We start from the raw sequence: 55289 nt of genomic DNA, 5'->3' as shown, positions 1-55289 counted from the left end.
CTGTTGCAATGAAGATGAGAATCAAGGAAAAACTCTTTTCAAAATTCTTGAAAATTGGGGCTTGCATCGCGTGGCGTTCCTTGCAATAATAGTCGAGCGCGAAGCGCACAGGACACGGTGGGTGTAGCTCAGTTGGCTAGAGCGACGGGTTGTGGTCCCGTAGGTCGAGGGTTCGAGTCCCTTTACCCACCCCAGTTCTTGCTTCGTGTTGATATCGGGTCGTTAGCTCAGTTGGTAGAGCAGGGGACTCTTAATCCCAAGGTCCAGGGTTCGACCCCCTGACGGCCCACCACACGATATCTCCTCTAAAGTCCGCTACGACGGACTTTAGCTTTGGGTCGTTAGCTCAGTTGGTAGAGCAGGGGACTCTTAATCCCAAGGTCCAGGGTTCGACCCCCTGACGGCCCACCCAAAGTATGTTAAAGCGACTGGCTTAGGCTGGTCGCTTTTTTGTTGACCTCGCATGGGGTCGAACCCGTCGGGGCGCGAAGCTGAGGAAATGCGTAAGCATTTACCAGCGCAGCGCGCAAGGCGCAAAGCGCCGAAGCGGCCGCCTGCAAAGCAGGCTGACCCCCTGACGGCCCACCAAAGCATGTTAAGACGGTCAGCGATAGTTGACCGTCTTTTTTGTTGACCTTTCATGGGGTCGAACCCGAAAGGGCACGGCCGCTTTCACAGATCGAGTCTACCCTGGGGATCGGTAAAACCGTCAGTACCTTCCTTGAGTTTCTTCTCGTCTGCCTTCACGCGACGCTCGAGCTTTTTTGTATCTTCGGCAGGCGGTAGGTTCTCAGGTACAATTCCGCGGTCGATGAGGCTGCCACGCACGCTTGTGTTGTTCTCGACGTGCTCTTGCTTGATCTGGTCCAGACCGTACAGGTCGTGTTCCTCGGCGTTGAAGGCCGTCATCGAGTTCGTAAGGTCCTTTGCTTTGATGAGAACATCGGCTAGCCCGTCCGCCAATGCCGAGCTCTTGGATACGCCGAGCTGTTGCTTCATTTCCGCCGTGCTTCTGCCGCCGAATAACGCTTCATCGCCCTTCGACTTGATGATTGCGAATCCTTTGGAGTCCACGCCGCGTTTGAACGCAATACCCGAGAGCTGTTTCTCTGAATCAGATAGCGAGTGGCGCGCCTGCAAGCGCTGAATCTCTGCGAAGCGCTGCTCTATGAGCTCTTGGCGGCGCGTCTGCACGGCGAAGTACGCCTGGGCGAGCGCGATCTCTGGCTTGTTTGAATCTCCGTTTTGGGCGATTAAATAGCATGCATAGCGCGTAAGCTTGTAGTCTTTAACCGCGCGAGCGGCGACACCGGCAGTTACCATTTTCGTGGTGTCACGAAAATGGGAATCAACTGGAGTTTTGTTTGTTTCGCACGAGACTTTTGCCCTCTTAACAACTTCGGCAAAGTTCTCCCATCGAGTGTACCCCATGGGTTCCATTAAATCGCGTGCGAGCCAATACTCAACGCCGTCTTCCACATTGGCGTAGCTATCAAGTTCGACACGCCACTTCTCGATATCTCTACTGTCCATATCTCCTCCTCGCTGATCTATTGTCTATGCGCGCTTTGCCCGCTCTGTACTCAGAATAAGGATACGCTGCCGTGCGGACACGAATGGGCCCCGTGCCACTTCGAGGTCACGGGGCCCATAGATATCGATTAGTTGTGCTCTGCTCTAGATAGGTGTCCAGTTTAATTCGATCGATAGTGCGAACCCAGGCTTTCGGTCCGCTTGCGCATGGCTTTGACCATCTCCGTTGCCAGCTGATTCTGCGATTGCAGGCGGGCGAGGGCTGCGATCTCGCTGTCATTGGCATGCGGCTTGCTCAGCGCAGTTGCCTCGTCTTTCAGGCTTTCAAGCTGTTGCAGGGCCTTGGATAGACCTGCTTCGGTCCTGTTGATCATGCAATAGGTGCTCATCGTGTGCTTAAGGCTGTGTGTCAGGCGTTCGGCATCTGTTGTGGCAATGCCATACTGAGGGAGGGCGATATCCATCGGAGCGGCCGCCTCGGGAGCGTCCAGCGCTGCTCGAGCTGCCGATGCGCCCGCGATGCGCCCGAATACGATGCCATTGGCACTCGACAAGCCGCCGATGCGGTCGGCGCCGTGCATGCCGCCTGTTGCCTCACCGCAGGCGTAGAGGCCCTCAACGCCCGTGTACGCGGTCTTGTCGATTTTGATACCGCCGTTGGCGGCGTGGGCATACATCGCCACGCGCATCTCGTCGGTCGGCGCGATGCCGTGCTCGTCTTGTAGCCAGGTGGCAAAGGTCTGCACAAACTCGGGGACGTCCTCGCGGGGGAAGTCGTAGTGGAGCGCCAGGTCTTCGGCTCCCGCTTGGTCGATGGCTAGGTCGATAGCGCGAGAATCCAGACGCGAAGTGAAGGGACCATATCCGGAGCGTTGCTCGAGCAGATCGTTTAGCTTGCCGTCGGCAATATCGACCGACTGGTCGAACTTGACGTAGCGCCAGGTCTTCTCGTTAAATACAAGGTTTCGCTTGGGCTCGATGAAGCCGGGCATCATCTGCATGAACTCTATATTAGTAAGTGTTGCGCCGTGCGCCAGCGCGATGGCCTGCGAGGAGCTGAGCACATCAGCCGACGTAAGGCTGCGCTCGAACAGGCCGCTTGTGCCACCGGCTGCGATGATCGTGGCCTTGGCAGCAAAGGGCACGATTCGATTTTCGGTGAGGTCGTAGAGCACGGTTCCGGTTATTCTGCCGTTCGTGTCCTCAACAAGGTCGATAAGCTCATGGCGGGGGAGCAGGCGAATGCCGAGCGACTCGATCCGGGCTGTCAGAGCGTCCTCAAGGGGTTTGCGGGTGAGGCCGCGCCATTTGCGTGTCTTATGGTCAAAGCAGGGGATAAATTGCTTTTGCTGAGCGCTCTCAGCGCTTTGCGGACGCTGGAGCTCAACGCCCAGGTCTTGCTCGAGCCATTCAATTGCCTGGGGAATGCCGTGGACAAACGTCTGGACAAGCTCGGGGTCGGCGACGCCGCCACCAACGGTCTGGATGGTATCGATGAGGTCTTGTTCGTCGTCTTCGTTAACGGGTCCGATGAGGCCGAGGCCCCAGGTTCCGGGGAAGAAGCTCGATCCACTCATAGTCTTGCCGGCGCTTGCCACAGCGACGGTTGCACCCGTGCGTGCCGCTTCGATGGCGGCGCAAAGGCCCGCAATGCCAGATCCAATTACCAGTACATCAGTCGATTCCATCGGATTCCTTTCTCGTCCGGCGCATTGTCGCATGGGTGATCGGCAATGGGGCCGCAAAGACTCGGCAAATCGGTAAAGGGCAAATATGGCAGGTGGGCGTCATGGACGTTCTGACGCTCCGTCTCATCACATCTCGTATTTCGCCCCAACTGATATATCGGCATTAGCTGCCCTGCGACAGCGTAAACAAAAAGAGCCGCTACCCCGAAAGGTAGCGGCTCCAAAGCTCAACTATGTGAGCATCGCGCGGGCGCGACTAGGCCTTGAGGGCCTCCTCGACGGCGACAGCGCAGGCGACGGTGGCACCGACCATGGGGTTATTGCCCATGCCGATGAGACCCATCATGTCGACGTGCGCAGGCACGGAGGAAGAACCGGCGAACTGGGCGTCGGAGTGCATGCGGCCCATGGTGTCGGTCATGCCGTAAGAGGCAGGGCCGGCGCCCATGTTGTCCGGGTGCAGGGTACGGCCAGTGCCGCCACCAGAAGCGACGGAGAAGTACTTCTTGCCAGCCTCGAGGCGCTCTTTCTTGTAGGTGCCAGCGACGGGGTGCTGGAAGCGCGTGGGGTTGGTGGAGTTACCGGTGATCGAGATGTCGACGTTCTCGTGCCACATGATGGCAACGCCCTCGCGGACGTCATCGGAACCGTAGCAGTTAACGGCAGCGCGGGGACCATCGGAGTAGGGGATGGTCTCGACGACCTTGAGCTCGCCCGTGTAGTAGTCGAACTGGGTCTTCACGTAGGTGAAGCCGTTGATGCGGGCGATGATCTGAGCGGCGTCCTTGCCCAGACCGTTGAGGATAACGCGCAGCGGCTTCTTGCGAGCCTTGTTGGCGTTCAGAGCCAGGCCGATAGCGCCCTCAGCGGCAGCGAAGGACTCGTGGCCAGCCAGGAAGGCGAAGCACTCGGTGTCGTCGGAGAGCAGCATAGCGCCCAGGTTGCCGTGGCCCAGACCGACCTTGCGGTCCTCGGCGACGGAGCCGGGAACGGTGAAGGCCTGGATGCCCTCGCCGATGATGGCGGCAGCCTCAGAAGCGGTCTTGGCGCCACGCTTGACAGCGAGAGCGCAACCGAGGGTGTAGGCCCACTCGGCGTTCTGGAAGGCGATGGACTGGGTGTTGTTGACGATCTCACGCGGGTTGAAGCCCTTGTCGGTGCAGATCTGCAGAGCTTCCTCGAGGGAGGCGATGCCGTTGTCGGCGAGGCACTTGTTGATCTTGTCAGCGCGGCGCTCGTAACCTTCGAACGTAACAGTCATAGTTATTTCCCTCCCTTTCTACTCGTGAACCGGGAACACGCTGGCGACGGAGTGAGTCTCCTCGTCGGTGCGCGGGTCGATGTACTTGGCAGCGTTCTCCCACTGACCATAGTGGCCCATAGCGCCAGCGATGGCCTCCTCGGGGGTCTTGCCGGCCTTGACGGCGTCGGTGAACTTGCCGAGGTTCAGGAACTCGAATGCGATGATCTCGTTCTTGTCGTTGAGAGCCATGCGGGTGACGTAGCCCTGAGCGAGCTCGAGGTAACGAGCGCCCTTGGCCTTGGTGCCGAACATGGTGCCGACCTGAGAGCGAAGGCCCTTGCCGAGGTCGTCGAGGGAGGCGCCCACGGGCAGGCCGCCCTCGGAGAACGCGGTCTGGCTGCGGCCGTAAACGATCTGCAGGAAGATCTCGCGCATAGCAACGTTGATGGCGTCGCAGACGAGGTCGGTGTTGAGGGCCTCGAGGATGGTCTTACCGGGAAGAATCTCGGAAGCCATGGCGGCAGAGTGGGTCATGCCCGAGCAGCCGATGGTCTCAACGAGGGCCTCCTCGATGATGCCGTCCTTGACGTTCAGCGTGAGCTTGCAGGCGCCCTGCTGAGGTGCGCACCAACCCACACCGTGCGTAAGACCGGAGATGTCGGAAATCTCCTTAGCCTGGACCCACTTGCCCTCCTCGGGGATGGGTGCGGGGCCGTGGTATGCACCCTTGGCAACGGGGCACATGTTCTCCACTTCCTGTGAGTACTGCATGCCTCTCCTCTCTATCGTGTTGGCGTCCCGTCTGGGGGTCGTGGCTGGCGATTGCCGGGCGACCCTTCGAAAGGGACATGACATGCAGCCCCTATAATACCGCGAAATGCACGGAATATTCGGCGAACGGCTCAGTTTTCGTAGCGAGAAGTCCGGAAGTTTTAATTGAAACGGTTTAACTATATGTTCTGTGGTCGCGAACTTCCGTAGAGGGGGTTCGTCTTTGGCAAGCTTTTGGTCGGCTCTTGTATGCGTTGCGGGGTCTGACCTGTTGCAACGGTGCCGTCCGCCGCCCGTTTACTGCCTTTGGCCGCGCGAGTGTATTGTTTTGCGTGAATGTTTTGATGGCACGCTTCAATCGTGCTGTATTGGATGGCAATCAGATCCCGGCGAAGGGAGCGCCATGCAGCGCGTTTGGAGAACGGTTACCGGCTTTTACCATGTCTGTGCCCGCGGTGTGGGCAAGCAGCTCATCTTTGAGGGCGATGAAGACCGGTGGGAGTTTTTGGAGTTGATGCGCGACTGCTGCCGGGAGGCAGGCGTCACGGTTATCGCTTGGTGTCTTATGGGCAATCACGTGCATCTGGTGCTGGCAGATTACGAGGACGCGATGAGCGCGGCGATGCACCGGCTGCTTTTGACGTACGCGCGGCGGTTCAATAAACGCACGGGGCGCACAGGTCATCTGTTCCAGAACCGTTTTGACCGGCGCTCGCTCGATACCGACTGGCAGGTGATGGAGGCTATTCGCTCCGTACACGCCGATCCACAGGAGGCGGGCGTTGGCCTAATCGAGCGTTATCCCTGGAGCAGCTTTGCGGAGCATTTGCGCGCTTACGACGGTGACGCGGCTGATGTCGCGAGGGGATTTTCTGATCCTTCTTGCGTGCTTGAGCTCTTTGGTTCTGCCGAGGGCTTTATTGCCTATTCACTTTCGACGCCCGACGGCGGCGAGCCAGCGCTGGGCGATATGAAAGAGACGGAGTGGGAACGCCACGCCTTTGCCGGCAAGATGGCTAAGGAACTCGGGGTTCCGCTTCGCGGGGTTAAAGCCGCACCGCCGGCGCAGCGCGATACCGTTATTTTTGGATTGCACGATGCCGGTTTCACGGTGCGCCAGATTGAGCGCTATACCGGGATTGGCAAAAGTACCGTCTCTCGTATTGTGCGTGCCCGCGCGCGGACGGCGATGCGGACTGGCGGAAACGTGATGTAGGGTCGCCTGTGCGCCGCAGATGGGGTCGTCCATACGCCGCAACAAGCGTTCAAAAGCTTGGTGCGGCAACTGCACTTCTTAATATGCATAGAACAATCGCCATCTTGCATAAAATAAGGGCTCAGTCCGGGTTTGCCCGTGCCTACCCCCATCTGCGCCGTGCAAAAAATGGAGTTTTCAGCATCGCGGTACTGCCACTACCGTCGCAATTTTGCAACATACGGGCCCCGAAGCTATTTATGCCTGCCGATGCGCTCCCGAAGCTCATGTTTGCGCCCCTGAGACCACGATGCTTGTTCTAAAACGCACTATATATGCGCCTGGAGACGTTGATTAACGCTTTCGATGCGTATACACACAGCTTGGCGTGCTGAATACTCGCAAAAATGCACGCCGCTCCCTATGGGACCCGTCTGCAGCAGGCGCGAAGCGAATCGGAGCCCAGCTGGATGGGGCATGGGACGATGCTAGGCGTGCTCGTGGCCCTGCCGCAGGCCTTTGGTGCTGTGGAAAACGCCCGTGTTCGCGTCTGGCTGTGTGGTAAATGACAGACGGGGTGCCGGACGCGCGGACTTTGTGCGTTCGCGCTCATTAGAAAAAACAGAGCCGCCCGTATCGGGCGGCTCGGCAATCAAAAACCTTGGATTCGGGGCATACGCTACTGGTTTGCTTGCCCCTCGAGCATGCCGTCGAGGGTGCGCCAGGCGAGCTCGGCGCATTTGACGCGGGCGGGCATGTGCGAGATGTCCTGGAGCTGGGCGGCCTCGTCCAGATCTTCCAGGTCCTCCTCGGAGAGCTGCTCGCCGCGGATCATGGCGAGGAAGAGCTCTGCCAAGCGGCGAGCTTCCTCGACGGTCTCGCCGGTGATGAGGTCGGCCATGATGTCGGCGCTTGCCTGGCTGATGGCGCAGCCGTGGCCGGTAAAGGAGGCCTCCTCGATCACGTTGTTCTCGACACGTAGCTGCAAGGTGAGCTCGTCTCCGCAGCTGGGGTTGATGCCGTCGTGCTCGTGCGTGGGGGCGTCCATCTCGTACTTGTAGTCGGGGTGCGAGTTGTGCTCCATAAACGTGGTGGAGGTGTACAGATTACCCATTGAACGTGCTCCAAACGTGATGCAGGCCGGCGATGAACTTGTCGATATCGGCCTTGTCGTTGTAGAAGGCCACGCTGGCGCGGCAGCAGGCAAGGTTCTCGACGCCCAGCCAGGTGAGCAGCGGCTGCGCACAGTGGTGGCCGGCGCGAATGCAGACGCCGTCCATGTCCATGATGCTCGCTACGTCGTGCGGGTGGATGCCCTTGACGTTAAAGCTCACGACGCCGTGGTGGTTGTCCCAATAGATGGAGCCGATGATCTGGACAAAGTCGAGCTGCATGAGTTCGCCCATCAGATAGTGGACGAGTGCCTGCTCGCGGGCCTGGATGTTCTCGTAACCCACCGTGTTGACCAGGTAATCGAGTGCGGCGCCCGTGGCGAAGATGCCGGCGGCGTCCTGCGTGCCGGCCTCGAACTTCTCGGGGACGGGAGCCCAGACAGCGTTCTGCTCGGTGACCGAATCGATCATCTCGCCGCCGGTAAGCATGGGCGGCATGGCGTTGAGCAGGTCCATCTTGCCCCACAGCACGCCGATGCCCATGGGGCCCATGGCCTTGTGCGCACTAAAGGCAAAGAAGTCGGCGCCCAGGTCGGCCACATCGACCGGCATGTGCGGCAGCGACTGCGCGCCGTCGACGACCAGGTAGCCGCCGTACTTGTGCACGAGTTTGCCGAGGTTCTTGACCGGGTTCTCGACGCCCAGCACGTTGGAGACCTGTCCCACGGCTAGGATCTTGGTCTTGGGACCCACCTTGGCAAGAACCTCCTCGGTGGTGAGCTGGCCGGTCTTGGTGGGGTAGAGGTAGACGAGCTTGGCGCCGGTCTCGCGGCAGACCTGCTGCCACGGAATCAGGTTGGAGTGGTGCTCCATGATGGTGATGACGACCTCGTCGCCCGGTTCGAGCACTGTGGGCGCAAAGCTCTTAGCGACCAGGTTGAGCGACTCGCTCGTGTTGCGGGTGAAGACGACCTCGTTGGCCTGTGAGGCGCCGATGAGGTCGGCGATCTGCTGGCGGACCTTCGCGATGGCGTCGGTGGCCTCGACGGACAGCGAGTACAGGCCGCGCAGGGGGTTGGCATTCATGCGCTGGTAGAAGTCGCGTTCGGCGTCGAGCACACAGGCAGGGCGCTGCGCGGTGGCGGCGCTATCGAGGAAAGCGATCTCGGGGTGCTGCTGGAACAGCGGGAACTGGCCCTTGTAGGGGTTGGTCTCGATGTCCACGGTGGGCCAGCAGCGCGAAGCCTCGTCGCTGGCGTCGAGCTCCATGGGCTCGGGGGCAGTACAGGTGTCGCATTTAACGTGCTCGGTGTCGATCATGCGAGCTCCTCTTCAAAGTTGTCGATCAGGTTGTTGCCTAGGCGGACGACGGCGGCGCGGGTGCGCTCGTCGGTGGCGGAAAGCGCGGCGTCCTCCAGTTTGGCGCGGATGAACAGGTCCTCGGCAGCGTTTTGGTCAAGGCCACGGCAGGCGAGGTAGAACAGCTGCTCGTCGCGGACGTGACCGATGGTGGCGCCGTGGTTGCCGGCGACGTCGTCCTCGTCACAGAGAATGACGGGAACGGTCTTGTTGTCGACGCCCTTGTTGGCCAAAAGCACCGTCTCGCGTTCGGTGCCGGTTGCACCCTTGCAGCCGTGCACGAGGTCGATGGTGCCACGGTAGACCTTCTTGGACGTGCCGGTCAGCACGCCGTTGGCGTCGATCTCGCACTCGGTCTTGCGACCGCGGTGGCGCAGCTCGTAGTTAAAGTCGCGCACCTGCTCGCGGGCGCCCAGGTAATCGGTATCGATGGTCACCTTGGCGGTGTCGCCCAGCAGGTCGCCGGCAAGGCCGGTGGCGCTGGCGCCGGCACCCAGGACGGTGTGCTGCACGTTGACGCGCGCGCCCTCGTCCAGGAACAGGCCGGTGTCGTCGAGTGCGATCCAGCTGTCGTCGAGTGTCTGCGTGCAGGTCACGTTGACGGTGGCGTACTCGTGGGCGCACACGCGTAGCACGGAGCCCACGACACCCTCGCCGGTAACAGGAGAGTCTAGGGCAATATGCAGGTCGAGCGTTGCCTGCGGGCGAGCGACGATGTCGATGGCGGCGATGGCCGCGGCGGCATCGACACCGCTCACACGCACGGTAACCGTGGCGTGCTGGTATGCGGGCACATCGATGACGATGCGCTTGGTAGCGTGCTCGGCCAAGTAGGCGTAGGCAGCCTCGCCCATGCCGGTTTCGAAGGCTTCAGCAGGGGAGAGCTCCTCCTCGAGCTTAATGGCACCGGCCTGGTAGACGGAGGTGGCGGGGACATCGAGCTCGGTCTCGGGCGTGATGCGGGCGCGGTCGGCGGCATCACCGGGGGCGGAGGCACGGCGCTCGGGGAAGCGCTCGGCCATGGCGTCCATGGCGGTGTCGAAGGCGTCGGCCGCGCCGGAGAACTGCTCGTCCAAGCCCTCGACCTCAACGGCCTCGGCGGGAGTGGCGGCAAGCTCGTCAGAGAGCTCGAGCTTGGTCTGGTTCATTTTCAACCAGCCCCAGGTTGCTGCGGGCATCGCGTTGACCTGCTCGAGCGTGGTAGCAGCGGCGTTGGTTTCCTGTTTCATTATCCGATCGCTCCTTCCATCTCGAGCTTGATCAGGTTGTTCATTTCGACGGCGTACTCCAGCGGCAGCTCCTTGGAGACCGGGTTAGCAAAGCCGTTGACGATCATGGTGCGGGCCTCTTCCTCCGAGATGCCGCGGCTCATCAGGTAGAACACCTTGTCGTCGCCGATGCGGCCGATGGTGGCCTCGTGGCCGATGTCGACGTTCTTGGCGCGGATGTCCATGGCGGGGATGGTGTCGGAGCGGCTCTGGTCATCGAGCATGAGCGACTGGCAGCTCACGGTTGCCTTGGAACCCTCTGCCTTGGGCGTGGCCACGATAGAGCTGCGGAAGGTCTGAATGCCGCCGCTCTTGGAGATACCTTTGGTCTCGACGGTTGCCGAGGTATCGGGCGCGTTGAGCACGACCTTGCAGCCGGTATCCAGGTTCTGGCCGGCGCCGGCAAAGGTGATGCCGGTAAAGCTCGAGCGGGCGCGGCGGCCGTTGAGCACGCTCATGGGGTAGAGGTAGCCTACGTGGCTGCCGAAGGAACCGCTGATCCACTCGATATCGCCGTCCTCGTCCACGCGCGCACGCTTGGTGTTGAGGTTGTACATATTCTTGGACCAGTTCTCGATGGTCGAGTAGCGCAGATGTGCACGCTTGCCCACAAAGAGCTCGACGGCGCCGGCGTGGAGGTTGGCCACGTTGTACTTGGGCGCTGAGCAACCCTCAATGAAGTGCAGGTCGGCATCGTCCTCGACGATGATGAGCGTATGCTCAAACTGGCCGGCGCCCTTGGCGTTAAGGCGGAAGTAGCTCTGCAGCGGGAAGTCCAACTTGGTGCCCTTGGGCACGTAGACAAACGAGCCGCCCGACCATACGGCGCCGTGCAAGGCCGCAAACTTGTGGTCGGTGGGCGGGATGAGCGTCATAAACTTCTCGTGGATGAGCGGTTCCCACTGTGGATCGTGCAGGGCTTCTTCAATACCGGAGTAGACGATGCCCATCTTGGACGCCGTGTCCTGCATGTTGTGGTAGACCAGCTCGGAGTCGTACTGCGCGCCGACGCCTGCCAGGTAGCTGCGCTCGGCGTCGGGGATGCCCAAGCGCTCAAAGGTGTTCTTGATGTCGTCGGGCACCGACTCCCAGTCGTGCTTTTGGTCGGTGTTGGGCTTGACGTAGGTGACGATGTTGTCCATGTCCAGGCCCTCGATGGAGGGGCCCCACGTCGGATCGGGGAAGCGGTTGAAGATCTCGAGGGACTTGAGGCGCAGGTCGAGCATCCACTGCGGTTCGTCCTTCTTGGCGCTGATCTCGCGCACGATGTCGGGCGTGATGCCGGCGTCGAGGCGCTCGAATCCCTCCTCGCCATAGGTGAAGTCGTAGAGGCTGCGGTCGATGTCCGCGACCTCGGTGCGGTTCTTGGTCATTACGTCGCCCCTTTACGCCTGCTGCTCGGCAGCGGCGGCCTCGGCCTGGGCGCGCTGCTCGGCGGCCTCGCGCTCGAAGGTCTCAAAGCCGTTCTTGTCGATCCAGGGGATGAGCGAGGCGTCGTCCTCGCGCACGATGTGACCCTTGACCATAACGTGGACGCGGTCGACATCCAAGTGCTCCAGGATGCGCGTGTTGTGCGTGATGATGAGCATGGAGCCGTCGCAGCTCTTGCGGTAGGCGTCCATGCCGTGGCTGACGGTGGAAAGCGCGTCGACGTCCAGGCCGGAGTCGGTCTCGTCTAGGATGGCGAGCTTGGGCTGCAGCAGCAGAAGCTGGAGCATCTCGACCTTCTTTTTCTCGCCGCCCGAGAAGCCCACGCCCAGCTCACGGTTGAGGTAGGAGGTATCCATGTTGAGCTCGGCCGCGAGCTCCTTGACGCGACGTCGGAACTCCTTGCCCTTCATCTCCAGGCCGGGGCGGCCGGCGATACTGGCGCGCAAAAAGCTCGACAGTGGCACGCCGGGGATCTCGACAGGGGCCTGGAAGCTCAGGAACAGGCCGGCGCGCGAGCGCTTGTCGGTGGTGAGCTCGGTGATGTCCTGGCCGTCAAAGACGATGCGGCCGTCGTTGACCGTGTAGACGGGGTCGCCCATGACCAGGTGGCCAAGGGTGGACTTGCCGGCGCCGTTGGGTCCCATCAACACGTGGGTCTCGCCGGCGGCGACGTTAAGGTTGACGTTGTGGAGGATGGTCTTCTCGTCCACGGAGGCGGTCAGACCTTCGATGGAAAGCAGCGGATTTGCGCTCATGCTGTCCCTCTCTGTATATGGTGTACTCATGGGTGTACGAAACCCTAGGAATCTTCTCGGAATAAAGTTACTATGGGTTCGGCGTTAGTCAAGGGAAAACCCGACTAATCCACTCGACTTTTCTAGATGTGGGACAAAATAACCTGTTGTGTTTGTCCCACTTACTTAAGATTTGGGACAAACAAACCTGGTTATGTTGTCCAAGATGCGATGGGAGGGTAGGTATGCTCATTTCTTCTAAGGGCCGCTATGCCCTCCGACTGATGATCTATATCGCAGCGCTGGGCGACGCCGAGGGCAAGATCGCTCTGCGCGAGGTCGCCGACCGCGAGCGTATCTCGCAAAAGTATCTGGAGCAGCTGGTTCGTCCGCTCATGAAGGCGGGCCTACTTAAGAGCGTGCGCGGCAAGGGCGGCGGCTACATGATGGCCAAGGACCCGGCCGAGGTGCGTGCCGGCGACATCCTGCGCGCCGTCGAAGGCAGCACGGCTCCGGTGGCGTGCGATGGCATCGACAACAGCTGCGCCCGCAGCGATCTTTGCTCGACCGTCAAATTCTGGCGCGGTCTGGACGACGTGATCGAAAAGTACGTCGACGGCGTGACGTTGGCCGACCTTGCTGCCGTCCCCGAGATCAACTTCGACATTAAGCTGTAGGGCTGCAGATGGTATCTCTCGACAAGGTGTACAAGCAAATTGAGATTTTTGCTCGGGAATGTGACGCCGAGAGGGTTGTGCTGTTTGGTTCTCGTGCCCGCGGTGACAACTTGCCTAAGAGCGATATTGATATTGCTGTAGCAGGTTGCCGGGATTTCGACCGTTTCTCATATCTGATAGAGGAGCGTCTTGATACTCTTTTAGATATAGACGTCGTCAATCTGGATGAGTCCTTATCGCAGCAATTGCTCGATGAAATTGCCAGGGATGGTGTGATTCTGTATGAAAAAATATGAGAACTTTGCCAGCGCCTTGGCGAATCTTGAGGATGCACCCAATCAGGATCTTAGCAATGATTTTGTTCAGAGTGGATTGATTAATAAGTTCAACCTTCAGTTTGAACTGAGCTGGAAGCTCCTTAAACGTCTGCTCGAGTATGAGGGCGCCACGCTTGCTGCATCGGGGTCTCCTCGTGCCATCTTGAAGGAAGCCTACCGATTCTACGACTTTATTGATGAGGCGGCATGGCTAGATATGCTCAGAGACCGCAATACGAACGTCCATATCTATGACAACAAGCTCGCTCAAGATTTGATTCAGCGTATCTTAAACGTCTATATCCCCGCTTTCTGTCAGTTGAGAGACGGGCTGATGGGACGCTACGGCGATCTTCTTCTGGTGCCCGACGACCAGTTTGTTTAATTCCTTTAGATTTCGCGGATTTCGCGGAGGGTTGTTGCTGTTTACCGAGGGGTTGTTGTGCAACAACGGGCGAGCTGCAATACTTACTCTTATCTTTGCAAACTGCACTTTAACTACACCAATGCAGGGAGGATCTTATGCAGCCCAAGCATTCTGCTATTGTCGCGGGCCTGACGCTGGCGCTTTCGTTTGGCGTCGTTTCCGCGCCGGCACCCGCCGCTGCCGAGGAGCCCACGCCGGGCGTTGCCTCGGATGCGACCGATATCGATAAGGGTCTCTACACCCAGCAGTCCTTCTCGGGCGTGCTGAGGTCGGTCCAGGGCGTTTCGTTTGTTAACGTGACCCCCGAGATGAAGTACTTTACCAAGTACGAGAGCCATGGCAACTATAACCAGGGCTTTTCGTATGGCGACGGCTATAACGCGCTGGGTTATTACCAGTTCGACCGTCGTTGGTCGCTCATCCCGTTTATGAAGCAGGCCTACAACTATAACCCCGAAAAATACAGCATGCTCAAGGACGCGATTGATCGCGGCAGCGAGATTTCCAACGCGAACAATGCCATGTACGAGAACGGTCAGCTCACTGAGCTGGGCCGTATTGCGCAGGAGGCCTTCCAGGGCGCTTATAACACCGACCCTGCTGAGTTTTCGGCTCTGCAGGATGCGTATGCGTACAACTCGTACTATGCGGTGACCGAGGCGTGGCTCAAGAGCGGCTTGGGTATTGATATTTCGGGCCGTGCCGATTGCGTCAAGGGCATGGTGTGGAGCATCACTAACATGTGCGGCACCGGTGGCTGCAGGGACTTCTTCCGTTGGGCGAATCTCTCCAACGATATGTCCGACCGCGAGTTTGTGACGGCGCTTTCCAACAGCGTGGTCAATAACGTGGCGATCAAATATGCGAGCCAGCCTCAGTATCATGAGGGCTGGAAGAACCGCTACCGCAACGAGCTGAAGGACTGCTTGGTTTATATCGCCGAGGACGAGGCCGCTGCGACGCCCGTGCAGCCCGAGCCCACGCCGGAACCTTCGCCGACGCCTGATTCGAATGACGACTCGCGTGACGATGCTAACGATGACAGGATGGATGCGCCCTCGACCGATTCTGACGGTGATGGCTCTGCTGGTGGCACTACCAACAACGGCTCTACCTCGAACGGCTCAGTTTCGAACGGCTCTGCTGCGGGCGATTCGTCTTCAAGCTCTGCCGGCAATACGGACAGCGCCGCCTCTGGTTCGACCGACGCTGATACCTCTAACTCATCCACCGGCTCGAGCGATTCGTCCGTTGGCGCCGGCTCTAACAACGGCTCCGGCTCTGACGCAACCCCTGATTCCGATGCTTCCAAGGATGACTCGAATAAGGCGCCGGACGCTCCCGCTGCTTCGCCTGACAAGAAGCCTTCTTTCTCCGTGCAGCTTGGTTCTACGCTGGGCTCTTCGCTGATGGCTGGCGTCAATAACGGCTCGACTTCGAACAAGGGCAATTCTGGTCAAGCTTCCACGGAAAAGACCGAAGCCGCAAAGGGCGACTCCAAGGACAAGGCTTCCGAGAAGACCGAATCCGATAAGGGTTCTAGCTCTGAGGAGAAGAGCGACAAGTCCGAACAGAAGAAGGACGAGGATAAGAAGTCTGAATCTGAGGAGAAAGACAAGAGCAAAGGCAAGACTGAGGACGGAAAGCAGCAGAGCGAGGACAGCGGTAAGGGCAACACCGATGACCAGGTCCAGGAGCAAAATGACTCCAAAACGGTGACCACCACGACCACGACGACTACAACTACCAAGTCTTCGGGCGGCAACATGCCCAAGACGGGCGATCTGATTGTGATGGCGAGCCTTGCCAGTGCAAGCTTGGCCACACTGGGCGCTACGTCTATCGTAAGTGGTAAGCATAAGCTCGATCAGCAGAAGAAGGCTTCTGGGGAGGACGGCTCGGAGGAGTAATCTTCCAGATCGTTTTCTATAAGAGTTTGGGACGGGGTCCGGTGCGGCGGCATCGGGCCCCTTTTTTGTTGTGCAACGATTTGTTATGCCCCCTCGGGGGTCTGTTGCTACCGCTGCCCGAAACGTTTGCATGTCGATATTGTTGCGCTCTACCCGCTCGCTACAATGGGCATCGTGCTGCGTTAGAAGGAGAGTCTACGGTGTCTGAACAGGTGAATTGTGGTTTTACTCATGCGTTTGGTGCACGGTTGCTCAATCATGCGGATAGCGCAGCTCTACCGGTTGATGCACACGACTTTTCCGATGCAATCAATCGGTGTTTGCTCGTCGATAAGACTATGTTTATTGCCGATATATTGGACAGTGAAGCACCTGTTGCGTTTTGCTGTCGGCCCAAGGGTTTTGGCAAGAGCATGAATTTATCGATGCTCAAGTGCTATTTGGAACGACCTGATCACCGGCTGCCGGATCGAAGCCTGTTCGCTGGTACCCAGATTTGGCAGGCGGGCGGCGGTCGCTATCGTGATGAGTACGCGAGTTATCCGGTCATCATGCTCGACTTTACAGCTGCCGCTTCGAGGCATGGCGCTGGTGCTGCGGCAGCAATTCGCGGAGCTGTCGTGCGCGAGTGCGCCCGATTGCTGCCGCTGCTTGCCGCGCCTGATCTGTCAAGACGTGAGGTTCGTCTTATCGAGAGGGTGGCGCGTGGGGTGGCCAGCGATAGGGAGATCGATGCGGCGCTTGGCGTGCTTATTAAACTGCTCCAGGTAGCTTTCGATGAACATGTTGTTCTTCTGATAGACGACTACGACGCAGTATGTCCAAAGCGTTTGGGCGCTAAGGACGACGGTAGCGTGGATTCCCTAGAGTCGCTCAGCCGAATGTTGTTCGACACCATTGCCGACGCCGGCGACTCGTTGCGATTGACGTGTCTTATGGGCGAGCGCCCCGGTCCTGCCGAGTTCGCGTTGTCCCAACGTGGGGTTTCCTATCGGTCGGCGACACCGCTGTCGAGCTGGTGTGATCGATGGTTCGGTTTTTCGGACGACGAAGTCCAGGTGCTGTTGGATCGCATCGGTCGCAACGGCTGTCTGGATGACGCGCGTGAGTGGCTTGAGGGCTATCTGTTTGGTGGTTTTTATTGCTCGATCCCGGAGCGCGTGGTGGACTACGCACATCGCGGTTGCGTCGCGCCCGTTCGGGCAGATCTGTATGGTTACGCCGACCGTCTGAGCGCATGCGTCGGCGACTGGAATCTCATGCGCCTGTCCGCATTGTTCGATTTGCTTGAGCCGCATGGGTTTATTGAGGCGCCAGTGCATGTGCATGCCGAGGAGGCCGATGCTGCCAAGCCCGAAGATATCTGGACAGCGCTGTATCTGTCTGGATTTCTTACGACGGACATGACGGGGCATTCGGAGGACGGCGCGTGCCTTCGTTCCCTGCGTCTGCCTAATAACGAAGTGCGTCAGGCGCTCCGTCTTGTAATTCTGGAATGGTTTGAGTGCGCCGTTGAGGACGTTGGAGTTATCGACTCGTTCCATGACGGGCTGTGTCGAGGAGACGAGGACACTGTAAAGCAAGCTTTGAGCTGTGCTATCGGCGATCTGGGCATCGATGTGGGCCAATCAGATATGCCGACAGCCTATCATCTGGCGCTTCAGGGGCTCTGCTTTGGACTGCCCGGCTATTGCAATCCCAGCTCCAAGCGAAGTGGCGTCTCGGATCGCTGGGATATCCAGGTGATTCCCACCGGTCGGGTGTTTGACGTGGCCGACACGCTCGGCATGCTCGATGAGCGACCGCTCATTACGGTCAACATGTTGTACGACCCTGGCGTCGATGCCCTGGGCCTGGAACTGTTGGCGGTTCAGGCGCTGCTCGACATAGAGCGCGACGGCATCGATGATATCCGCGTGCCGCGCCCCGCCGTCGGGCGCATGCGTTGGGGCTTTGGCTTTGACGGTCAGCGTGTGTCCGTGGTGTGTCAACGACTGTAGCGGCGGGTGAAAGCCCTTTACTACTCGGCGTCCTTCAGGGGCGGCATGGGCTTCCAGTTGGGATCCTTAACGATCTTGCGGGCGTCCTTCATGCCGCGGCGCAGCGCCGGAATGCCGGTCTTAAAGCATTTGTCGACTGCTGCCAGACGAATGAACTCCTTGCAGAAGGTCGCGGCATTGCCCAGACGGAACAGCATGGGGTGGTAGTCACCGTAGATCTGCATATAGCGAGCGAGGAAGCCTCGGTTGCGCATGATGTAGTAGCGGTTGGTGTCGCTCGTGGAGTTGAGCTGTCGTTTGCCGGCGATATCCCAGTTGGAGACGGCGCGGGCGCGCTTGAGCACCACGTCGGCAACCACGGCGGCGGGGAAGTGCTGGCTGGCCACGTAGCCGTAGCAGGCATCGTCGCCGTAGATAAAGAAGCGCGCGTCGGGCAGGCCAATCTTGTCGACCACGCGGCGCGAGAACATGCCGCCCTCAAAGCACAGTTGGTTCATGGTGCGGTAGCCCTCGGGCCCCAAGTCCCACTTGGCGATGGGGTTAGGGATGCCGAGCGAAAGGATGAGCTGGTACTGCCAAAAGAAAGCGCCGCCGTCAAAGTCCAGGCGCGAACCCTGGATGACATCGTAGCGGTCGGTCCACTTGGCAAGACGCTCGATGCCTTCGGGGATGACGAGCACGTCGTCGTCCATCACCCAGAACCACTGGGCGCCCAGGTCGTAAGCGCATTTAGTGCCAGCGGAGAAGCCGCCTGCACCGCCGCCGTTTTCGAGCTGCGGGGCGTAGATGACACGGTCGGTGCCGCCCTGCGCGTCGGGCTGCTCGGTGTCGATGCCCCACAGGTTGGCCAGACGCTCGTTGAATGCGGTGCACATGGCCTCGGTCTCGCGCGAATTCTCGTTATCGACAATCACGATGCGCCAGGGCGTTGCCGTGAGCTCGGTCATGGAGTCGAACAAGTTGGCCAGGAGCTCCTGGCGCTTGTACGTGACGACAACGATGGCGAGCTTATCGATGGGAGCGGGAAGGGTTGAAGGCATGGGGCAATATATCCTTTCACGCGCGGCGGGCGAGCGCTGCGCGGAAGCTATCGAATACGTCCTTGGGACTGTCCTATTGTAAAGGCTCACCGCACCTTGTCGGCAAGCTTTGAATAAAACGCAGGAACCTGCCACGGGTATAGCAGCTTTGGCGTCTGACGGCAGCGTGTCTATTGCCGTTTGAGCTTGCGAACGATAAGGCTTCTAGCTGCATCGATGATGAGGAGCGCCAGAGCAAAGACGATGCTAATGATGGTACCCGTGATGATACATATAGCTGCCGGGCTGTTTTCGCTGACCAGTATGTTTGCAAGCAACGTATTGAAGACGGGACGCCACAGGCTACTGGTGAGCGACTGCATCACATAGAAACCGAGCGTGGCGGTCGATAAGGTGACAATGACGCCTGCAGTCCGCGGATTGCCTGACGCACTGCGTCGGGTTGCCGCAAAGAGCAGGGAAGCGGCAGCGAGGGCAAACGAGATCAACGAGGTCGATTTGTAGGAGAGGACTGCCATCGCCGTGAGGTTGCCGGTGAAGGAGAGTGCTTCTTCCAGGATGGTGGCGAGCGCCAAAACCGCTGTGAGTGACCGCATGCCCAAGGCGCCCGCCCTGTCCGAATCCATGGCGTCGGTAACGTCGCGGAGCAGCCCGCCGATCAAAAACGCGATTACGTACGTGGCAGCGCTCATGAGCTTTTGGAGCCAAGAAAACTCGCCGGCGCTTGTCGTGCTCATGGCGGCTAAATACCCGTTAACAACAAATGCGAGGATGCCAACGGCGATGACCGTCGTCGTGTAGCTCTTCTGGGAGAGTCGACACTTAGCCAGTCCAAACCATGGCGCCATGAAGACCGTGGCGGCATAGACCCAGATAAACTCAAGGCCTAGCGTGTACCAGCAGTGCGTGTTGAGGGTAACATCGGGAATGGGGGAGACGACCGTGGACCACGCGAGCGCCACGACGCAATAAAACGCAGTGGGCATAACGACCTTGCCTAGGCGCTGCGCCGTTCGCTGCATTTGCAACTTCCACGTTGCCCCACCGTCCCAAGCACGCGCGGCCGAAGCGATGAGAAAATAGCCCGAGATCATAAAGAAGGCCTCGTTGGCCCAGCAGCCTAGCAAGTTAATAAAACCAAGCACGCCGGAATAGGGGAACATCGCAAGTGGGGCATATTCCACGGCGTCGACACAGGTTGCCTGGAAGGTCCACTGAAAGGTGTGGAACACCGCGATACCGGCGACTGCGACCAAGCGCAAGGCCTCGATGGATATGTTGCGTGCGGCTTTGGGCTGCATGACGTCCTTTCGTATCGGTTTGCCTCTGCGAGCTCCATAGATTATATAAACGCCCGCTGGCGCGCTGACCCTTTGATACCATGAAACGACAGGTATTTCCTAAGGAGCACATTTGTCTACTAACGTCTCTGGCAGCCCTGTTCTGTCGCTGCTTATTCCCATTTACAATGTTCAGCGCTACCTGCGCGAGTGTCTCGATTCCGCCCTGGCACAGACGCTCAAGGATATTGAGATCATCTGCATTAACGACGGGTCGACCGACAACTCGCCGGCGATTATTCGCGAGTATATGGAGCGCGATAGGCGCGTCAAGATGATCGACAAGGCCAACAGCGGCTACGGCGACTCGATGAACCACGGTCTGGAGATGGCGCGTGGCAAGTACGTTGGCATCTTGGAGTCCGATGACTTTATGGCGTCCGACGCACTCGAAAAGCTTGTCTCGGCCGCCGATAGCAATAATGCCGACTTTGCGAAGGCGAACTTTGATTTCTACTGGTCTAAGCCCGAGGAACGCCGTTCGCTGCACGAGATGTTTAGACCTCAGGATTGTGGCAAGCCAGTGCATCCGAGCGATACGACGCAGTTCTTTAAGCAAAAGCCATCGATTTGGTCGGCCGTGTACCGTCGCGATTTTCTTGAGCGCAACGGCATTACGTTCCTGCCGACTCCGGGGGCATCCTTTCAGGACACGTCATTCGCCTTTAAGGTAATCGCGTGCGCCGATAAGGCTGTTTACCTGCACGATGCCGTGCTGTCGTATCGCCAGGACAACGAGAATTCCTCGGTCAATTCTTCGGCTAAGGTCTTTTGCGTCAATACCGAGTATGCCGAGATCGAGCGTTGGATTCGAGAGGATTATGCCCGTGACCACGCAAGTGATGACGTCGCGCGCATGCTCAAGTTCAATCAGCTCATTAAGTACGATTCGTATATGTGGAACTACGTGCGCCTGGCGCCTAAGTTCTATAAGGAGTTCCTGGTTCAGATGGCCAAGGAGTTCCAAGCGGCCTTGGACGCGGGGGAGTTTTCGCTTGACGACCTCAAGCCGTGGAAGCGCGCAAATCTCGCTGCCATCCTCAAAGATCCTGAGGGCTGGGTTGACGAGCATCCGAGTTTTGCGACGGATGGTGCCTTGGGGCGTGCTAAGTATTACGCCTCGGTTGGAGGCCCAGGCGTGGTTGCTGCCTTCCTCATCGAATCGCTGAGGGGGTAGGTCGACATGGGAGAGACTTTGACCCCCAAAGCGACCATTGTCGTCCCCGTTTACAACTCTGCGCGCTCCATTCAGCGATGCCTCGATTCGCTGTTGGCTCAGTCCGAACGCTCGATTCAGGTTGTCTGCGTCAACGACGGTTCGACTGATGATTCGTTGAACGTGTTGCGCCAGGTCGCGCAGGCCGACGATCGCGTACTGGTGATTGACCAGGAAAATGCGGGTGTCTCGTGTGCTCGAAATGCCGGTATCGATGCCGCCGAGGGCGAGACCGTCTTTTTTGTGGACGCCGACGATTATATCGATGCCCAGACGGTCGAGCGCGTACTGCATGCCATGGAGTCTGCAGATGCCGAGGCCGCCGTTTTTGGCGGCGTCTGTGAACCAGCCGATGCTGCCCCCAAACGCGTCCATCAACTCATGAGCCCCAAAGCCGGTACCTTCGACGCCCGTGATCCCCAACTTCTGTTCCATTCGAATGCGCAGCCCTATGCCTGCCGCGTGGCTTTTTCGCGCGAGCTGCTCAATCGCGAAGGCATTCGCTTCGCCCCCGGTTTGGCTTTGGGCGAGGACGTCGTCTTCCAATTTGCGGCTTATGCGCTTGCCCGCAAGACCGTCGTCATGCCGGACAAGTTCTACCACTACGTGATGGAGAGCGAATCGGCGACGCACGAGTTCAACAGTGCCGAGGCTCGCGCCAAAAAGCTTGACGCCCACATGAGAATGCTCGAGGAGGTCTTGGAGGGCTGGGCGGCCTACGGTCTTTTGGACCTGTGCCCCGGCGAGCTGATCACCTGGTTCCTGGACCTCATTGTGTTCGACCTGGCGCGCTTGGATGCCGATGACTTCCATCGCGTGGCGGCTCGCGTCAACATGGACCTCACGACGTTTTTGGGAACGGAGTGGGCGGATATGCCTGCTAAGGGCGCCGTTCGCCGTGTTGCCCACAAGCTCGTTGCGGCGACCTCGGGCGTTTCGATGGCAGATGCCGCGCTGTTCTATCTTTCGACTCGCGGTCTCAAAGCCTGCCTGGAGCGTTTTATCTAATTCCAAGCGCTGCCGCCCGCCGCAACTCGGCTGCTAAAATAACCCTGTTACACGCTATTCAACAGGAGGTTCTCTTGCAGAACTCTGATACCCCTAAAGTTTCGCTTCTTGTTCCCATCTGCAATGTTGAGCGCTACCTGCGTGAGTGCCTCGATTCCGCCGTGGCGCAGACGCTCAAGGACATCGAGATCATCTGCATCAACGACGGCTCCACCGATAGCTCGCCAGATATCATCCGCGAGTACATGGAGCGCGACCCCCGTGTAAAGATGATCGACAAGGCCAACAGCGGCTACGGCGACTCGATGAACCGCGGCCTGGAGATGGCGCGCGGCGAGTACGTGGGCATCCTTGAGTCCGACGACTTTATGTTTGAGGATTCACTCCAAAAGCTGGTCGCCAAGGCCGATGCCGAGCATGCCGATGTGGTAAAGGGCGACTTTTACCTGTATTGGTCCACGCCCAGCGAGCGGCGTGAGCTGTTTGGGATCATCGACGAGCATATGACGGGCGCCGCGTATCGCCCCGTCGATCGCCCGGGCATCTTCTACCGCAAACCTTCCATTTGGTCGGCTATCTACCGGCGCGAGTTCCTCAACGACAATCAGATTCGGTTTCTTCCCACGCCAGGTGCTTCGTATCAGGATGCGGGTTTTAACTTTAAGGTCTGGGCATGCGCCGAGCGTGCTGCGTTTATCGCGGACCCCATTTTGTGCTATCGCCAAGATAACGAGAAGAGCTCCGTTAATTCTCCTAACAAGGTGTTTTGCGTGTGCGACGAATATACCGAGATGCAGCGCTTTTTGGATGAACGCCCCGAGCTTAAGGCTCAGCTTCAGGGTATTTTAATGCGCATGAAGGTCGATACGTACCGTTGGAATGATGAGCGCCTGGTCGATGAATTGCGCGAGCAGTTTTGGGAGAAGGCATCTCCCGAGCTCAAGGCCGATTGGGATGCCGGTCGCTTTGACCTGTCTCTCTTCGACCCGCGTGGCGAGACCGACTTGCGACTGATGGTCAAGTCGCCCCGCGCCTATATCGATTCGCGCTTTGATTTTAAGAAGCCGGGCAAGCTCAATACGTTTAAACACTACTTTAAGATCGGCGGCCTGCCGCTGGTCTGGCGCGTGCTGACGTATCAGCGCGCCTACGGCGACAACCCGCACCCCGATGACGTTCCGGTCGCACAGTAGGAGCACTTGACTATGGCTACCCCCAAGATTTCCGTTGTCGTTCCTATCTATAACGTGGAGGAGTGCCTGGCCTGGTGCCTGGACTCCCTGCTTGCGCAGGACATGCCCGATTGGGAAGGCGTGCTGGTCAACGATGGCTCGCCGGACGGTTCGCGCGATATTGCGGCTGCGTATTGCGAAAAGGACGCGCGCTTTACGCTGGTCGATAAGCCAAACGGGGGCCTGTCGAGTGCGCGTAATGCCGGCATCGCTGCGTCCACGGCGCCTATCGTCGCGTTTTTGGATTCCGACGACCGGTTTACGCCCGATGCATGCCGCGTGATCGTCGATGCCTTTGAACGCGAGGATTGCGACGTGTTGACCTTTGGCGCGAATCCGTATCCGCTGGAGGCGGGGTATCCGTGGCTTAACTATGTACTGAGCCCGCGCGATGTGTCGTTTGAAGGCTATGGCTCCGACCTGCTGTTTAAGGAAGCGTCTCGCCCCTTTGCATGGCGCACCGCTTGCAAGCGTGAGTTTTTGCTGGGCAACGGGATCGTGTTCGACGAAACCGTTAAGTATGGCGAGGACCAGGTCTTCGATTTTGCCGTGTACGGTCGCTCGCGCAAGACCGCGCTTATTTCGAACAAGCTGTATGACTACCGCGTGGCGCGCAAGGGCTCGCTCATGGACACCATGCGCTATGACGACGAGACGCGCCTGCTGGAGCACGTGAAGATTTACTCCGCGGTGATGGCTGACTGGCAGCGCGACGGTCTCGATGTCCAGTATGCCGATGACCTGGCGTACTTCCTATGCGATCTGGTGCTGTACGATGCGCTCAGGTTGCTGGGTTCGGACTGCGGCAAGGTGTTTGCTGCCGTTGCCACGGCGCTTGCCGGTTCTGCCGTGGGCAGCGATGCTGCGCTCGCACAATGCGCTCCTTCTGTTGCTGCTATGGTGCGTGCGGCGCTTACCAGCAAGGCCCCCAATGCCCGTGCATGTAAAAAGCTCATGTTCGATTACGACGTCTTGAGGTTTGGGCGCCTGGGTGCCTGCAAACGCATGGCAGCGAACGCCCTGGGAAAGCGAGAAGTGTAGATGAGTATCAAGCGTTTGGCGCTTTGCCGCAGTCAGGGCCGTCTGTTTGTGCTGCTTCGTTTTGCCGGTCAGGATGTCACCGCGCTTATTGAGCGGGAGGGTTCTCAAGCGTTTGCCCATGCGACGACGAGCGGCTCTTGTGTGCCGTCGCTGGTACTCCCGGTCGATCATGGCCGTGTGCTGGCGCTTTGCCCTTCCGTTTCCGATTACGAACGCGAGCTCGCCGTCTTGGTACTTCCGTTTTTGGATGGCTCGTCGATGGATGCCGTTTTTGCATTCGGTGGCCAAAGGTTGGGCTCTATTCGCCTCGATAGCCGCGTGGCCAAGCTGGAATCCAAGATTAACTACAAAGCAAAGCCTGCGCTGTGTGCGCTTATCCGCGATGCGCAGCGTGGCGAATGCTGCGGTCGCTACGAGATCGATGCCATTCGCTATTTGCCGGCAGACGCCGGCGCGGTGTGGCGCTATGAGGTTACGTGGGTGGGAGACTCCAAGTGCACCCCTGAGCTCCAGATTTTCGATGCGCATATGAATGCCATCGATGTCACCGTGCATGTGTTTGAATCGCAGATCGATGTGCCGCAGCGCAACGGTTGCCGCGTCAATAAAACGTATTTGAGCGTTGAGATGCCCCAGGATATACGTGATTTTGTCGCGATTGCGGCTGATCCCACGGGCCTAATCCAGAGCGGTTTTTGCGCCATGGATGGTCGCCTGTACAACGGCATTGTCGACGACAGCTGGAACCGCATGAAGGACGCGCGTGCAGACGACGCAGCTTATCGACGTTGGTTTGAGCAACATCGCGCAAAGCCGGGCGATTTAGCGTGCCAGCGTGTCGCTTCGGTGGCTTTTGCCTATAGACCACTCGTGAGTATTGTGGTGCCGTGCTACAAGACTGATCGGGAATACCTGCGCGAGCTGCTGGACTCGGTGCTCGCCCAAAGCTATGACAACTGGGAATTGCTGCTTATGGACGCCTCGCCCGAATGGGATGCGGTTGCCAATCTTGCGGCGGGCGTCAACGAGGAGCGCGTCCGTCGTGTTGAGCTGCCTGGTAACGGCGGCATTGTGGTCAACACCAACGCAGGTATCGAGCAAGCGACGGGCGACTACATCGCGTTCTTGGACCATGACGACATCCTGGAACCGGACGCGTTGTTCCACTATGTTGCCGCGCTGAACAAGGCTGCCGAGGACGAGCGTCCCCAGGTCCTGTTCTGCGACGAGGACATGTTCCAGAAAACGGGGGAGTGGGGCCAGCCGGTCTTTAAGACCAAGCTCAACGTCGACCTGCTCTATAGCCATAACTGCGTGACGCATTTCCTGATGGTGCAGAAGGCGCTTATTGATCGCATTGGCATGTCGCCGGAAGACGTCGCGGGCGCCCAAGATTACGACCTGACGCTCCGCTGCCTTGCGGCGGGCGCGCGGTTTGAACATGTTGCGCACGTACTGTATCACTGGCGCGTGCATCCCGGTTCAACCGCCGACGGTTCTGCCGATAGCAAGCCGTATGCTATTGAAGCTGGGCGCCTTGCGCTTCAGCGCCACTTTAACGCGCTGGGCATTTGCGGAACGGTCGAGGAGGCCGAGACGCCGTTTGTCTATCACATGCGTTATGCGCTGCCGGAGTCTGCGCCGCTGGTGAGCATTGTGATTCCCACTAAGGATCACGTTGAGACGCTCGATGCCTGCGTGATGTCGATCGCTCAGAAGGCAACGTATACCAATTACGAGATCGTCTTGGTGGAGAACAACAGCGAAGCCCCGGAGACGTTTGCGTATTACGAAACCCTGCCAGAGCGCGTGGCTGCAGCATCCGAAGGCAAGGGCATCGCGCGTGTTGTGTGCTGGCCGGGCGAGTTCAATTACTCTCAGATCATCAATTTTGGTGTGAAGCACGCCAAGGGCGACTACCTGCTGCTGCTCAACAACGATACCGAGGTCATAAGCCCGGACTTTATCGAAGAGATGATGGGCTATCTGCAGCGTCCCGATGCGGGCGTGGTGGGCGCCAAACTCTACTTTGCCGATCATCTGGTGCAGCATGCCGGCATTTTGGTTGGCGTGCGTGGGGCACTTGCCCATGCCAACCAGGACTTCTCGGCAAAGCGCGAGGGCTATCTTGCCCGCGCTGTGCGCCCGGGCAACTTTAGCGCCGTAACGGGTGCCTGCCAGATGGTGCGACGCGACGTATTTGAGCGCGTCGGCGGCTACAACGAGGAATTCGCCGTTGGCTTTAACGACGCAGACTTTTGCCTGCGCGTATGGGAGGCGGGCTACCACACCATCTATACGCCTTATGCCGAGCTGTATCACTACGAGTTCACCTCGCGCGGCAGGGAAGAGGCCAACGAGGAAAAGCTGCGCCGCTGGAAGCGCGAGCAAGCGCTGTTTATGCAGCGCTGGCCGGAGTTTTTCTTGACGGGCGATTCATGGTTGGGGCCGAACTTGTCCTCCGACAGTGAGTACTTCTCGTTTTAGTGCGAAGTAATGCCAAGTTCCGGCAAAGTATCCTCAAGAGCTGCAAGGGCGGTGGGGTTCAAGTACTCCTCGTTCAAGCAGCTCTTGTCATATCGAAAACGTGCCTCAAGATTTTTACAGGTGGTTGTATTAAATCGGTTCGCTCATGCGCTCAGTTTGCCTTAGAAGCTATTTGGCGTAACGGTTGGGGTTCGGCGACTCATATTTAAATTGCAGTCACAAAGACACCTTTTATCGATTTCCCGTTGAAATACTGAATTGATAGTTTAAAAATAACTTAAGAGAGCCTTAAATCTCGGAGAAAGGATGTCGTATGAAAAACCTTCGAGAAAGATGGCGCGGACTAACAGTGCTGGGAGTTGTTGCATTTGCCGCTGTCTGCATGACGGTTGCCCCGGCGCCCTCATTTGCTGATATTGCTGGCGGTGGCGGAGGCGGTGGACCGATTACGGAATGGTGTTCCGACGGTCGTCCGAAGACTGGACTCGTTCGGTGCGAGGACGGCAACCTTCGCTATTTCGATCCCGAAACTGGCGCCATGGTCACGAACCAGTGGCATAACGAATACGAAGCTGTCTGGTACTATTTTGGCGCTGACGGGATCGCGGTGTCGGGCTGGCAGTCTATCGGTGGGGACAAGTATTACTTCTACCCCGAAAGCCATGATATGGCATACGGCCGAGTTCAGATTGACGGCAAGAACTACTTCCTGAACACCCCTGGTGCCAACGCCGATGGCCGCATGCAGCATAGCGGCTGGCTCTATGACTCCATCTATGGAAAGTGGTTCTATGCGACCTCCAGTGGCGAACTGCTGACCGGTTGGCATAATATCGGTGGAACTTGGTATTATTTCGACGAGTATGGTGTCATGCTGACCGGCTGGATCAACGTTTCGGGGACGTGGTACTACGCCAACGCTTCCGGTGCGATGGCCACTGGCTGGCTCAACATCGGCGGTACGTGGTACTACCTCGACGGTTCGGGCGCCATGGTCGCTAACAGCTGGCGCAGCCTCGGCGGCTCCTGGTACTGGTTCGGCGACTCCGGTGCAATGGCCACTGGCTGGTTCTTGGCAGGCGGCTCTTGGTACTATGCGAGCGGTTCGGGCGCCATGGCAACCGGCTGGCTCAGCAATGGCGGCACGTGGTATTGGCTCGGAGGTTCGGGCGCTATGGCCTCTAACTCTTGGGCTAACGTTGGTGGAGTTTGGTACTGGTTCGACGATTCCGGCGCGATGGTTACCGGCTGGCGTCAGGTCGGCGGCGCCTGGTACTACTTTAGCGGTTCCGGCGCTATGGCCCACGACGCCTGGGTCGGCGACTACTACCTCCAGTCTTCCGGTGCCATGGCTACGAATGCCTGGGTTGGCTCCTACTATGTCGGCGAGGACGGCAAGTGGATTCCGGGCTATGGTTTAGTTTGGTATAAGAGCGGTAGCCATGTTTACCATACGCATAAGTGCCGTACCGTTGGCAAGGACGCAAAGGGCTATTCGCAGATCTCTATCCAGGAGGCCCAGAGGCGTGGCGCTTCACGAGAGTGCAAAAACTGCCAGCAAATTGGCTAGTACATTACTGAGCTAGTTTTGATTGAGGCCCCGTTGCCCTGAGGTGACGGGGCCACTGCGTGATTGGATACTGTGCTGCTATGAAGAAATGGTCATTCGGGGTGCTGGTCTTTTCGGGCCTTGTTTCTTTGGGGCTCCTTTTGGGTTCGCCCTCGATGTTATACGCCCTTGATTCGAATAACACTGACGAAGGTCCCGCATCTAACGTTGCTATTGCTTCTGTCGAGTCAGGCGTTGATGCTCAGCGCGAATCGACCTTCGCTGTCGAGCAGAACTCTCAGGTGGATAATGAGACCCCTTCCGAGGTTTCGAATCAAATTATTTGGCATCAGGGGTGGATATCACCCGAAGAAGGGGCTGGTTTTTGGCGTTGGGGCTTGTCCGACGGAACAATCGCTGTTTCTTCTTGGAGACATATAGACGGTAGCTGGTACTGGTTCGACGACGAAGGTCGAATGGCTCAGGATGGGTTGGTTCAAGTCGGGGGTGCGACGTATGCCTTCTCCTCTTCGGGCGCAATGCGTGTCGGCTGGTACCTAGATTCTACGGGCTCCACTTCTGCTTGGCGTTATTTCTCCGGTTCTGGCGCCATGGTAAAAGGCTGGCTTTCAGACGGCAGCAACTGGTATTGGCTGGATGATGAGGGCAAGATGGTCCACGATGCGATGCTGCAGATTGGGGGAGCCACGTATGGATTCTCTTCTTCTGGTGCAATGCTTATCGGATGGCATCTTGATGCTTCTGTCTGGCATTATTTTTCCGGCTCTGGCGCTCTGGTAAAGGGCTGGCTCTCGGATGGGGGTCGTTGGTACTGGCTTGATCCTGCAGACGGTTCTATGGCCACCGGGCTGAATGAATGCAATGGCACCTCTTATATCTTTAACAGTTCAGGGGCCATGCTATCCTCCCAGTGGGCACTTATTGACAACAACTGGTATTACGCTGACTCCAACGGCTTACTGCATGGAGGTTGGTTACTTCTAGGGAATTCTTGGTATTACCTGGATCCAGGAAGCCATATTATGCTCACGGGCTTTGTGCAAGTGGGCTCGTCCACCTATTTCCTTACGAGCTCAGGTGCCATGGCAACAGGCTGGGCACTTGCTGATGGTACTTGGTATTACGCCGCATCAAACGGAGCTATTCAACGAGGGCGATGGATAAAGTCCGGAAGCGCCTGGTATTACCTTGATGATGTATCCGGCGCAATGCGTACTGGTGAATTTGCGGTAGGAAGCAAGCGCTATTTTTCTTATGATTCCGGTGCAATGGCATCTTCGTGCTGGATCAACTTGAACGATGGTATGGCATGGGCGAATTCGTCTGGAGCACTGAGCGAGCCGTTGCCTACTTCATCTGATGGATCTCCTGTAGTCGCTGATCGTACTGACTCGTCTTCATTGCCAGGTGTGATTCATATTGGAGATGCGGTTTTCTATGCGGATGCGAATGGTGTCGTTAACGTGGCGTCTGGTTGGATTATGTCGAAAGACGCTTCTGACGAAAGTGGCAATACTTGGTACTACGCATCTTCCAATGGTGTCCTTAAGTCTGGTTGGCAATATGTCAACGGTGCGTGGTATTGGATGGACCCTTCCACATTCAAGATGAAAACTGGATGGCTTAATGACGGCGGTACGTGGTACTGGCTCCAGCCTTCGGGTGCCATGTTTGCTAACGGGTGGCTGAAAATCGATGGCGTTGACTATTACTTCAATGCAAGTGGTGCATGGTTGAATACGTCTGGTTCTGTTTTGGGGGTCAATAGGTCCAGCTTGGTCAATTGGCTTATGAGCCACGAAAACGACGGCTATTACCGTGGAACACGCTACGACACGCATCTCAGCCAGGAAACGTGCATGTACCCAAAGGGTGATCCGCGTTGGGACGGTTATACGGGCATGAATTGTGGTGGATTTGTATCGCATGCATATATGAAGGCGGGCGGGAATTTAGCTCCCATTGCCGCCGAGCAGAGCCATTCCCCTTGGAGTGGAGGTCCCGGAAGGGGCGGCTGCGTAAACGCTTATCGTTGGTACGGCTACGCTATCGATACGTGTGCGAACGTGACTTATTTCAACTCTATTGATGAGTTGTTACGTAGTGGTTTGGCTCGTAAGGGGGACATTGTGTTCTTCAATCCTTACAACCCATATGCGGACGATAGCCACATTGGCTTTTTCTGGGGCAATTCGCCGAGCGAAAATTTGTTCTGGCATAGTGATGGTTATGGAAATCGCATCTCCGGTTTGACCGCTTTGGGCCCATCGAAAGTAATACTGATTCGTTAGAATTCCGAGTTGTAGGGGACTCTCTGGGCCCCCTACCTTTTTGACATCTGGTTTGAAAGTTTATTTGAAGTCGGTATTCTTGGGGGCAAGAGGAGGGGGCAATGAGCCTGCGGGTTCAACCCTGCCGGTAAGTTCTTCTTTTCTTTGCAGCATTGCGCCCAACTATTTATTGTCCTAGATGGCATCTTGTCCTGTTAGATGTTCGGGAATCTTTCATAGCTATGCTGTAAGCTAGACGCAATCAAGAGCGAATGACGAGGTTTACATGAACAAACATCTTAAGTTGTTTTCGGCATTGTTGGTGCTGATGCTCTTTGCGCCCGTTTCTATGTTTGTATGCCCTGCGGATGCAGAGGCTGCTCAGACTCTGGTTGAGAATTCTTGGCGTTATGAGGGTGGACAATTAGTTTCAGATGATGCTTCTTCCGAAGAAGACGGAATAGCCTTATTGTCTATGGACGCTCTTCCCGATGGGGTTACAGCTCAGGGCATTGACGTCAGCGAGCACCAAGGGCGTATTGATTGGGACGCAGTTAAAGCTTCTGGCATCGATTTCGCTATTCTGCGCGTTGGGTTTGGCGCTCCGTCTTTCGGCGGTCGAGTTGACTATCAATTTAATCGAAATATTTCTGAGTGCGAGCGACTCGGAATTCCCTACGGCGTCTATGTCTATTCATATGCTTTTGATAATCAACAGGCAGCCGATGAGGCATCAATGGTGATCAATTGCCTTTCTGGGCATAATCCAAGATTGCCGGTGTATTACGATCTTGAGGATAACTCGATAATTGCAAATGGACGTCAAACCGGAATTGCATTGAGGGCGCAGGTTTTTTGTAATAGGATTTCTGCCGCAGGATATGAGCCTGGTATTTATGCAAATTTAAATTGGTTTAACAACATTTTGACTGACTCTGTATTTAAGAGTAGCTCTTGGGATCATTGGATTGCTCAATATAACTCGCAATGTGACTATACCGGCAATTACAGTTTTTGGCAGTATAAGAGCAACGGAAAAGTCCCTGGAATCAACGGCAACGTTGATATGAACTACGCGTATGTTGATGTCTCCCTTTATCATTGGCAACTAATTGACAGCACCTGGTATTATGCAGCCTCCAACGGCAAGGCGTATACCGGATGGTTGTTTCAGAGTGGCACGTGGTACTGGCTCGAGCCCGACGTGGGCGGTGCCATGGCTACCGGCCTTCACGAGTGCAACGGCTCCCTGTACTGGTTTAATTCGTCCGGCGCGATGGCGACCGGGTGGGTCCTCGACGGCGGGACCTGGTACTACGCGACTGGCTCCGGCGCGCTGGCGCGCGGCCCCGTATCCGTCGGCGGCGCGCCCTACTGCTTCGACGCCCGGATGGGTGCCATGCTGACGGGCTACCAGACGGACGCGCAGGGCGTCCGCCGCTACTTCGGCAGCTGCGGCCCTCTTAACGGCTGGGGCTTCGTCGACGGCTCCTGGTACTGGTTCGCTGACGGTATCGCCTCGACCGGCTGGCTTTACACCGGCGGTTCCTGGTACTGGCTCGACCCCGACGCGGGCGGCGCCATGGCGACGGGCCTCCATTCGTGCAACGGTTCCGCATGCTGGTTCAACAGCTCCGGCGCAATGGCGACCGGATGGGTCCTCGACGGCGGGACCTGGTACTACGCGACTGGCTCCGGCGCCCTCGCCTCCGGCTGGCTCAACCTAAACGGTGCGTGGTACTGGCTCGATCCCTCGACGCACGCCATGGCCACTGGGCTCCACGAGTGCAACGGCTCCGCGTACTGGTTCAACGCCTCCGGCGCGATGGCGACCGGTTGGGTCCTCGACGGCGGCACCTGGTACTACGCGACGGGATCAGGCGTGCTGGCCTCCGGCTGGGCATACGTCGGCGGCGCCTGGTACTGGCTTGACCCCACGACGCACGCAATGACTACGGGTGTTCAAGAAATCGATGGGGTGCAATACTCTTTTGCTAGCAATGGTGTATGGCTTGGCTAGCAGCTCTTCTTTAATTGCTTTTTTCTAATTACATATTGCTCTTAGCCATCCATTTGTAGACTATGTTTATGTAAAAATTGGTTACTACTGGGGGCTGCACATGGCAAGGAAAAAGCGAATAACATTAATCCTAATCATTCTTTCAACCCTACTGCTCGCTGGGCCCGGTGTGGTTGATATCGCGAACGCAGAACCCATAAGCTCCTCTATCCCTACTGATATTGAGAGGCAATCCGTCCCCTCGACTCTTTCTCCTTCCGATTCAATCGATGATGGTCCTGCTCAAGAATCCGTTAAATGGAATCTGGGTTGGAATTCGTTTGACGGCAACTGGTTCTATGTGGATTCAGTCAATCCGGTCTCGTTGCATTCTGGCTGGCTCTATACCAATGGGGCCTGGTACTGGCTCGATCCCTCGACGCACGCCATGGCCATCGGGCTCCATGAGTGCAATGGCTCCGCATACTGGTTCAATGGCTCCGGCGCGATGGCGACCGGATGGGTGCTCGACGGCGGGACCTGGTACTACGCGACGGGCTCCGGCGCGCTGGCGCGCGGCCCCGTATCCGTCGGCGGCGTGCCCTACTGCTTCGACGCCCGGACGGGGGCCATGCTGACGGGTTACCAGACTGATGCGCAGGGCGTCCGCCGCTACTTCGGCAGCTGCGGCCCTCTTAACGGCTGGGGCTTCGTCGACGGCTCCTGGTACTGGTTCGCTGACGGTATCGCCTCGACCGGCTGGCTTTACACCGGCGGTTCCTGGTACTGGCTCGACCCCGACGCGGGCGGCGCCATGGTGACGGGCCTCCACGCGTGCAACGGCTCAGCGTACTGGTTCAGCGCCTCCGGCGCGATGGCGACCGGATGGGTCCTCGACGGCGGGACCTGGTACTACGCGACTGGCTCCGGCGCCCTCGCCTCCGGCTGGCTCAACCTAAACGGTGCGTGGTACTGGCTCGATCCCTCGACGCACGCCATGGCCACGGGCGTTCAAACTATCGGATCATGTGAATACATATTTAATAGTACCGGCAAGATGATGGCTAATTGCTGGTCAAACGGTGATGGGTCTTGGATGTATCATTCGTCATCCAGCGGCGCAATTGACCTTAAAGGCATCATGACCGATTCGGGAATCCAGTTGATTGACGATGGCGGGAATGTTAGAACTGGCTGGATTGAGAGTCAGGGTTCTCGATATTATTGTTCTGCTGATGGGGTAATTCTGACTGGATGGCAGCAAATAGCTGGGTCTTGGTATTACTTTAACTCGGATGGTCGAATGGCGACCGGCTGGCTTAACGATGGCGGTAACTGGTTCTGGCTAGATTCCGCTTCTGGCACAATGAAAACGGGATGGCTTTCCCTTGGGGGCACATGGTATTACCTTGATGCCGCACGTGGGGGAGTAATGCTGAGCAGTGGTTGGTATTGGATCGGCTCTACTGACTACAAGTTCAGCTCATCCGGCGCAATGGTTGGCGCTTGGGTCGATGTCCCGTGCTATTCGCAGTACCCGGAACTTCCTACTGGCTGTGAGTCGGTTGCCCTTACAAACTTGCTTAACTATTATGGTTTCGGTTTAGGTAAGACGATTATTGCGGATTATTACTTGCCCAAGGGAAGCAACGGCAACTTTGTTACCGCCTTTGATGGCAACCCAAGGCGTAGCAGCGGGGGTCTCATGGGATGCGTCGCCCCTGCGATTACTATTGCTGGCAATAACTTTCTGCGTGCTGCTGGAAGTGGCAAGCAGGCAAAAGACGTCTCTTTCTCGTCAATTTCTTCCATTAAGAACAGACTGACCTGTGGTCAACCTGTTGAGATGTGGAATACCGAGTGGGGAAGTTGGCCAGGAGGCCGTTATGCTGCACGTTGGTATAATGGGCATTCTTATGGCCTGTGGGGCGGTAATCATGCCGTAGTCCTTAAAGGCTATGATGACGAGCAGGGAATTGTCTATCTTTCGGATTCGATTAACGGCAATGTTACGCGAAATGCCCAGGTGTTCTTCGGCACGTGGCAACAGATGGATAGTCAGGCCGTGGTAATTGAATAGCCATGATGCTAAAAGGGGAGAGCTCGACGAGCTCTCCCCTTTTACTACATTGTTAATCAAGCTAAGCCGTCTTATTACGTCCAAATAGTTCGTCCCAGTTACTGGCTGCCAAAACTGTTCCGCATACGATTACAACGCAGCAGATTACGGATGCCATGTCGGGAATTGTTCCAAGTAAGATCAGGCCAAAGACCACCGACCATGCCGAATAGGAGATATTTAGAGCCATCGCTCGCGCTGCTCCGATTGCCGCAATGCCCTTGTAATAGAACAGATAGGATGCAGTTCCTGCGAGTCCGGCGAGTGCAATAATCAATGTGGGCATGCTCGGGATAGCGCCCAGCGTGAAATGCCATGCTCCGAAGAGGGGGAGTACGAGCACTCCATAAACAAGCGCACTTGTAGTTTCGCGGATTTGCAAAGCCGTTTCGTCATCAACGGCATCATCTTTCATTCCCCATGCGCACAGCACCGCTTCGGATCCCCATCCGATAACGGCAAGCACCGCGCCGAGTAAGCCGAGAGGGGCATTTGCAATCTCGCTCGACCCGGCCGATAGATAGCCCATCGTCATTACGCCGCAAAGAGCAACGAGAAGGGAAAGAATCTGTCCTTTGCCCATTTTCTCCTTCAGCAGCACGAAAGAAAGGAATGCTCCGACAGCGGGATAGAAGGCGGAGATGATTGCCGTATAGGCAGCTCCAATGTTATTAATTGCCAATACGTAGCCGGTCATTCCGATAGGTCCACCGAGCAGTGCGCCGGCGATGACGACCTTGCCCGAACGAGTTTTAAGTGCAGCGAGCGTGTCTTTTAATCTGCCTCTAACTCCCATGTAGCCAAAGAGCCAGATTGCACAGAAGGCATCATGGAGAAAGGATCCCGCAATGGAGGCGCATGCAAGCGCTTCCGCCGATCCAATATAGGGCGCAAGCGCCAAGCCGATTCCAAGAATGACTGTATCAAGGCCCCAAAGAAGACCGCTAAAAAAGCCGAATTGCATCGTTATTCACCTTTCCGATAGATCTCCAGTGCCTTTTTGAGGTATTTGGCACCGTAATTGAAGTAGATATAGAGCCATTCGCCCACGAAATCGCCTTCGGCTTCTTTCAGAAGAGACCAGAGGTACCAGCACCATCCAGCAAGGGCAATGTGCGCATAGTTATGCGCAACTTCGTTGTTTGTTGCCTTGCGCCCAAAATATGCGTCAAGCGCGCGGTCGACTTCGTCTTCGGAAAGCTCACAGCAGACACTGCAAGTTCCAAAATCGTTCGCGTAATCGCTCATGCCAGCATATTCCCAGTCAATGAGATAGTACTTGTCGTTTTCATCGATAAGAAAATTGAGGTAGAAGAAGTCATTGTGACAAAGGCATTTTGGCGCATTGTCGGCCTGAACAAAGTGCTCCAATTCATCGATTTCGGCGGCCATTTCCCTGTAGCCCGGAATGTCGATGGGACCTTTTTCCAGAAGAAGTGATTCGTAGCGCTTCGCTTCGAGGTAGAAGTCAAATTCGGTTTCGACATTTGCACCGCTCTCGTGAAGCGAACGACACATCTGCATCATTCGCTTCATTTGGGCAGTATCATGCGGATCAGGCTGCTTTGCGTTGGGTACAAACTTCGAAATTTTCCAACCGCGCTTTGGGTCCTCATGAATAAACGTATCGTCAAGGCCGAGTTCCTTGGCCTTTTTAAGTGCGGCTACTTCTCCATTTCTGTTAATAAGCAGTTCGGTTCCGACTCCCGGATGGCGGTAAACGTACTCTCCATCATTGGTTCTAAAGTGGCACGACAGGTTCGTAAGGCCTTGTTTAAGGGGATAAACGTCGTGAATCTCTGATTTGGAACAGCCGAGCACTTGCTCGATGTTATCGAAAATATCGGAGTCAACGTTTTCGATAAAATGCGGATCAAAGGCACGCAGCTCATCAAGAGAATCGAATTCGTTGATCTCGCCCTCAGGATACTTCTTGATCGCCATATCGAGCTCCTTGATGTGCTCGATATACAGATCTTCCCAAAGCTTGTCCGTTGTTTCGGGCTTGTTATATTCCGTTTCAAGAATCTGCTTAAACGTAAGCGAGAACGCTTTATCAAAGTAAACATGTCCGAGCATATACCATGCATCGGAACCGCCAATCGTAACATTGGTGATTCTATCCATTGCTCCCGTTTGAATGCACCATTCTTTGGTGGCGCCTTCAGCATATTGAGCAGAATAAAATGCTTTCCAAACATATGCTTCAAACGGATTGTTTAGAAGGTAATCATCGCTTGAGCAAATGTAGGTGTTGTCAAGCCGCTCTTTTACGCACATAAGCGATGCGTGGTTATTTTTGGATGCGTATTCGTTGTTGACGACAATAGAAACGCCGAACTTGCTTTCAAGATAGAAGAAATACTCTTTTTTATAGCCGACAACGACGGTGATATTGCTGATACCCGCGTCTTGCAGCTGCCTAATCTGACGCTCAATGAGAATCTCACCACGTACTTTTAAAAGGCCTTTGGGCTTTTCATACGAAATGGGAGCAAAGCGGCTCGAAAGCCCTGCAGCCAATATCACTGCGTTTTCAACCTTATAGGGATGAAGCGCTTCGTAACCGCTGTCGGTTAGGCTGTCCGATTCGAGAAGGCCCTCATTCGTGAGCTCTTTATTTGCTGCGTTTACTGATCCAAGTGAAAGGCCAGTCCGCTCGGCAACTTCTCGCTGGCTGGCATATGGGTTCTTTAGGTATTCGTACAGAACTGTAAAGTTACGCTTGGTCAGTTCCACTACAGGCCTCCAATTAAGATGTTCATTACTTAGGAAGAGAATAGAATGATTGAACGATATGTTCAATTTAATATATTTATCTACACAGACTGAACAGACAGTAACGAAAATCAATTTTGGAATGTGGATTAAAATAGATAAACGAGATATCTGGGAGGGTCGCTTATGTATCGATTCGAAAAGAAGGCCACGCTTGTTTGTGCTGCTGCGTCATTAATCACTGCTTGCTGCTTGCCCCTGAGTGCGAATGTCGCGTTTGCACAGGATTCCGTTGAGGCTCAGAGTATTGAGTCAAAAGCGGATTTTTCTTCTGTGGTTTCCGATGATTTGCAACCTGATAATTCTTCCGTCATAAAAGATGGCTGGCAACGAGACGAGTCGTCTGGAGTTTGGTATTACGGAAAAAACGGTAAACACCAAACTGGCTGGCTGCAAAGCGGGGGCTATTGGTATTGGCTAGATCCTGCCAATGATGGTGCAATGCAGACAGGTTATTTCAATGTGACCGATGCTGGCGGATCAACTACTTCGTTTTATGCGAACGACGGTAATGCCGCAACGCCTTTTGGCGCGCTATATCAGAACTGCTGGCTACGCAACTCAGATGGAAAATGTTTTTATGCCAATGCTGGAGGCGATTTAGCTGCTGGTTGGTTTTACCAAAACGGCACATGGTATTACCTGGATCCTGCCACCCATGTAATGCAGGTTGGTTTTGTCGACCTCGGGAGCGGGAAATACTATTTAGATGCCACTGGTGCTATGAAAACCGGCTGGATTCTCGTTGACGGGAATTGGTACTGGGCTTATTCATCGGGTGCCCTTGCTTCGTCATGGCAAACGATAGGTGGGGCTCGCTATTATTTTGACCCACAGACGTTCATCATGTTTAAGGGTCGTCAAAAGATTGATGGAAGAACCTACATTTTTGGTGACTATGGCCTCGCAAATGGATGGTACAAAGACGGAGTAGATTGGTATTACTGCTCTAACGGTATTGCGGCCACTGGCTGGAAACTCGTTAACGGCGCTTGGTATTATCTCGACCCAGCCTCCGATGGTAAGATGTCCGTTGGGTATTTAGACCTTGGCAATGCAGCTTATTATTTAAAGCCTAACGGGGCTATGGCTGTTGGTTGGACCCAGGTCGAGGACGGCTGGTATTTCGCCTCCCGATCTGGTGCACTAATTTCTGGCTGGTATAAAGAGGGCACGAGCTGGTATTACCTGGACCCTGTTAGCCATCTCATGAAAACGGGCTTATTTGAGGTGGGCGGTAACGATTGTTTTGCAAACCAGAGCGGTAGGCTTGTGGTTTCAAGCTGGGTTACCGTTAATGACGGCGTTCAAAGATACGCTAATGATAATGGATATCTTTGCAAGGATGTGATTCGCGAAAACGGCACTATCCTAAAAACCGCTGGAGCTGATGGTTGGCAGGTTGCGTCCGGCTGGGTTAATGTCGCAAACCTTAGGTTTTACGCTGAGCCCGGAACGGGTGCCATTCATCTTGGATGGCTGCAGATTGACGGCGATTGGTATTGGCTTGATGCCGATTCTGGCGTGATGAAGACCGGATGGGTTTTTACTGGCGGTGCATGGTATTGCCTAAACGCTGACGGAAAAATGGCAACTGGTTGGAAATGCCTGAATGGAACATGGTATTACCTTGAGTCCAATGGAAGCATGCACGTTGGCTGGCTTAAAGATTCGGGTAAGTGGTATTGGTTAGACGGCAGCGGCGCTATGGCAACGGGCGCAAGGACCATCGATGGCGTTCGTCGAGTTTTCTGGAGCGATGGACAGTGCGACAAAGTTGGCTGGCAAAATCCATCCCAGTATCCTCAGGTCAGTTCTTGGACTGTTCGGCTGCCTAGCTATTGCACCGGATACTTTACCTATGTGACCCCTTCTCGCATTTCTGTCGAAGCAACGCGGGAAGATTGCGTGAACGCCTTTATCCAGCGCGCCTATGAGTATATTGGTACGCAATATATTGAGCCTTGGTCTACCGCTCCCGGTGGAGCTGTTGATTGCTCTGGTTTTGTCTTGCAGTGCCTTTATGCTACTGGCATGGATATGGGTGTTTACAACCCTTATAACCATCGCTGGGATCCAAGCCAAACCTATAATTCCATGAATTGGTATCGAAGCAATATCTTTATGCCCGTGAGCACGAACTCAATTCAGCGTGGCGATGTGATTTATTATCGCGGGCATATCGCAATTGCACTTGGCGGCGGCTTGATGATTGATTCCTGGCCTCATCAAGGTGTCGGAATTCATCCTATTGGCGCAAGGGGAAATGTAATCGGCGCAGCTCGTCCGTTTATTTAATTGATTTGCTGCAAGGCGGTCGATATCGGTTTGGGGGGCCTGAAATGAATGCTCGGATTGATCATCGAATTTGCTGGCGAGTAATTCGCTTGATGCTATTTTCCGCCTTACTCTCAGTTACAGCCCCCGCATTTTCTTGCACTGCTTATGCCGTGGAAGAGGGGGCGGATAACGGTGTCGTAGAGCGCGACTCGACAGGAGGGCCGGGAGCATTGGTCGGTGGCGGTTGCTCTCAAGACTCCAGCGATTGTGCCGACAAAACAACGGAAGATTCGAGCCTACAGGTTGTCGAAAGCCATGACCCGTCGACTACAGAACAACTATCTGGATGGCAATGGAACGGTTTGTCCTGGTATTACTATCTAGATGGCTGTCGTTTGACCGGAATGCAGAATATTGACGACTCGCTGTACTACTTGGACCCCGCTCGTGACGGCGCAATGAGCTGCGGCTGGATTTTTACTGAAAATAAGTGGTATTACGCGGGTCCGTCAGGCGCTTTGGCAAATGGTTGGCAGCTTATCGGAGGCCAATGGTACTGGTTTGACTCCCTTGACGGCTGTTCCATGGTTACTGGGCGACGTGTTATCGATGGGCATCCTTATCTTCTTGGAACCTATGGACTGATTAATGGATGGTGTCTTGATAACGGTTTATGGTATTGGGGTAGCAATGGTGAAGTCTTAACCGGTTGGCTTCAAACTGGCAATAACTGGTATTGGCTTGATCCCGCCAATGATGGTGCTATGTCTAGGGGAATCGTTTCCGTTGGCTCATCACGTTATTATTTATCGGATTCCGGTGCAATGGCCGTTGGTTGGGCGTTTGATGGTACGGACTGGTATTACGCAGACGGTTCCGGCGCACTTGCGTCGGGCTGGCGTTCGGTGAACGGCGCTTGGTATTGGCTCGATATCGCAAATGACAATAGAATGGTTACCGGCTTTTTTTCCATCGGATCGAATCGGTATCATTTTTCTTCAACGGGAGCGCTGTCACTCGGCTGGTTTATGAGCGATGGAGACTGGTATTACGCTGAGCCATCTAATGCATCGGGTATTGTAAAGACGGGTTGGCTGAAGGACGGTAGCCAATACTATTATCTTGATCCTGCCGTCGACGGCAAAATGCTGCTCGGGCATTTTTCTGTAAATGGGAAAAGCTATTATGCAAAAGGCTCAGGCGCTGTTGCTTGTCGTGAATGGGTAGATGTCCAGGACTCGGTTCAGGATGGTCCGTCTAAGGCTTTTGCTGGTTCTGACTGCTCGTTGTGCGGAACATTGCGCAATGGGAAGTTATTTACTTCAAACGGCGATGGCGAATTGGTCGAAGCGCGCGGTTTCGTGACGCTTGGTGGCTGCATTTTCTATGCTGATCCGACTAATGGCTCCTTGAGCGTCGGCTGGCAGAACGTTAACGGAAAATGGTACTTCTTTGATGAGACCGCTGGCTATGCACGATCTGGCTGGCTGAGCAAGGATGGCTCCTGGTTCTATTTAGATCCATCTACTTACGTTATGAAAACCGGTTGGGTTGCCGTTAACGGATATTGGTATTACTTGAATTCGTCTGGTTATATGCAGACGGGATGGCTCAATTTGGGCGGCACCTGGTATTGGCTTGATGCTAGTGGGGCTATGGCTACTGGCTGGCGCGTTGTGGACGGATCCTGGAATTACTTCATGGCTAACGGCGCGTGGGTGTCAGACTATATGGACGCTAAAGCTCAAAGTTATTCAAGTAATACAAATTGGCTGATACTTGTCGATACGTCGCGTTGTATCACGAGCATCTACACTGGGTCATGGAATAATTGGTCCTTAAACCGTCGATATGTATGTTCGACGGGAAAAGCCAGTACGCCAACTGTGATAGGGGAGTACCAAGTCTACGGAAAGGGATACTCCTTTGGGCATGGATATACTTGCTATTACTACACACAGTTCTACGGTGATTATCTATTCCATTCTTCGCCCTACTACGTCAACAGTAACCGGGTGATGGATCCCACGATGGGCGTTCCATCCTCTGCAGGATGTGTGCGCCTTGAGATCCAGAACGCAAAATGGATTTACGATAACATACCTTATGGAACAAAGGTTGTTACCTATTGATATTGGACAAGTGTCTTTAAAGGTGGGAGAAAGACACTGATTCTTAAGGGACTCTTTTCCAATTGAGGTGCTTTGATTTGGCAAGCGGTTTCATGAGAAGGCAGTCATAAACTGTATGCACTTCCGGTGCGCAGGATTTTAATTCTCTACGAGCTTCCTTTTCAGATTATTTTGAAAAGCCAACCATCTCGCTCCCTCTAGGGGGGCGAGATGTCGGTGTTGGTGTTAAAAATTACGGGAGCACCATTCAATTTGCCGCCATGTATTATCTAAAGGCCGAGCCTTCTCCTGTCTTTTTTGAGCGTAATAAACAACACCTTAAATCTCTAATGATTGCTTTGCTAATCTTGAAAACATGACTTTGGGAGGATTTTTGGAAATAGAAAAGGGAAATGGTACAGGCGTATGCGTACTTCTTTCAGCATATAAACCTGATCTTAAGTTTTTCGCCGCTCAACTTGATTCGATTGATGAACAAACGTTTCCGGTTACGCTTTTGGTCAGAAATGACTGCCCCGAATCGGCCTCTTTAGAGGGGTTTATCCAAGAGCATATAAAGAAAAACGCCTATCGTTATTATCATGGCGATAAAAATCTCGGTTATGTCAAATCGTTCGAGGCACTACTCTCTTTGGCAGAAGGGGATTACGTAGTATTTTGCGATCAAGATGATATTTGGGAGCCTAACAGAGTTCAAGTTTCGCTCAACCATATGCTAGAAGAAGGCTCAATTCTTGATGTTTGCGATAGATCGGTAATCGACGAAAACGGAAACATGCTGGTAGAGAGCTACAGAAAAGCTCATCCAAATTCGCCTGAAGTAAATTGGTGCTCCGGAGAGGATATTACTATTCAGGCTGCAAGTGTATGCTACGGCATTGGTATGGCTCTCATGCTAGATGCGAGTGCTGCTAAGTCGATGATTCCCTTTCCGGAATCCACTGCACATGATTTGTGGTTGACATTGGGCTGCAGCGAACTGGGGAAGTGCAGTTTTACAACGACTCCCTTGGTTAAGTATCGTCGACATGGCGGGAATGAAACTGGATTCCTTGCGGGTGTTGCTTCAAAAGATGATTGGTATTTAACAAGAGTTAAAAACAGGGTTGATACAGCTAAGCAATTTGCCGAAAGATTTCCTGATTCACCGCACCTAAAGGAAATAATGGGGTTCGCCGATGCAAGAGAGCGACGCTCCATAATTGGCTTGCTTAAATATCGACGAGCTTGCCCGTCCATTGCTAAAGCTGAAATCGTTATGCGACTTGTACCGAATTGGCTGTTTCTTTTGATTTTAAACATGATTAAAGAAGCAAAATAGCTTCGTATCCGAATCGCGACTTGTTCAGAAGGGCGCTTATATTTGTGGAAGCCACAGAGAAGACTCTTTCGATTAAACACAATATGTTCTGGAATACCGTTGGCTCGTTGACGAATTTAGGCTGTCAATGGCTAATCACTATATTGGTCGTTCGACTGTCTGATGGATATAGTGCTGCTGGAATTTATTCCCTTGCTATGTCTATTTTCAACATGTTTTCTCAATTGGCCCAATACAGGATGTACACGGTACAAATTGCAGATGTTGAAAGGAAAAACTCTGCTGGTGAATACCTGACTTTTCGTTTCTTTACTACGTTTATGGCGTTTGCAATGTTGGCCGTCTATTCCATTGCGACGTGTCGTATTGATACGGTGCCTGCTGTTCTTTTGTATGCTCTCTATAAAACCGCCGGCTTAGTTATTGATGTCATGCATGCCAATGATCAGGTTGGCCATAGGATGGACTATATTGGGAAATCCCTCATAATGCAGGGCATTGGTTCTCTCCTTTCGTTCATTGTTGTCTTTGGGCTGTTAAATAGCCTCGAAGGTGCATTGTTGCTAATGACGGTAGTGACTATAGGTATCGGTGTTATTTACGATTATCCGAGATCAAATCGAATCTCTGCAATCAAACTTGGAATTACCCAAGCGAAGGTCAGAGCTTTCCTATGTGGCTGTTTGCCCATCGTTCTGGGCGGCATTGCTGCTTCTGCGGCGCCGAATATTCCAAGGCAGTATTTATCTTATACATTCGGAGATTCTGCTCTAGGCATTTATGCATCAGTTGCTGCTCCCGTGGCAATTATCCAAATGGGTGCGACGTATATCTATAATCCTTTATTAGGTTATTTAGTAGAGCGTTACTATTCTAGGGAAAAGTCCTTTTTTACGCTTATAGGTAAAATACTTGCCGGTATTTTATTTGTCGGCGTCATATCAGCAGTTGCGCTTTTCTTTTTCGGCAAATTATTGCTGTCTTTGTTTTATGGCGCTGGAATAGCCAAACATTCTGATCTCCTTCAGCCTATGTTGGCTTGTGCCTTTTTGACTGGCATTGCTTGGTTTGTCAACGATTTGCTGGTTTCTCTTGATAACTACCGAGGGGTATTTGTTGGCAGCATATTGTCCTTAATCAGTGCTGTTGCTGTCATGGCTCCCGCGCAAGTGTTGTTTGGCTTAAATGGCCCTACTGTAACGGCGCTTATATCCAATGCTATTTGCCTTATTTATCAGTCTTTTGTTTTGGGGAAACAGACGCAAGAATGGTTTGGGGAAAAGAGATAGGCCGATGATGTCTAAAGCTCACGCGCTATTAAAGCTTCAAAACACTGAATTGGATATCCTTCAGGTTGTCGCTGCATTCTGCTCTAAGCACGGCATCAGGTGGTGGCTTGATGGCGGAACATGTTTAGGAGCAATGCGTCATAGGGGGTTTATCCCTTGGGATGATGATATAGATATCGGAATGATGCGTTCAGACTATGACCGCTTTTGCTCTTTAGCCGAGGATGGTTTACCGGAAGGATATTCGCTCCATACATCGCGGAATACTATTGGCTATGCTGCGATGTTTGCTAAGGTGTATCGCGATGAAACTCGCTTCGAGAATCAGGAGGCTCGAGAGGCTTCCAGTTCGATGGGTATTTTTGTCGACATCTTTCCATATGACCAGCTCTATACAGATAAACGCCTTCGTGCAAAACAAGTCCGAACTGCATCAATTGCACAGAAAAGAGCTTATTTATATCACTCTTCTTCCATTGTTGTCCCTCATAAAGGGTTCCTTGGACAACTCGAGCAAATTGGTTGTTCTGCTATACACGTAGTGGAACGACTGGTTTCTCGAGGCGCATGCTCTTACCAGGATTTGTTCGACTCCTGTATTGCCGACTCAAATACGGGTGAGGTCTCTGATTATTGTCTGACGTTAAGCTGGCCGAATATGGCGCCAGTGCCTATTTCAGAGATTTTCCCTCTGAGCAGTGCGGTTTTCGAAGGCAGTGAATTCCCCGTTCCTCGTATGACGGATAAATATCTTACAACGATGTATGGCGAATGGAAGAAAATTCCGGAGCCGGAAAATCGACATACCCATCTTCCTCTTCTGCTTGACTTTGGGGATGGTGAAGTCTGGACTGCGCAGAATTAAGGATATGAAATCTTTACCAGATGAGGTTATGTAATGAGTTCTTCTATTTGTATTTTCACCCATCATTATCACCCGCAACTTAGTGGAATTGGTAATTTTGTCGATGGTCTCGCTCATGCCCTAGCTGCCCGCGGCGACAGGGTGGTTATCGTTACTAATGATTCAATGCGCGTAGGAGTCGGTCATTCAGTCGAAAACGGTCTCGAGATAATTCGGCTTCCATGTATTTCATTGCTTGATGGAAGGCTTCCTCTTCCCAAAAAAACCGGCGATTATTACCGGCTCCTGCAAAGCCTTGATGATTATGAGTGGGACGGCGTACTTATCAACACGAGGCTTTTCCCCCTCTCACTCGAAGGGCTGAAGTTTGCTGTGGATCATAACACTAGGGCCGTCGTTCTCGACCATGGTTCAGCGTATCTTTCTTTCAATCAGCCATTCCTTGATTATTTTGTGCGCCGATATGAGGATTGGATTACTGATCGCGTAAAGACGTTTGAACCTGATTTCTATGGGATTTCTTCTAAAAGCGTTGAATGGCTTCAGCATTTTAATATCGGTGCAAAGGGCGTAATATCGAACTCAATCAATGCTTCAATTTATAGGAGCATCTCTTCGGGTAGAGATTTCCGATCAGAATTAGGTGTCCCTCAATCATCTTTAGTTGTGGCTTTTGTTGGGCGGTTTATTCCTGAAAAGGGAATTTATTCAATTATTGAGGCAGCTCGCGCAAAGGATATTACCAAGCGTGATATTTGTTTTGTTCTTGCAGGGGATGGTCCGCTGGCCAATGAAGTCAAGGAAGCCTGTTCGTCGAACTTGTTTTGGCTTGGGAGATGTAGCGCAGAGGACATTTCCTCCTTACTTCAGCAAGCAGATGTGCTTTGTCTTCCAACTCGGTCCGAAGGCTTTTCGACGGTACTTCTTGAGGCTTCAGCTTGCGGAACGCCTGCTGTGGTAACAGATGTGGGAGGCGCGCACGAGCTTATTCCAGATGATAGCTACGGCACGATAATTCAGTCCATGTCATCTGATGAGGTGGTTTCGGCATTATGCAGGCTTTTTGATGATCGAAAGCTGCTTTCTCTACAGTCTCGAAACTCTAGGGCCCTTGTTGAAAATCGATATAGCTGGGACGCCACTGCTATAGATGTCGAGAAGGCGTTTTGTATTTGCTAAGTGATACTTGGCTGGCTTTTACTTAGCTTTTGAGTGAAGTTGGATCTAAGACCCGAATTTGTTATTGTCGACTTATCCTATTCGATTTTGTCTTTAGTTGGAGATGCACGTTTTGAATAATCCTGCAATTAAGAAAAGCGAGTACGCGCTTGCCATCTTTGGGCTGGGACTTCTTTTGTTAGCTGTCGCGACATCATTGCACTATAAGAATTTAAATCTATTCATTCTTGAACTCTTTTGCGATGTCGTTGCTGTTGCGTGCTTATATTTGCAACCGAAATCACAGTCGAGCGGTGATGCTATTCGTCAGATAACCGTTCTCGTCGCGTCCAGTATCCTCAGCAGCTTTCTGCTAGTTTTCATCATATTGGCTGGCGCGAAGACGTTTGGCCCCTTCGGTCTTGGTGCATGGAATATCTCAGGTCTGGTTATATGCTTTCATTTAGTTTTAGCGTTCCAGGGAATTGAGCTTTGCTATGGCCTGATGAAGAGCTTCGTAACCTCGGTTAAGAAAACTGATGCTAAGAAGTGTTTCTTTTATTTGGCGGTTTTTGTTGGCTTTGCTGTTTTAATCGCTTTTATTGGCATTCCGCTCGATAAGTCAAAGACGGTGTTGTTCGCGTCTGCTTTGCCCATTACGGTTTTGATCGGATTGATTGCTATTAATGGGGGCATTTCTTATCTGAAGCCCGAACTGTTCGCTTTCGCATGCATTGTCTCAATTGGTCTATCCGTAATTATTTGCTTTCCCGTTACAAATTTTTTGACATGGGATGATGAGGTCCACTATGGAAATGCAAACAGTTTTTCCTACCTCACAAATGCTGAAATAACAAATTCTGACCGAATGATAGTCGAGCAGTTTTGTATGGGGGACGGCTTTAGTTTGGATGCAGCTTTGGGTAAGTACCCAATAGATGAAACAAGAGAGTTTAACCGTGGCTCTGTTGAGCAATTGGTCAGAGAGGCTGATAAAAATGATTTAGCTGAAGGTATCGAACGTTTTAATTGTTTTGATAGTGTGGCTCTTTCTAAAATTGCCTATATTCCTTCATCTATCGGCCTTTGTTTGGGTCGCTTGCTTCATCTCCCATTCTCTATCAAATTTGCATTGGGTAAAATTTTTAATTTGTTTGCGTATGCAGTTATCTGCGGAATCGCAATTCGTATAGCCCCTTGCAGAAAATGTCTTTTCACTTGTATTGCGTTGTTCCCGTCTGCTGTGTTAATGGCAGCCAGTTACTCGTATGATCCCTGTGTGATATCGTTCAGTTTGCTAGGAACAGCTCTTTTGTTGAAGATGCTTATTTCTGAAGAGGATATTTCTGCTAAAACGTTCTTCGCATTTCTACTATCTTTTGCAATCGGGTTTGCAGCTAAAGCGATTTATTTTCCCTTATTTGGACTTGCGCTTTTAATTCCTGCAAATAAATATGTTTCAAGCAAGCAAAGACGTATCTTGATTGGTACTGCTCTATTCGTTTGTGCCATTATGATCCTATCTTTCTTGACGCCATATTTCTCATCTGTCGTAAATAATATTTCTGATGCACGTGGTGGCTCCGAAGTCTCTACGGCTGGTCAAACGACGGGAGTGCTTGCAAATCCAGTTGGAACTATAGCTGTAATCTCGAATTTCGTTTTTGGATCGATGCTGACCCCGGCGTTTCTCAATTCAATATCAACGAATATGGCTTATCTTGGGGACGTGTCTAATCTGTTCCCATGGCTTTCGTATCTCCCCATCATGCTGTTTGAAGCTATTTGCATTATTGATAATGAAAAAGATACTAAAATAAAGCTTAGCCGTTGCGGAATTGTTTGGACTCTATTCCTGGTTCTTGCTACTTGCCACCTAGTTGCTTTGGCTCTATACATCGCTTTTACAGGAGTTGGAAGCCAGACAGTTGCGGGTGTCCAAGCGCGATATCTCATACCTTTGATAATACCTTTTGCCTGTCTATTGCTCAGGTTCCCTATTTACTGCGATGAGGAGGTGAAGGCTAAAGTTACAGCCTTTATGCTCGGGGCTCCATTTGCGCTGCTGTATTTTGTGATGTTCGAGCTTCTGTATATCCGTTTTTTCTAAATTAGCGATATAGGTCATGGTTATAGTAGGAGTGGGCAATTAGTTGGATTCGATTGGATCGAATGGGACGGCGTTGAGGGTTCGCTCAGGACATGCGCCCCGTATTTGAGGCAGAACTGCAAGGGGTCCTTTTCCTGCGGTGATGGATGGGGACTCCATGTGTGCCCTAGTTGAGCAAGCTAAATATCTAAGCTTGAGATGTAACTTCCTAATGGTTAGACAGGATACAGTAAACTTAAGTCTGAGTTAAGCTATGCGTTGGACTGTAAGAGTCGCAAATTCTTTGGGCGTCGCTAAGAGCCAACTGTTTTTGGAATGGATGAATCTCGATTGTCTTTTACTTCAACGACATGTTCAAAAGGACATCTGCGTGTTCTCGTAATAATTCCTGCCTATAACGAACAGGAGTGCATTCTCAATACCGTTGCAGCTATAAAAGCTGCGGGTTATGACTATGTCGTAATCAACGACGGCTCACAAGATACAACGCTTGAGCTTTGTCGAGAGCATGGTATCAACATATTGGATTTGCCGCAGAACCTTGGTATCGGTGGAGCGGTCCAAGCGGGCCATAAATATGCCCAGAGATTTGGCTATGATATCGACATTCAGGTTGACGGCGATGGCCAACATGATCCTTCTTATATTCCTGAGCTTGTAAAGCTGATTGAGAGCGGTGCGAGTTTGGCGATAGGCTCTCGATTTCTGGTTGAGACTGATGGTTTTCAATCAACTTTTATGCGTCGTGTTGGAATCAGGTGGCTTTCATTTTTGCTCGAGTTGCTTACGGGTAAGGTGGTCACCGATCCCACTTCTGGCTTTAGGGCCTGCAATAAAGATGCTATCGACCTGTTCTGCAAGAGTTATCCTGATGACTACCCGGAGCCAGAGTCGATTGCTTTGGCTATGAAGCTTGGTCTTCCCGTTATGGAAGCGCCTGTAAAGATGAATGAGCGCCAAGGTGGACGTTCATCTATCGGGGGCTTCTCTTCCGTCTACTATATGGTCAAGGTTACGTTAGCCATTGTCCTTGTGTGCTGGGTTCATAGGGGAGACAAATAATGAATCTTATTTTGAGGATTGGTGCGGCCCTCTTTTTCGGCGGATTCCTCGTCTATGTTTTACGTCTCGTGTCCAACGGAAAGATGCTTCTTAAGTACTCTTTGCTGTGGATTTTGATGTGTATGGCGGCCTTGATCTGTGATTTATGTCCTCAGATTATTTATAGTTGTTCAACAGCTATTGGGTTTGTCAACCCGGCCAATTTCCTTTTTTTGGGTGCAATCGTGCTGTTGCTTGCAATCTCTCTGTCTCTTAGCGTTGCCGCGAGTCGTCATGTTTTGGCGATCAAAAACCTTACTCATAGGATTGCCCTGCTCGAAAAAGAGCTTGAGAAAAGGTCTGATCATGAATGAGCTCAATACATGGTTTGATTCAGTTCCTTCGGCTATCCCTCATTAGGGCTCCTAAGTTTGTGCACCATTGATCGCGCTCGACTGCTGGTTGTGGATTGTCTAACAAATAGACAATCCCTATGTTGAGTGTCTTATCGTTTTATCTGGTGCAACGTATCAAGCGAGTTGTCTTGCATATTAATTAATTTGGGAACTGCATCTCTGGGTCGACTGCATCTGGATATTCAAAGGTTAATTTGATTTGGCGAGAAGAGAAAAATGATGAAAAATCGACATCTGAGTTTAATCAGCGTGGTTTGTCTAACATCTATTTGTTTCATCTCTCTTTTATGGCCCGCAATCGCATTTTCATTAACTGAAGATTGCGTGGCTGAAGGCACTGATGGCTCTTTGGTTCAATCGGGTCAGGAAGCATTTGGGACATCAGGTAGCGATCGTTTGACTTTGGATTCCGATAATTTCAAAGCATCTATCGATTCGTCGATATATGAATATACTGGCGATGTGATTACTCCTGATGTCTCTGTTTTGACTGCCAGCGGTTCTGTGCTAGCAAGCGGAATCGATTATGAAGTCACGTATTCAGATAATGTTGCCCCTGGCTGCGCCACTATAAGAGTGAATGGGCTAGGGAATTACGCCGGCGTTACCTCTCAACTGTCGTTCCAGATCGTTCGTTCCTCTGATAATAACATCGCTCTTCCTGGTTCTTGGGCCTACCAAAACGGTAAATGGTGGTGGAGATATGAGGCTGGTGGTTGGCCGTCAAACTGTTTTCTGTCCATTAGAGGGGCGGAGTATTATTTTGATTCCGAAGGTTATGCAGCTACTGGCTGGAAATACTTGAACGATGGCTGGCATTTATTTTCTAACTCCTGTGCACATTTGAAGGGATGGGCTGCCACCGGTGGGCGCTGGTTCTACCTTGACGAGACATCGGGTTCAATGAAGACCGGCTGGGTTTTAATTGATGATAGCTGGTACTATTTGGACAGTTCGGGCGCTATGCAGACCGGGTGGTTACTCCTTGGCAATACTTGGTACTGGCTTGAGCCTTCTGGATTAATGGCTACGGGCTTTAGGCTTGTTAACGGCTCTTTGTATCATTTTTCCGAATCCGGTTCTATGAGCTCCGGTTGGTTTATTAACGATGGGGCATGGTATTGCTCCAACGCATCGGGAGAGATTCGTACCGGGTGGTTTTACAATGGTTCTAGCTGGTATTTGCTAGACCCCAATAATAATGGCGCCATGCTGGAAGGATTTCAAACTGTAAATGGCTCCATTTATTATTTGGATCCGGATAGCGGCGGTGCATTAAAGTGCAACACTTGGGTCTTCTCACAAGATGAAAACGTATATTATGCGTGCAGCAGTGGTGCGATTGTGCTTTCGGGCGTCAAGGACGGCGCGGGTGGAATTAAGCTCAGGGATCCCGAGGGAAAGCCTGTCGCTGGCTGGTATTGGTCCTCAGCTGCACAGGTGTGGTTTTACACAGACTCAGATGGGGTTCTGCAGCGCGGTTGGCGATTCATTGACGGTAGGTGGTATCACCTCGACAACGAATCCGGAGCTATGAATACTGGCTGGTTCCTCGATGATGATGGAACGTGGTACTACCTTATGTCTTCTGGACAAATGGTAAATGGCTGGAACAGAATTGGAGACTCCGAGTATTTCTTTAATGCCTCAGGTGCTTGGGTGGAGCCTGAGCACTCCGCGCGCGCCTCCTTGCAGTCCCAGATCGTTAATCGTTGCCATAGCGTTCCTTCTCCTGGGGCGGGACTGTGCTCGGAGTGGGTTAGCCATGTGTTTTACCCCGTGCTGGGGTCATATCCCAACGGCGACGCATGCGACATGTTCTGGAATTGGTGTTACAGCCGAGATATATCTCAGCTTAAAGTTGGAATGATCGTTGCGGTCCCTACGCATACTCATACAAGTGCTGGTGCCCGCTGGGGCCATATTGCTATTTATATCGGAAACGGTATGGTTATGGATAACATCGGTTACATCAGGACAACATCACTTGCTTGGTGGCTGAACTACTACCACACTACCGCTATACCACAGTGGGGCTGGGTTTTAAATACGCCTTTGGAATGATGCGGATTCTGGCCAGCATGCGGAATCAACGCCTGCTTGTGTATCGAATCACAAACGCTTCTTAACTGTATATCATGTATGGAATGCAATTATTCATAGTAAGGGAATCGAGGGTTGACCCTCGATTCCCTTATCTATTAGTCGCATTTTAATAAGGTTAAAATTAGAAAGCGCAGAATTAAGCTAACACTTTATAAATGATAGTAGCGATTTCCGGGTTCTCCCACGCTGAAATTTGGGTTAATGTACGGATCGCCTTCGACATAGTATTTTGCCCAGCGATAATTCATGTATGCGACTTCTTTGTGGAACCGAATCTGCTTTTCCGTATTGTTTTCAACGCCTCTAGAAATCGACTCGTAGTGATAGAGCTCGACTTCGGGCGTGTATACGATCAGGTCGTTAATCTCGCGTAGCTTTAAGCAAAAGTCAACATCATTAAATGCAACTTGAAGCTCTTCGGTGAAACCTCCGACTTTCTCATATTCGCTACGCTTGGTCATTATGCAAGCTGCAGTGACAGCGCTGAAGTCTTGTTGCGCATCGTTGAGTGCAAAGTAGCCCCAATTATTCCTTGGCATGCTCTGGCAAAGATGTCCCGCCACGCCGCCAGTGACGCATAGGCCCGCGTGCTGAATGGTGTTGTCGGGATAGTAGAGTTTTGCACCGACTGCGCCAACATCCTCACGTGCGCAGATGCCAAGCATGGTCTCGATCCAATTGGGCGTAATTACCTCAGTATCGTTATTCAATAGCAAGAGATAGTCGCCCTTGGCGTGAGCAACGCCAAAGTTCATGAGCTTGGAGAAATTGAATTCGTGTTCCCAAGTTACAAGACGAACGATGTCAGGATATTTTGCTTGCAACTTATCGTAATAATCGAACGTCACCTTTTCTGTGCTGTTGTTTTCGATTATGACGAGCTCGTAATTGTCGTACGTTGATTTCTCAACAATTGATGTAATGCAGTTGTTCAGAATGTCGGCGTGGTCTTTAGTCGGGATGATAATTGACACGAGTGGGTGGGAATCTGGCACAGCGTAGGTTACTTTATATGTAAAGGGACGACGCGCTTGTTCGACCTTCGCATTGAGCCCAAGCCTGTCCAAATGACTCTGGACCGCTTTGATACCTGCGATAGTGGCATACGGCTTGCTATCGGCATTTGCTGCGGTGGAGGTCTCGCTTAGGCGCCAGTGGTATAGAACCTTCGCAACATGATGAACTTTCCTTGCCTTTTCCACGGCGCGGAGAGTCAGATTATGATCCTGTGCTCCATCGAACTCTTTTGTGTTCGGCTCTAGAGTGTCTAGCAGGGACTTACGGATGGTAAGCATGTGGCAGATATAGTTATTGTTTCTGAGCAGATCGATATTGAAATCCGGCTTAAAGAACGGCTGCGCTAACTTTCCATCGGGCATGAGTTTATCTTCATCACAATAAAGAAGATCGACGCCATTATTGTTTTCAATTGCCTCGGCATATGAGAACAACAAGTCCGGTTCAAGAATGTCGTCATGGTCAAAGAAGCTAACGAAATCGCCCGAAGCTACGGCAACGCCTGCGTTTGTGTTTTCGGAAATACCCTTATTTTCGGTAAGATTAATTGACTTAATTCTGTTGTCGCGGGCTGTTTCCTGCTCAACGCGAGCCTTTAGTTCCTGATTGTCAGGGCTTGCATTAACTAGGAGGAGCTCCCAGTTTGCATAAGACTGGTTTTTTACGGATTCGACCATATCGTTAAAAAACGAAATGGGCGTGTTGTAAAGAGGGACAATGATGCTGAATTTCGGAGCGCTATTGAAGACGATTTTTCTCTGCTTCTCCAGTGCGCCAATGGTTGCCTTATGCTCTGTAAACCATTCGGGGTATTCAGGGTCAAACTGCGCATGGGTAAAGAGGAAGTTGGTCTCCTCAAGAAGCAAGCCTAATTTATCAGGCGTTAAGCAGTCAAATGCACTGAATGAAGGGTGATTTTGATCGCCAATTATAAAGTAGTAACGATCAAACGCCTTTGGCATGCGGATCGAGAGCTGTGTTTCAAGTTGTTTTTTCTCGGATGTAAATCCAACACTCGTTACATTTGAGCCGAAGTTGACTATGCTCAGCTCAACCTCATTGAGGAACCGATCGAGGCAGCGAAGTTTGATTTGCGAGTCGTTGCGGTACGGTGTTCTAACCGTGCACCTCAGGATATACTCGTTTGAATCTTCGATGCACTGCCAAAAATCAATCGTCGCCATCTCAAACTCTGAAACGTCATCGTAATTTCTGAGTTTGCTGCACATGTCAGGTTTAATTTTGTAGTTAAGACGCGACTCCCATTTGATGTTCTTGCAATTGAGCGAAAGGGAGTCGCTGCTCAGGTTACGACCGTCTTTGCCGATTTCGCTAAACTCAATTTTGATTGCGCGAGCATCGGGATCGGGGATTACAAGGACGTATGAGTTCGAATCACAGCTATTGTCCCGGAATTTTAGGAGGGATAAAGGCAAGCAGCGGTTATCGTCTGTAGCCGCCTGGGCTGTTACGCTGGAGCCTTTATGGATGCCTTCAATCTTAAGCTGCTGGTAGATTTTCCAGTTTCCTCTGCATACTCCGGTTGTTTCGACTCGCATTGTTTGCCTTTCGTTTGTTGGACACTGCTCATTGTACTTTTTCATTTGTTGCCTCGCTAGAAATGCAGAAAGAGTTGCGTGTTTCTGCTGTCCGATTTAAATAAGAAGACGGGGAGGTTGCTGCCGGTGCGTATAATTTAATTAACTATGCATCTGTAATCAGCGGCTTTTGCTCAACGATTGTCAATCGAGAGGATTTTTATGAAAGGCATCATCCTCGCCGGCGGGTC

General features: G+C 53.5%; 39 protein-coding genes and 3 tRNA genes. 28 read left to right on the top strand and 14 right to left on the bottom strand.

The window, feature by feature from the left end:
• The first annotated feature begins 117 nt into the window (after positions 1 to 117).
• The 3 genes from DW850_RS06050 (at position 118) to DW850_RS06040 (ending at position 408) form a co-directional block, all read left to right on the top strand.
• Positions 118 to 194: transfer RNA gene (locus tag DW850_RS06050), tRNA-His, on the top strand.
• Positions 195 to 216: 22 nt separating this feature from the next.
• Positions 217 to 292 (top strand) — tRNA-Lys (locus DW850_RS06045).
• Positions 293 to 335: 43 nt separating this feature from the next.
• A tRNA-Lys gene (locus DW850_RS06040) sits at positions 336 to 408 on the top strand.
• A gap of 264 nt (positions 409 to 672) precedes the next feature.
• On the opposite strand, the gene dinD is transcribed toward DW850_RS06040, so the two are convergent.
• The 4 genes from dinD to DW850_RS06020 form a co-directional block, all read right to left on the bottom strand.
• The gene (gene dinD, locus DW850_RS06035) at positions 673 to 1533 is read right to left on the bottom strand and encodes a DNA damage-inducible protein D (RefSeq protein WP_117629101.1); all 861 of its coding nucleotides are present in this window, start codon (positions 1531 to 1533) and stop codon (positions 673 to 675) included.
• Positions 1534 to 1694: 161 nt separating this feature from the next.
• Entirely contained in the window at positions 1695 to 3221 is a 1527-nt protein-coding gene (locus DW850_RS06030) for an FAD-dependent oxidoreductase (RefSeq protein ID WP_117786543.1), read from the bottom strand.
• Between the two features lie 256 nt (positions 3222 to 3477).
• Complete coding sequence (locus DW850_RS06025; RefSeq protein ID WP_055252290.1) at positions 3478 to 4482, bottom strand: GGGtGRT protein; 1005 nt, start codon at positions 4480 to 4482, stop codon at positions 3478 to 3480.
• Between the two features lie 18 nt (positions 4483 to 4500).
• A complete protein-coding gene (locus tag DW850_RS06020; protein ID WP_006235554.1) occupies positions 4501 to 5235 on the bottom strand; it encodes an iron-sulfur cluster assembly scaffold protein in 735 nt (244 codons plus the stop codon).
• A 403-nt stretch (positions 5236 to 5638) separates the two neighbouring features.
• Here DW850_RS06020 and DW850_RS06015 point away from each other — a divergent pair, with 403 nt between their 5' ends.
• Complete coding sequence (locus DW850_RS06015) at positions 5639 to 6451, top strand: transposase (protein ID WP_055252289.1); 813 nt, start codon at positions 5639 to 5641, stop codon at positions 6449 to 6451.
• A 658-nt stretch (positions 6452 to 7109) separates the two neighbouring features.
• Here the strand turns inward: DW850_RS06015 and sufU are convergent.
• From sufU to sufC, 5 genes are read right to left on the bottom strand one after another with little or no spacing between them, the layout of a single operon-like run.
• Positions 7110 to 7544 carry a Fe-S cluster assembly sulfur transfer protein SufU gene (sufU, locus tag DW850_RS06010; protein WP_055252288.1) on the bottom strand — a complete coding sequence of 145 codons (435 nt, stop codon included), beginning with the start codon at positions 7542 to 7544 and terminating at the stop codon, positions 7110 to 7112.
• Positions 7537 to 8862, bottom strand: a complete 1326-nt coding sequence (locus DW850_RS06005; RefSeq protein WP_199575608.1) for an aminotransferase class V-fold PLP-dependent enzyme — start codon at positions 8860 to 8862, stop codon at positions 7537 to 7539. Before DW850_RS06005 ends, sufU begins: the two co-directional genes overlap by 8 nt.
• Positions 8859 to 10130 carry a SufD family Fe-S cluster assembly protein gene (locus tag DW850_RS06000; RefSeq protein ID WP_117786542.1) on the bottom strand — a complete coding sequence of 424 codons (1272 nt, stop codon included), beginning with the start codon at positions 10128 to 10130 and terminating at the stop codon, positions 8859 to 8861. The genes DW850_RS06005 and DW850_RS06000 overlap by 4 nt, the downstream gene beginning before the upstream one ends.
• Positions 10130 to 11542, bottom strand: coding sequence for a Fe-S cluster assembly protein SufB (sufB, locus tag DW850_RS05995; RefSeq protein ID WP_117640948.1), 1413 nt, complete (start codon positions 11540 to 11542; stop codon positions 10130 to 10132). Before sufB ends, DW850_RS06000 begins: the two co-directional genes overlap by 1 nt.
• 12 nt (positions 11543 to 11554) lie before the next feature.
• Positions 11555 to 12355 carry a Fe-S cluster assembly ATPase SufC gene (sufC, locus tag DW850_RS05990; RefSeq protein ID WP_117786541.1) on the bottom strand — a complete coding sequence of 267 codons (801 nt, stop codon included), beginning with the start codon at positions 12353 to 12355 and terminating at the stop codon, positions 11555 to 11557.
• 224 nt (positions 12356 to 12579) lie between these two features.
• Between sufC and DW850_RS05985 the strand changes: the two genes are divergently transcribed.
• The 5 genes from DW850_RS05985 to DW850_RS05965 all read left to right on the top strand — a co-directional run bounded on the left by DW850_RS05985 (position 12580) and on the right by DW850_RS05965 (position 17665).
• On the top strand, positions 12580 to 13011 hold the full coding sequence (locus DW850_RS05985; RefSeq protein ID WP_099431873.1) for an Rrf2 family transcriptional regulator: 432 nt from the start codon (positions 12580 to 12582) through the stop codon (positions 13009 to 13011).
• 8 nt (positions 13012 to 13019) lie between these two features.
• Complete coding sequence (locus DW850_RS05980; RefSeq protein ID WP_117655961.1) at positions 13020 to 13307, top strand: nucleotidyltransferase family protein; 288 nt, start codon at positions 13020 to 13022, stop codon at positions 13305 to 13307.
• The gene (locus DW850_RS05975; RefSeq protein ID WP_117635061.1) at positions 13294 to 13713 is read left to right on the top strand and encodes an HI0074 family nucleotidyltransferase substrate-binding subunit; all 420 of its coding nucleotides are present in this window, start codon (positions 13294 to 13296) and stop codon (positions 13711 to 13713) included. Before DW850_RS05980 ends, DW850_RS05975 begins: the two co-directional genes overlap by 14 nt.
• 137 nt (positions 13714 to 13850) lie before the next feature.
• Positions 13851 to 15665, top strand: coding sequence for a hypothetical protein (locus DW850_RS05970; protein ID WP_117786540.1), 1815 nt, complete (start codon positions 13851 to 13853; stop codon positions 15663 to 15665).
• A 41-nt stretch (positions 15666 to 15706) separates the two neighbouring features.
• Positions 15707 to 17665, top strand: a complete 1959-nt coding sequence (locus tag DW850_RS05965) for an AAA family ATPase (RefSeq protein WP_370215632.1) — start codon at positions 15707 to 15709, stop codon at positions 17663 to 17665.
• 20 nt (positions 17666 to 17685) lie between these two features.
• Here the strand turns inward: DW850_RS05965 and DW850_RS05960 are convergent, their stop codons facing one another.
• The gene (locus DW850_RS05960; RefSeq protein WP_117786538.1) at positions 17686 to 18705 is read right to left on the bottom strand and encodes a glycosyltransferase; all 1020 of its coding nucleotides are present in this window, start codon (positions 18703 to 18705) and stop codon (positions 17686 to 17688) included.
• A gap of 170 nt (positions 18706 to 18875) precedes the next feature.
• Positions 18876 to 20006 (bottom strand): acyltransferase, encoded by a 1131-nt coding sequence (locus tag DW850_RS05955; RefSeq protein ID WP_117786537.1) that lies wholly within the window; start codon positions 20004 to 20006, stop codon positions 18876 to 18878.
• A 112-nt stretch (positions 20007 to 20118) separates the two neighbouring features.
• On the opposite strand from DW850_RS05955, the gene DW850_RS05950 reads away from it, so the two are divergent.
• The 9 genes from DW850_RS05950 (at position 20119) to DW850_RS05910 (ending at position 34948) form a co-directional block, all read left to right on the top strand.
• Positions 20119 to 21222 carry a glycosyltransferase gene (locus tag DW850_RS05950; protein ID WP_117629109.1) on the top strand — a complete coding sequence of 368 codons (1104 nt, stop codon included), beginning with the start codon at positions 20119 to 20121 and terminating at the stop codon, positions 21220 to 21222.
• Positions 21223 to 21228: 6 nt separating this feature from the next.
• Positions 21229 to 22269: a glycosyltransferase gene (locus tag DW850_RS05945; RefSeq protein WP_117563896.1), complete on the top strand. Its 1041-nt coding sequence runs from the start codon at positions 21229 to 21231 to the stop codon at positions 22267 to 22269.
• Between the two features lie 74 nt (positions 22270 to 22343).
• The gene (locus DW850_RS05940; RefSeq protein WP_158558594.1) at positions 22344 to 23462 is read left to right on the top strand and encodes a glycosyltransferase family 2 protein; all 1119 of its coding nucleotides are present in this window, start codon (positions 22344 to 22346) and stop codon (positions 23460 to 23462) included.
• 12 nt (positions 23463 to 23474) lie between these two features.
• Positions 23475 to 24542: a glycosyltransferase gene (locus DW850_RS05935; protein WP_117786535.1), complete on the top strand. Its 1068-nt coding sequence runs from the start codon at positions 23475 to 23477 to the stop codon at positions 24540 to 24542.
• On the top strand, positions 24543 to 27029 hold the full coding sequence (locus DW850_RS05930) for a glycosyltransferase (protein ID WP_117786534.1): 2487 nt from the start codon (positions 24543 to 24545) through the stop codon (positions 27027 to 27029).
• A gap of 313 nt (positions 27030 to 27342) precedes the next feature.
• The gene (locus tag DW850_RS05925) at positions 27343 to 28599 is read left to right on the top strand and encodes a hypothetical protein (protein ID WP_117786533.1); all 1257 of its coding nucleotides are present in this window, start codon (positions 27343 to 27345) and stop codon (positions 28597 to 28599) included.
• A gap of 80 nt (positions 28600 to 28679) precedes the next feature.
• The gene (locus DW850_RS05920; protein ID WP_117786532.1) at positions 28680 to 30890 is read left to right on the top strand and encodes an N-acetylmuramoyl-L-alanine amidase family protein; all 2211 of its coding nucleotides are present in this window, start codon (positions 28680 to 28682) and stop codon (positions 30888 to 30890) included.
• A gap of 265 nt (positions 30891 to 31155) precedes the next feature.
• A complete protein-coding gene (locus DW850_RS05915) occupies positions 31156 to 32889 on the top strand; it encodes a GH25 family lysozyme (RefSeq protein WP_117786531.1) in 1734 nt (577 codons plus the stop codon).
• 100 nt (positions 32890 to 32989) lie between these two features.
• A complete protein-coding gene (locus DW850_RS05910; protein ID WP_117786530.1) occupies positions 32990 to 34948 on the top strand; it encodes a C39 family peptidase in 1959 nt (652 codons plus the stop codon).
• 61 nt (positions 34949 to 35009) lie between these two features.
• Here the strand turns inward: DW850_RS05910 and DW850_RS05905 are convergent, their stop codons facing one another.
• Positions 35010 to 35951: a DMT family transporter gene (locus tag DW850_RS05905; RefSeq protein ID WP_117716690.1), complete on the bottom strand. Its 942-nt coding sequence runs from the start codon at positions 35949 to 35951 to the stop codon at positions 35010 to 35012.
• A gap of 2 nt (positions 35952 to 35953) precedes the next feature.
• Positions 35954 to 37726: a phosphotransferase gene (locus DW850_RS05900; protein WP_199575606.1), complete on the bottom strand. Its 1773-nt coding sequence runs from the start codon at positions 37724 to 37726 to the stop codon at positions 35954 to 35956.
• Between the two features lie 165 nt (positions 37727 to 37891).
• On the opposite strand from DW850_RS05900, the gene DW850_RS05895 reads away from it, so the two are divergent.
• The 10 genes from DW850_RS05895 to DW850_RS05850 all read left to right on the top strand — a co-directional run bounded on the left by DW850_RS05895 (position 37892) and on the right by DW850_RS05850 (position 52441).
• Entirely contained in the window at positions 37892 to 40063 is a 2172-nt protein-coding gene (locus DW850_RS05895) for an NlpC/P60 family protein (RefSeq protein ID WP_117786529.1), read from the top strand.
• 44 nt (positions 40064 to 40107) lie between these two features.
• Complete coding sequence (locus tag DW850_RS05890) at positions 40108 to 42177, top strand: L,D-transpeptidase family protein (RefSeq protein WP_117786528.1); 2070 nt, start codon at positions 40108 to 40110, stop codon at positions 42175 to 42177.
• 373 nt (positions 42178 to 42550) lie between these two features.
• The gene (locus tag DW850_RS05885) at positions 42551 to 43498 is read left to right on the top strand and encodes a glycosyltransferase (protein ID WP_158564977.1); all 948 of its coding nucleotides are present in this window, start codon (positions 42551 to 42553) and stop codon (positions 43496 to 43498) included.
• 44 nt (positions 43499 to 43542) lie between these two features.
• Positions 43543 to 44787 carry a lipopolysaccharide biosynthesis protein gene (locus DW850_RS05880; protein ID WP_124786114.1) on the top strand — a complete coding sequence of 415 codons (1245 nt, stop codon included), beginning with the start codon at positions 43543 to 43545 and terminating at the stop codon, positions 44785 to 44787.
• A gap of 4 nt (positions 44788 to 44791) precedes the next feature.
• The gene (locus tag DW850_RS05875; RefSeq protein WP_158564979.1) at positions 44792 to 45652 is read left to right on the top strand and encodes a phosphorylcholine transferase LicD; all 861 of its coding nucleotides are present in this window, start codon (positions 44792 to 44794) and stop codon (positions 45650 to 45652) included.
• 33 nt (positions 45653 to 45685) lie between these two features.
• Complete coding sequence (locus DW850_RS05870; RefSeq protein WP_117786524.1) at positions 45686 to 46831, top strand: glycosyltransferase family 4 protein; 1146 nt, start codon at positions 45686 to 45688, stop codon at positions 46829 to 46831.
• 112 nt (positions 46832 to 46943) lie between these two features.
• Positions 46944 to 48920: a DUF2142 domain-containing protein gene (locus DW850_RS05865; protein ID WP_158565230.1), complete on the top strand. Its 1977-nt coding sequence runs from the start codon at positions 46944 to 46946 to the stop codon at positions 48918 to 48920.
• Positions 48921 to 49235: 315 nt separating this feature from the next.
• The gene (locus tag DW850_RS05860; protein WP_117786522.1) at positions 49236 to 49982 is read left to right on the top strand and encodes a glycosyltransferase family 2 protein; all 747 of its coding nucleotides are present in this window, start codon (positions 49236 to 49238) and stop codon (positions 49980 to 49982) included.
• Entirely contained in the window at positions 49982 to 50335 is a 354-nt protein-coding gene (locus DW850_RS05855; protein WP_117786521.1) for a DUF2304 domain-containing protein, read from the top strand. Before DW850_RS05860 ends, DW850_RS05855 begins: the two co-directional genes overlap by 1 nt.
• Before the next feature lie 258 nt (positions 50336 to 50593).
• Positions 50594 to 52441: an N-acetylmuramoyl-L-alanine amidase family protein gene (locus DW850_RS05850; RefSeq protein ID WP_117786520.1), complete on the top strand. Its 1848-nt coding sequence runs from the start codon at positions 50594 to 50596 to the stop codon at positions 52439 to 52441.
• Between the two features lie 191 nt (positions 52442 to 52632).
• Here DW850_RS05850 and DW850_RS05845 read toward each other — a convergent pair whose 3' ends face one another.
• Entirely contained in the window at positions 52633 to 55104 is a 2472-nt protein-coding gene (locus tag DW850_RS05845; protein WP_117786519.1) for a glycosyltransferase, read from the bottom strand.
• Positions 55105 to 55289 lie beyond the last annotated feature (185 nt).

This window comes from Collinsella sp. AM36-4AA, from assembly GCF_003467795.1.
Classification (GTDB): domain Bacteria; phylum Actinomycetota; class Coriobacteriia; order Coriobacteriales; family Coriobacteriaceae; genus Collinsella.
The sequence above is the reverse complement of the archived record's forward strand: the minus strand, read 5'-3'. Positions and strand labels throughout refer to the sequence as shown.

Excerpts from the sequence above, each read along its gene's own strand:
- dinD (WP_117629101.1), bottom strand. The coding sequence starts at position 1,533 with ATGGACAGTAGAGATATCGAGAAGTGGCGTGTCGAACTTGATAGCTAC.
- DW850_RS06030 (WP_117786543.1), bottom strand. The coding sequence starts at position 3,221 with ATGGAATCGACTGATGTACTGGTAATTGGATCTGGCATTGCGGGCCTT.
- DW850_RS06025 (WP_055252290.1), bottom strand. The coding sequence starts at position 4,482 with ATGACTGTTACGTTCGAAGGTTACGAGCGCCGCGCTGACAAGATCAAC.
- DW850_RS06020 (WP_006235554.1), bottom strand. The coding sequence starts at position 5,235 with ATGCAGTACTCACAGGAAGTGGAGAACATGTGCCCCGTTGCCAAGGGT.
- DW850_RS06015 (WP_055252289.1), top strand. The coding sequence starts at position 5,639 with ATGCAGCGCGTTTGGAGAACGGTTACCGGCTTTTACCATGTCTGTGCC.
- sufU (WP_055252288.1), bottom strand. The coding sequence starts at position 7,544 with ATGGGTAATCTGTACACCTCCACCACGTTTATGGAGCACAACTCGCAC.
- DW850_RS06005 (WP_199575608.1), bottom strand. The coding sequence starts at position 8,862 with ATGATCGACACCGAGCACGTTAAATGCGACACCTGTACTGCCCCCGAG.
- DW850_RS06000 (WP_117786542.1), bottom strand. The coding sequence starts at position 10,130 with ATGAAACAGGAAACCAACGCCGCTGCTACCACGCTCGAGCAGGTCAAC.
- sufB (WP_117640948.1), bottom strand. The coding sequence starts at position 11,542 with ATGACCAAGAACCGCACCGAGGTCGCGGACATCGACCGCAGCCTCTAC.
- sufC (WP_117786541.1), bottom strand. The coding sequence starts at position 12,355 with ATGAGCGCAAATCCGCTGCTTTCCATCGAAGGTCTGACCGCCTCCGTG.
- DW850_RS05985 (WP_099431873.1), top strand. The coding sequence starts at position 12,580 with ATGCTCATTTCTTCTAAGGGCCGCTATGCCCTCCGACTGATGATCTAT.
- DW850_RS05980 (WP_117655961.1), top strand. The coding sequence starts at position 13,020 with ATGGTATCTCTCGACAAGGTGTACAAGCAAATTGAGATTTTTGCTCGG.
- DW850_RS05975 (WP_117635061.1), top strand. The coding sequence starts at position 13,294 with ATGAAAAAATATGAGAACTTTGCCAGCGCCTTGGCGAATCTTGAGGAT.
- DW850_RS05970 (WP_117786540.1), top strand. The coding sequence starts at position 13,851 with ATGCAGCCCAAGCATTCTGCTATTGTCGCGGGCCTGACGCTGGCGCTT.
- DW850_RS05960 (WP_117786538.1), bottom strand. The coding sequence starts at position 18,705 with ATGCCTTCAACCCTTCCCGCTCCCATCGATAAGCTCGCCATCGTTGTC.
- DW850_RS05955 (WP_117786537.1), bottom strand. The coding sequence starts at position 20,006 with ATGCAGCCCAAAGCCGCACGCAACATATCCATCGAGGCCTTGCGCTTG.
- DW850_RS05945 (WP_117563896.1), top strand. The coding sequence starts at position 21,229 with ATGGGAGAGACTTTGACCCCCAAAGCGACCATTGTCGTCCCCGTTTAC.
- DW850_RS05935 (WP_117786535.1), top strand. The coding sequence starts at position 23,475 with ATGGCTACCCCCAAGATTTCCGTTGTCGTTCCTATCTATAACGTGGAG.
- DW850_RS05930 (WP_117786534.1), top strand. The coding sequence starts at position 24,543 with ATGAGTATCAAGCGTTTGGCGCTTTGCCGCAGTCAGGGCCGTCTGTTT.
- DW850_RS05925 (WP_117786533.1), top strand. The coding sequence starts at position 27,343 with ATGAAAAACCTTCGAGAAAGATGGCGCGGACTAACAGTGCTGGGAGTT.
- DW850_RS05920 (WP_117786532.1), top strand. The coding sequence starts at position 28,680 with ATGAAGAAATGGTCATTCGGGGTGCTGGTCTTTTCGGGCCTTGTTTCT.
- DW850_RS05915 (WP_117786531.1), top strand. The coding sequence starts at position 31,156 with ATGAACAAACATCTTAAGTTGTTTTCGGCATTGTTGGTGCTGATGCTC.
- DW850_RS05910 (WP_117786530.1), top strand. The coding sequence starts at position 32,990 with ATGGCAAGGAAAAAGCGAATAACATTAATCCTAATCATTCTTTCAACC.
- DW850_RS05905 (WP_117716690.1), bottom strand. The coding sequence starts at position 35,951 with ATGCAATTCGGCTTTTTTAGCGGTCTTCTTTGGGGCCTTGATACAGTC.
- DW850_RS05895 (WP_117786529.1), top strand. The coding sequence starts at position 37,892 with ATGTATCGATTCGAAAAGAAGGCCACGCTTGTTTGTGCTGCTGCGTCA.
- DW850_RS05890 (WP_117786528.1), top strand. The coding sequence starts at position 40,108 with ATGAATGCTCGGATTGATCATCGAATTTGCTGGCGAGTAATTCGCTTG.
- DW850_RS05875 (WP_158564979.1), top strand. The coding sequence starts at position 44,792 with ATGATGTCTAAAGCTCACGCGCTATTAAAGCTTCAAAACACTGAATTG.
- DW850_RS05870 (WP_117786524.1), top strand. The coding sequence starts at position 45,686 with ATGAGTTCTTCTATTTGTATTTTCACCCATCATTATCACCCGCAACTT.
- DW850_RS05860 (WP_117786522.1), top strand. The coding sequence starts at position 49,236 with ATGGATGAATCTCGATTGTCTTTTACTTCAACGACATGTTCAAAAGGA.
- DW850_RS05855 (WP_117786521.1), top strand. The coding sequence starts at position 49,982 with ATGAATCTTATTTTGAGGATTGGTGCGGCCCTCTTTTTCGGCGGATTC.
- DW850_RS05850 (WP_117786520.1), top strand. The coding sequence starts at position 50,594 with ATGATGAAAAATCGACATCTGAGTTTAATCAGCGTGGTTTGTCTAACA.
- DW850_RS05845 (WP_117786519.1), bottom strand. The coding sequence starts at position 55,104 with ATGAAAAAGTACAATGAGCAGTGTCCAACAAACGAAAGGCAAACAATG.